The 57,161-nt window shown below is 72.5% G+C and carries 52 protein-coding genes and 1 tRNA gene (1 of these 53 running past the window's edge); 28 read left to right on the top strand and 25 right to left on the bottom strand.

The genetic code is table 11. From position 1 onward, the window contains the following. The 6 genes from mscL to IH25_RS0127080 form a co-directional block, all read right to left on the bottom strand. A protein-coding gene (gene mscL / locus IH25_RS0127050) for a large conductance mechanosensitive channel protein MscL (protein ID WP_030615919.1) crosses the window boundary here: on the bottom strand, window positions 1-360 show its 5' portion. The gene continues 120 nt to the left of window position 1, outside the view; the window shows 360 of its 480 coding nt (coding positions 1-360); it begins with the start codon at window positions 358-360; the stop codon falls past the left edge of the window. A 138-nt stretch (window positions 361-498) separates the two neighbouring features. Beyond that, a complete protein-coding gene (locus tag IH25_RS0127055) occupies window positions 499-1,125 on the bottom strand; it encodes a CpaB family protein (RefSeq protein WP_245172894.1) in 627 nt (208 codons plus the stop codon). A 317-nt stretch (window positions 1,126-1,442) separates the two neighbouring features. After that, window positions 1,443-2,276 (bottom strand): S-methyl-5'-thioadenosine phosphorylase, encoded by an 834-nt coding sequence (locus tag IH25_RS0127060; protein ID WP_030615924.1) that lies wholly within the window; start codon window positions 2,274-2,276, stop codon window positions 1,443-1,445. A 124-nt stretch (window positions 2,277-2,400) separates the two neighbouring features. Beyond that, on the bottom strand, window positions 2,401-2,718 hold the full coding sequence (locus IH25_RS39920) for an FmdB family zinc ribbon protein (RefSeq protein ID WP_030615926.1): 318 nt from the start codon (window positions 2,716-2,718) through the stop codon (window positions 2,401-2,403). A 67-nt stretch (window positions 2,719-2,785) separates the two neighbouring features. Then, complete coding sequence (locus tag IH25_RS0127075; RefSeq protein WP_030615929.1) at window positions 2,786-4,084, bottom strand: MFS transporter; 1,299 nt, start codon at window positions 4,082-4,084, stop codon at window positions 2,786-2,788. Window positions 4,085-4,385: 301 nt separating this feature from the next. Next, window positions 4,386-5,921, bottom strand: coding sequence for a potassium/proton antiporter (locus tag IH25_RS0127080; protein ID WP_107058473.1), 1,536 nt, complete (start codon window positions 5,919-5,921; stop codon window positions 4,386-4,388). 205 nt (window positions 5,922-6,126) lie between these two features. Between IH25_RS0127080 and IH25_RS0127085 the strand changes: the two genes are divergently transcribed. Next, window positions 6,127-9,033 (top strand): penicillin acylase family protein, encoded by a 2,907-nt coding sequence (locus tag IH25_RS0127085; protein ID WP_030615935.1) that lies wholly within the window; start codon window positions 6,127-6,129, stop codon window positions 9,031-9,033. 80 nt (window positions 9,034-9,113) lie between these two features. Here IH25_RS0127085 and IH25_RS0127090 read toward each other — a convergent pair whose 3' ends face one another. Next, on the bottom strand, window positions 9,114-9,707 hold the full coding sequence (locus IH25_RS0127090; RefSeq protein ID WP_394298453.1) for a 5-formyltetrahydrofolate cyclo-ligase: 594 nt from the start codon (window positions 9,705-9,707) through the stop codon (window positions 9,114-9,116). A 134-nt stretch (window positions 9,708-9,841) separates the two neighbouring features. On the opposite strand from IH25_RS0127090, the gene galU reads away from it, so the two are divergent. The 7 genes from galU (at window position 9,842) to IH25_RS0127125 (ending at window position 15,330) form a co-directional block, all read left to right on the top strand. Next, entirely contained in the window at window positions 9,842-10,753 is a 912-nt protein-coding gene (galU, locus tag IH25_RS0127095) for a UTP--glucose-1-phosphate uridylyltransferase GalU (RefSeq protein ID WP_030615940.1), read from the top strand. After that, window positions 10,750-12,072: a molybdotransferase-like divisome protein Glp gene (glp, locus tag IH25_RS0127100; RefSeq protein ID WP_030615943.1), complete on the top strand. Its 1,323-nt coding sequence runs from the start codon at window positions 10,750-10,752 to the stop codon at window positions 12,070-12,072. The genes galU and glp overlap by 4 nt, the downstream gene beginning before the upstream one ends. Window positions 12,073-12,198: 126 nt before the next feature. Continuing rightward, the gene (gene moaC, locus IH25_RS0127105) at window positions 12,199-12,678 is read left to right on the top strand and encodes a cyclic pyranopterin monophosphate synthase MoaC (protein WP_030615946.1); all 480 of its coding nucleotides are present in this window, start codon (window positions 12,199-12,201) and stop codon (window positions 12,676-12,678) included. Further along, window positions 12,675-13,175, top strand: a complete 501-nt coding sequence (locus IH25_RS0127110; protein ID WP_030615948.1) for a MogA/MoaB family molybdenum cofactor biosynthesis protein — start codon at window positions 12,675-12,677, stop codon at window positions 13,173-13,175. The genes moaC and IH25_RS0127110 overlap by 4 nt, the downstream gene beginning before the upstream one ends. 20 nt (window positions 13,176-13,195) lie before the next feature. Then, window positions 13,196-13,810, top strand: coding sequence for a GNAT family N-acetyltransferase (locus IH25_RS0127115; protein ID WP_030615950.1), 615 nt, complete (start codon window positions 13,196-13,198; stop codon window positions 13,808-13,810). 128 nt (window positions 13,811-13,938) lie between these two features. Continuing rightward, window positions 13,939-15,174 carry a divisome protein SepX/GlpR gene (gene sepX / locus IH25_RS0127120; protein WP_030615953.1) on the top strand — a complete coding sequence of 412 codons (1,236 nt, stop codon included), beginning with the start codon at window positions 13,939-13,941 and terminating at the stop codon, window positions 15,172-15,174. Between the two features lie 82 nt (window positions 15,175-15,256). Continuing rightward, window positions 15,257-15,330 (top strand) — tRNA-Ala (locus tag IH25_RS0127125). A 108-nt stretch (window positions 15,331-15,438) separates the two neighbouring features. Here the strand turns inward: IH25_RS0127125 and IH25_RS0127130 are convergent. Continuing rightward, complete coding sequence (locus IH25_RS0127130) at window positions 15,439-15,915, bottom strand: GNAT family N-acetyltransferase (protein WP_030615955.1); 477 nt, start codon at window positions 15,913-15,915, stop codon at window positions 15,439-15,441. A gap of 80 nt (window positions 15,916-15,995) precedes the next feature. Between IH25_RS0127130 and IH25_RS0127135 the strand changes: the two genes are divergently transcribed. Then, window positions 15,996-16,799, top strand: a complete 804-nt coding sequence (locus IH25_RS0127135) for an exodeoxyribonuclease III (RefSeq protein ID WP_030615957.1) — start codon at window positions 15,996-15,998, stop codon at window positions 16,797-16,799. Here the strand turns inward: IH25_RS0127135 and IH25_RS0127140 are convergent. Then, window positions 16,796-17,437 carry a MerR family transcriptional regulator gene (locus IH25_RS0127140; RefSeq protein ID WP_030615959.1) on the bottom strand — a complete coding sequence of 214 codons (642 nt, stop codon included), beginning with the start codon at window positions 17,435-17,437 and terminating at the stop codon, window positions 16,796-16,798. The genes IH25_RS0127135 and IH25_RS0127140 overlap by 4 nt on opposite strands. A 178-nt stretch (window positions 17,438-17,615) precedes the next feature. On the opposite strand from IH25_RS0127140, the gene IH25_RS0127145 reads away from it, so the two are divergent. The 4 genes from IH25_RS0127145 to IH25_RS0127160 all read left to right on the top strand — a co-directional run bounded on the left by IH25_RS0127145 (window position 17,616) and on the right by IH25_RS0127160 (window position 21,236). Continuing rightward, window positions 17,616-19,124 carry a flavin-containing monooxygenase gene (locus IH25_RS0127145; RefSeq protein WP_030615963.1) on the top strand — a complete coding sequence of 503 codons (1,509 nt, stop codon included), beginning with the start codon at window positions 17,616-17,618 and terminating at the stop codon, window positions 19,122-19,124. After that, complete coding sequence (locus tag IH25_RS0127150; protein WP_030615966.1) at window positions 19,121-20,056, top strand: alpha/beta fold hydrolase; 936 nt, start codon at window positions 19,121-19,123, stop codon at window positions 20,054-20,056. Before IH25_RS0127145 ends, IH25_RS0127150 begins: the two co-directional genes overlap by 4 nt. Beyond that, a complete protein-coding gene (locus tag IH25_RS0127155) occupies window positions 20,053-20,940 on the top strand; it encodes an SDR family oxidoreductase (protein WP_030615969.1) in 888 nt (295 codons plus the stop codon). The genes IH25_RS0127150 and IH25_RS0127155 overlap by 4 nt, the downstream gene beginning before the upstream one ends. An 89-nt stretch (window positions 20,941-21,029) precedes the next feature. Then, a complete protein-coding gene (locus tag IH25_RS0127160; protein WP_030615972.1) occupies window positions 21,030-21,236 on the top strand; it encodes a hypothetical protein in 207 nt (68 codons plus the stop codon). A 62-nt stretch (window positions 21,237-21,298) separates the two neighbouring features. Here the strand turns inward: IH25_RS0127160 and IH25_RS0127165 are convergent, their stop codons facing one another. Next, window positions 21,299-24,586 (bottom strand): S41 family peptidase, encoded by a 3,288-nt coding sequence (locus IH25_RS0127165; protein WP_030615975.1) that lies wholly within the window; start codon window positions 24,584-24,586, stop codon window positions 21,299-21,301. Window positions 24,587-24,772: 186 nt separating this feature from the next. On the opposite strand from IH25_RS0127165, the gene IH25_RS0127170 reads away from it, so the two are divergent. Both IH25_RS0127170 and IH25_RS0127175 read left to right on the top strand, forming a co-directional pair. Next, entirely contained in the window at window positions 24,773-25,366 is a 594-nt protein-coding gene (locus tag IH25_RS0127170) for a TetR/AcrR family transcriptional regulator (RefSeq protein ID WP_030615978.1), read from the top strand. A gap of 114 nt (window positions 25,367-25,480) precedes the next feature. Continuing rightward, a complete protein-coding gene (locus tag IH25_RS0127175) occupies window positions 25,481-27,685 on the top strand; it encodes an MMPL family transporter (protein WP_030615981.1) in 2,205 nt (734 codons plus the stop codon). Window positions 27,686-27,770: 85 nt separating this feature from the next. Here IH25_RS0127175 and IH25_RS0127180 read toward each other — a convergent pair whose 3' ends face one another. The 3 genes from IH25_RS0127180 to IH25_RS0127190 are packed head-to-tail and all read right to left on the bottom strand — an operon-like array spanning window position 27,771 to window position 29,960. Further along, complete coding sequence (locus IH25_RS0127180; RefSeq protein ID WP_157847023.1) at window positions 27,771-28,271, bottom strand: hypothetical protein; 501 nt, start codon at window positions 28,269-28,271, stop codon at window positions 27,771-27,773. 4 nt (window positions 28,272-28,275) lie between these two features. Further along, complete coding sequence (locus tag IH25_RS0127185) at window positions 28,276-29,415, bottom strand: hypothetical protein (protein WP_030615985.1); 1,140 nt, start codon at window positions 29,413-29,415, stop codon at window positions 28,276-28,278. Beyond that, window positions 29,415-29,960: a hypothetical protein gene (locus IH25_RS0127190; protein ID WP_030615987.1), complete on the bottom strand. Its 546-nt coding sequence runs from the start codon at window positions 29,958-29,960 to the stop codon at window positions 29,415-29,417. The genes IH25_RS0127185 and IH25_RS0127190 overlap by 1 nt, the downstream gene beginning before the upstream one ends. 182 nt (window positions 29,961-30,142) lie before the next feature. Here IH25_RS0127190 and IH25_RS0127195 point away from each other — a divergent pair, with 182 nt between their 5' ends. Continuing rightward, a complete protein-coding gene (locus IH25_RS0127195; RefSeq protein ID WP_030615989.1) occupies window positions 30,143-30,646 on the top strand; it encodes a YbaK/EbsC family protein in 504 nt (167 codons plus the stop codon). 69 nt (window positions 30,647-30,715) lie between these two features. Continuing rightward, window positions 30,716-30,994 (top strand): DUF1876 domain-containing protein, encoded by a 279-nt coding sequence (locus IH25_RS0127200; RefSeq protein WP_030615991.1) that lies wholly within the window; start codon window positions 30,716-30,718, stop codon window positions 30,992-30,994. 34 nt (window positions 30,995-31,028) lie between these two features. Here the strand turns inward: IH25_RS0127200 and IH25_RS0127205 are convergent, their stop codons facing one another. From IH25_RS0127205 to IH25_RS0127220, 4 genes are all read right to left on the bottom strand, one after another. After that, entirely contained in the window at window positions 31,029-32,189 is a 1,161-nt protein-coding gene (locus tag IH25_RS0127205) for a serine hydrolase domain-containing protein (protein ID WP_030615992.1), read from the bottom strand. 123 nt (window positions 32,190-32,312) lie between these two features. Further along, window positions 32,313-33,071 carry an energy-coupling factor ABC transporter ATP-binding protein gene (locus IH25_RS0127210; RefSeq protein WP_030615993.1) on the bottom strand — a complete coding sequence of 253 codons (759 nt, stop codon included), beginning with the start codon at window positions 33,069-33,071 and terminating at the stop codon, window positions 32,313-32,315. Beyond that, window positions 33,059-33,820 (bottom strand): cobalt ECF transporter T component CbiQ, encoded by a 762-nt coding sequence (gene cbiQ, locus IH25_RS0127215; protein ID WP_030615995.1) that lies wholly within the window; start codon window positions 33,818-33,820, stop codon window positions 33,059-33,061. The genes IH25_RS0127210 and cbiQ overlap by 13 nt, the downstream gene beginning before the upstream one ends. A 1-nt stretch (window position 33,821) precedes the next feature. Beyond that, window positions 33,822-34,877, bottom strand: a complete 1,056-nt coding sequence (locus tag IH25_RS0127220; RefSeq protein WP_030615997.1) for an energy-coupling factor ABC transporter permease — start codon at window positions 34,875-34,877, stop codon at window positions 33,822-33,824. 148 nt (window positions 34,878-35,025) lie between these two features. Here IH25_RS0127220 and IH25_RS0127225 point away from each other — a divergent pair, with 148 nt between their 5' ends. Further along, on the top strand, window positions 35,026-35,364 hold the full coding sequence (locus IH25_RS0127225; RefSeq protein WP_030615999.1) for an SsgA family sporulation/cell division regulator: 339 nt from the start codon (window positions 35,026-35,028) through the stop codon (window positions 35,362-35,364). Here IH25_RS0127225 and IH25_RS0127230 read toward each other — a convergent pair whose 3' ends face one another. From IH25_RS0127230 to IH25_RS0127250, 5 genes are all read right to left on the bottom strand, one after another. Next, window positions 35,365-37,032 carry a penicillin-binding transpeptidase domain-containing protein gene (locus IH25_RS0127230; RefSeq protein WP_030616000.1) on the bottom strand — a complete coding sequence of 556 codons (1,668 nt, stop codon included), beginning with the start codon at window positions 37,030-37,032 and terminating at the stop codon, window positions 35,365-35,367. It lies immediately after the preceding gene. 95 nt (window positions 37,033-37,127) lie between these two features. Beyond that, a complete protein-coding gene (locus IH25_RS0127235) occupies window positions 37,128-38,765 on the bottom strand; it encodes a penicillin-binding transpeptidase domain-containing protein (protein ID WP_030616002.1) in 1,638 nt (545 codons plus the stop codon). A 111-nt stretch (window positions 38,766-38,876) separates the two neighbouring features. After that, window positions 38,877-39,260 (bottom strand): hypothetical protein, encoded by a 384-nt coding sequence (locus IH25_RS0127240; protein WP_051754134.1) that lies wholly within the window; start codon window positions 39,258-39,260, stop codon window positions 38,877-38,879. A gap of 3 nt (window positions 39,261-39,263) precedes the next feature. After that, a complete protein-coding gene (locus IH25_RS0127245) occupies window positions 39,264-39,941 on the bottom strand; it encodes a DUF6313 family protein (protein ID WP_245172895.1) in 678 nt (225 codons plus the stop codon). Between the two features lie 105 nt (window positions 39,942-40,046). After that, window positions 40,047-41,804 carry a dolichyl-phosphate-mannose--protein mannosyltransferase gene (locus IH25_RS0127250; protein ID WP_030616008.1) on the bottom strand — a complete coding sequence of 586 codons (1,758 nt, stop codon included), beginning with the start codon at window positions 41,802-41,804 and terminating at the stop codon, window positions 40,047-40,049. Window positions 41,805-41,909: 105 nt separating this feature from the next. Here IH25_RS0127250 and rsmI point away from each other — a divergent pair, with 105 nt between their 5' ends. The 6 genes from rsmI (at window position 41,910) to IH25_RS0127280 (ending at window position 47,620) form a co-directional block, all read left to right on the top strand. Further along, on the top strand, window positions 41,910-42,758 hold the full coding sequence (gene rsmI / locus IH25_RS0127255) for a 16S rRNA (cytidine(1402)-2'-O)-methyltransferase (RefSeq protein ID WP_030616010.1): 849 nt from the start codon (window positions 41,910-41,912) through the stop codon (window positions 42,756-42,758). A gap of 267 nt (window positions 42,759-43,025) precedes the next feature. After that, window positions 43,026-43,448 carry a hypothetical protein gene (locus IH25_RS0127260; RefSeq protein WP_030616012.1) on the top strand — a complete coding sequence of 141 codons (423 nt, stop codon included), beginning with the start codon at window positions 43,026-43,028 and terminating at the stop codon, window positions 43,446-43,448. A gap of 47 nt (window positions 43,449-43,495) precedes the next feature. Beyond that, entirely contained in the window at window positions 43,496-44,404 is a 909-nt protein-coding gene (locus IH25_RS0127265; RefSeq protein WP_030616015.1) for a TatD family hydrolase, read from the top strand. A 338-nt stretch (window positions 44,405-44,742) separates the two neighbouring features. Then, the gene (locus IH25_RS0127270; RefSeq protein WP_394298454.1) at window positions 44,743-45,795 is read left to right on the top strand and encodes a ubiquitin-like domain-containing protein; all 1,053 of its coding nucleotides are present in this window, start codon (window positions 44,743-44,745) and stop codon (window positions 45,793-45,795) included. A 65-nt stretch (window positions 45,796-45,860) separates the two neighbouring features. Further along, window positions 45,861-46,730, top strand: coding sequence for a 16S rRNA (adenine(1518)-N(6)/adenine(1519)-N(6))-dimethyltransferase RsmA (rsmA, locus tag IH25_RS0127275; RefSeq protein ID WP_030616021.1), 870 nt, complete (start codon window positions 45,861-45,863; stop codon window positions 46,728-46,730). Beyond that, a complete protein-coding gene (locus IH25_RS0127280; RefSeq protein ID WP_030616024.1) occupies window positions 46,727-47,620 on the top strand; it encodes a 4-(cytidine 5'-diphospho)-2-C-methyl-D-erythritol kinase in 894 nt (297 codons plus the stop codon). Before rsmA ends, IH25_RS0127280 begins: the two co-directional genes overlap by 4 nt. Before the next feature lie 6 nt (window positions 47,621-47,626). Here the strand turns inward: IH25_RS0127280 and IH25_RS0127285 are convergent, their stop codons facing one another. Continuing rightward, the gene (locus IH25_RS0127285) at window positions 47,627-48,220 is read right to left on the bottom strand and encodes a Uma2 family endonuclease (RefSeq protein WP_030616027.1); all 594 of its coding nucleotides are present in this window, start codon (window positions 48,218-48,220) and stop codon (window positions 47,627-47,629) included. 182 nt (window positions 48,221-48,402) lie between these two features. Between IH25_RS0127285 and IH25_RS0127290 the strand changes: the two genes are divergently transcribed. The 4 genes from IH25_RS0127290 (at window position 48,403) to IH25_RS0127305 (ending at window position 55,023) form a co-directional block, all read left to right on the top strand. Then, window positions 48,403-50,211, top strand: coding sequence for an ABC-F family ATP-binding cassette domain-containing protein (locus IH25_RS0127290; RefSeq protein ID WP_030616030.1), 1,809 nt, complete (start codon window positions 48,403-48,405; stop codon window positions 50,209-50,211). 238 nt (window positions 50,212-50,449) lie between these two features. Continuing rightward, window positions 50,450-52,279, top strand: a complete 1,830-nt coding sequence (locus IH25_RS0127295) for an outer membrane protein assembly factor BamB family protein (protein WP_030616032.1) — start codon at window positions 50,450-50,452, stop codon at window positions 52,277-52,279. A gap of 76 nt (window positions 52,280-52,355) precedes the next feature. Further along, window positions 52,356-54,161: an outer membrane protein assembly factor BamB family protein gene (locus tag IH25_RS0127300; RefSeq protein WP_030616035.1), complete on the top strand. Its 1,806-nt coding sequence runs from the start codon at window positions 52,356-52,358 to the stop codon at window positions 54,159-54,161. Between the two features lie 175 nt (window positions 54,162-54,336). Further along, window positions 54,337-55,023 carry a helix-turn-helix transcriptional regulator gene (locus IH25_RS0127305; protein ID WP_030616038.1) on the top strand — a complete coding sequence of 229 codons (687 nt, stop codon included), beginning with the start codon at window positions 54,337-54,339 and terminating at the stop codon, window positions 55,021-55,023. 17 nt (window positions 55,024-55,040) lie between these two features. On the opposite strand, the gene IH25_RS0127310 is transcribed toward IH25_RS0127305, so the two are convergent. Then, window positions 55,041-55,361, bottom strand: coding sequence for a hypothetical protein (locus IH25_RS0127310; protein ID WP_030616041.1), 321 nt, complete (start codon window positions 55,359-55,361; stop codon window positions 55,041-55,043). Window positions 55,362-55,382: 21 nt separating this feature from the next. Next, window positions 55,383-57,074 (bottom strand): sodium:solute symporter family protein, encoded by a 1,692-nt coding sequence (locus tag IH25_RS0127315; protein WP_030616045.1) that lies wholly within the window; start codon window positions 57,072-57,074, stop codon window positions 55,383-55,385. Window positions 57,075-57,161: the final 87 nt, after the last annotated feature.

Genomic DNA, 57,161 nt, shown 5'->3' on the forward strand with positions numbered 1-57,161 from the left:
GTCCGCCTGCCGGGCCAGGTACTTGGACATCGGCAGGACCATCAGGAAGTAGACCACCGCCGCGGTGATCACGAAGGTGAGGGTGGCGCCCAGGACGGAGCCCCACAGGATCGGCACACCGCTTTGCACCGTGCCGTCGGCGGCCACCTTGCACGGGTCCTTCAGACAGGAGCTGTAGTGGTCGAGGTTCTGCGTGCCGATCGCTCCGACCAGCGGGTTGATGACCCCCTTCACCACCGAGTTGACGATGTTGGTGAAGGCCGCGCCGATGACCACCGCGACTGCCAGATCGACGACGTTGCCGCGCATCAGGAAGGCCTTGAAGCCCTGCCAGACGCTCGGTTCCTTCTTCGCGCTCACCTCGGGGACTCTCCTCGCATGCACAGGGTGTGGAACGAAACGCTCCGCAACCTACGGCAGGCAGTTGCCCTGGCGCCCCCTCGGGTAACTCGATCGAGCGACTTGACAGGAATCCGCCGACGGGGCGTACCAGCTGGTTCAGCACAGCGTCACCGCCAGGCGCGCGGTGGCACTCGCGCCGACCAGCCGGGCGGCCGTGGCGCGGGGCACCGAGAGCACGACCAGGGCTCCGCTCTCGGCGGCGCCGTCCAGCGGCTCCGGAACCTTCGTCACCCTGACCCCGCGCGCGAGGACCCGGGCGCCGCCGGTGGAATCCTGCGCCGCGATGACGTCGACGCGGTCGCCCGGCCTGAGCAGCCGCACCGTGGCGGCGTCGGCGATCCGCACCGGGGCCGTCACCGGCTCCGCCACCGGGCGGGGCCGTACCGGACCGGTGACGGGGTGCCCGCGGGGCCGCTGCGGTCCGTGCGGCTCCGGTCCCGTCCCCGGGCCCGCGGCCACCAGCGCCGCCGCGGTCACCGCGAGGCCGACGGCCAGGGCGCGCCTGCGGTGTCGTACCAGCCGTTGCAGCTGATACCGCCCGCCGCGCACCCGTACCGGATCGAAGGGAGGCACCTCGCAGGTCGCCGGGGCGTCCGTACCCAGCGGACGCGGCAGCCGGAAGGGAGGTGGGAAGGGAGAGCGGGCGGGGGAGTGCGGCCGGGGGAACGGCGGGCGCGGGAACGGGGCCGGGCCGGGGGGAGGTACGGGCGAGGGCGAGGGCATGGGATCACCGCCTGCGGGGAGGGGTTTCGGCTTGCGGTCCCACGATGGCGGCTCGCGCCGGATCCCGCCGGGAGCGGTGGACGACGCACGGCTTGTGGATAACTCGCCCACCCGAACGAGAGATTCCGCCCACCACCCGGCCCACCACCCGGCCGACCGCCCGGCAGCCGAGCCCGCGCCAGGAAGCCGTCGCGGCACGCTCGTCGGCGCGTCCCCGTTGGCGCGCCCCCGTTGGCACGCCCCGTTGGCACGCCCCGTCGGCACGCCCCGTGGGCGCGCCCTCGTCGGCCCGCCCCCCGCTCAACCGGCCGGCGGCCCTACGGCAGCGCGAACCCCGGGTTCATCCCGCCGAGGGCGTTCACGCACAGGCAGTCCCGGGCGTCGGGGGCCGGCAGGGCCGCCACCACGTCGAACAGGACGCCGCGCAGGCGGTCGACGTTGGCCGAGAAGACCCGCAGGACCTCCTCGTGCGAGACGCCCTCGCCGGTCTCGGCACCCGCGTCGTGGTCGGTGACCAGGGTCAGCGAGGTGTAGCACAGCTCCAGTTCCCGGGCGAGCGCCGCTTCCGGGTGGCCGGTCATGCCCACCACCGACCAGCCCTGGGCCTGGTGCCACAGCGACTCGGCACGCGTGGAGAAGCGCGGGCCCTCCACCACGACCAGCGTGCCGCCGTCCACCGGCTCCCAGTCCCGGCCGCGCGCCGCCTTAAGCGCGACGGCCCGGCCGGTGGGGCAGTAGGGGTCGGCCAGGGACACGTGGACCACGTTCGGCACGGTGCCGTCGGGCAGCGGCAGCCCGTCGAAGTAGGTCTGCGCCCTGGACTTCGTACGGTCCACCAGCTGGTCCGGGACCAGCAGGGTGCCCGGGCCGTACTCGGGGCGCAGCCCGCCCACCGCGCAGGGGCCGAGCACCTGCCGGACGCCGACGGAGCGCAGCGCCCAGAGGTTGGCGCGGTAGTTGATGCGGTGCGGCGGCAGATGGTGGCCGCGGCCGTGGCGGGGCAGGAACGCGACCCGCCGCCCGGCGACCTCGCCGAGGAACAGGGAGTCGCTGGGCGCTCCGTAGGGGGTGTCCACCTGGACCTCGGTCACGTCGTCCAGGAAGGAGTAGAACCCCGAGCCGCCGATTACGCCGATCTCTGCGTTCGCCATGACCAGCACACTAGCGGGCCCCGTCACCGCTCGGCAGCCGGTGCGCGGACGGCCGCGCCCGCGGCGGCGCCGGGACGCCGAAGACCCCGCCGTCGGGGGACGGCAGGGTCACGGTTGAGAGATCTCAGGCGGCGGAGCTGCTGGTGGAGCTCGACGAGGACGACGAAGACGAAGCCGACGACGTCGAAGAGGACGAGGTCGAGGACGTCTTCGCGTCGGACGACGAGCCGGCCGGCTTCGAGGCCGGGCTGCTGCTCGACGTGGAGCCGCGGGAGTCGTTGCGGTAGAACCCGGAGCCCTTGAAGACGATGCCGACCGCGGAGAACACCTTCTTCAGGCGCCCCTTGCAGCTGGGGCACTCGGTCAGGGCATCGTCGGTGAACTTCTGCACCGCCTCAAGGCCCTCGCCGCACTCGGTGCACTGGTACTGGTAGGTCGGCACTGTCTTCCTCCTGGCACTCTCACTCAATGAGTGCTAACGACGGTCCATAGTGACGCATTCCCGGGGATCAGTCCACCGCTACCGGGGTGCGGTGACCCACGCCACGTGCCACGGTGCGGTTCCGGTCCGGTGTGGCCAGCCGCGAGCGCAGGGCCGCGAGGGTGATCAGCGCGAGCACGGTACCGCCCATGGGCACCAGGAACCCGGCGCCGTCCCACAGCCGGTCCTCCAGCTGTCCCGCGACCGTCACGGCGGCGGCCTGGCCGAGTGCGACCGCGCCGGTCAGCCAGGTGAAGGCCTCGGTGCGGGCGCCGGCCGGGACGAGGCCGTCGACCAGCGTGTAGCCGGTGATCAGGGACGGGGCGATGCACATGCCGACCAGCAGGCCGAGCGCGGCGAGCAGCGCGACGGAGTGCGCCGTCCACAGCGCCGACGCCGCCACCGCGAGCGCCGTGTAACCGATCAGCAGCCGCTTCTGGGGCGCGGCCTTCCAGGCGATCGCGCCGCAGACGATGCCGGACAGCATGTTCCCGGCGGCGAAGACGCCGTACAGCACGCCGTTCAGACCGGGCTCGCCGATCGACTCGGTGAAGGCCGCGAGCGAGACCTGCATGCCGCCGAAGACCGACCCGATGCCCAGGAAGGTCACGACCAGCACGCGCACGCCCGGGACGCGCAGGGCCGAGGCGGGCGCCACGCGCGCGTGCCCGCTCTCCTGGGACACCGACGGCTGGGTGCTCTTCTGGGCGGCGAAGAGGAGACCGCCGACGAGGGTCAGCGCGCCCTCCGTCATCAGACCGGCGGCCGGCGCCACGGTGGTGCACAGCGCGGTCGCCAGCAGGGGGCCGAAGACGAACGTCAGCTCGTCCGTGACCGACTCGAAGGCCGCCGCGGTGGTCATCAGGGGGGAGCCCTGGAGCTTGACCCCCCAGCGCGCCCGCACCATGGGGCCGACCTGGGGCACCGAGGCGCCGGTCGGGACGGCCGCGACGAACAGCGCCCACAGGGGGGCGTGCGCCAGCGCGAGCGCCGTCAGGGACAGACCGGAGACCGTGTGCACCAGTACGCCGGGCACCAGGACCGCGCGCTGGCCGTAGCGGTCGGCCAGCCGGCCGCTGTAGGGCGCGAACAGCGCCATGGAGACGCCCGTGACCGCGGCGACGGCGCCCGCGGCGCCGTACGAGCCGGTGGTGTGCTGGACGAGCAGCACGATGGAGAGGGTGAGCATCGCGAACGGCTGGCGCGCCGCGAAGCCGGGCAGCAGGAACGTCCAGGCGCCGCGGGTGCGCAGCAGCTGTCCGTATCCGGGGCGGGAGGACGCCGGCGAGGTCTTCTCCGGTTCGGTGGTGGTGACCGTGGATCCCACGGCCCGTGCCTTTCTGCCGCCTGGTAGCGCGCGGACCCCGTGCGGGCCGGGCGCCGAGAGCTGTCCTCTTGCGCGGACTGCGGTAGATGCCGGTGCCCGCTCGAGTGGGGGCGCCCCGGCCGCCATACGGTCGCGCCAGCTCTGCGTCAGGCAGAGTTGGTTCGATCAGGGTGCGCCCCAATCGTACAGGGATCACCGCTCGCACGACTGTGAAAACGAGCACCATCCGGGCGGCCACCTCGGATTCCACGGGGTGCGACCGCCGTGAAGCGTGCCTCCGAAGGCGCCGGAAAGCACCCCCTCAACGCGAGCCGTTCGTCCCCAGCCACCCCGCCAGCTTGCCCCCGTGGGCGACCGCGCGCAGGCGCCGTTCCGCCGCGTCGCGGACCGGATCGGTGGCGACGACCAGCAGTTCGTCGCCGCGCCGCAGCACCGTCGTGGGCAGTGGGACAAACGATTCTTCCTCGCGGACGACCAGCGTGACGGCCGCGCCCGGCGGCAGCCGCAGCTCGCTGATCTCCACGCCGTGCATCCGCGACCCCTCCGGGATGGTGACGGACAGCAGATGCCCGCGCAGCCGCTCCAGGGGCGCCGACTCGATGCCGAGGTCGGACGCCTCGCCCTGCTCGCCCAGCCGCAGCAGACGCGCCATCCAGGGCAGGGTCGGCCCCTGGACCAGGGTGTAGACGACGACCAGCACGAAGACGATGTTGAAGATGCGGCGGCTGGCGTCGACGCCGTTCACCATGGGGATGGTGGCCAGGATGACGGGCACGGCGCCGCGCAGCCCCGCCCACGACATCAGCGCCTGCTCCCGCCACGGCACCCGGAACGGCGCCAGGCTGCCCACCACGCTCAGCGGGCGGGCCACCATGGTCAGCACCAGCCCGATGACCACGGCGGGCAGGACGTCGTCGCCCAGCTCGTGCGGGGTGACCAGCAGGCCGAGGACGACGAACATGCCGATCTGGGCGATCCAGCCGAGCCCCTCGGCGAAGCCGCGCGTGGCCGGCCAGTGCGGCAGGCGCGCGTTGCCGAGCATCATCGAGGCCAGGTAGACGGCGAGGAAGCCGCTGCCGTGCGCCAGGGCGCCGGCGGCGTAGGCGGAGACGGCGATCGCGAGCACGGCGATCGGGTAGAGACCGGACGCCGGCAGCGCCACGTGCCTGAGCCCCCAGGACCCGAACCAGCCGACGGCTATGCCGATGGCCGCGCCGATGGCCAGCTCCAGGACGATCTCGCCGAGCAGCAGGTACCAGTGCTCGACCGGGCCGGCCGTGGAGAAGGCGACGACGAGGATGACCACCGGGGCGTCGTTGAAGCCGGACTCCGCCTCCAGCGTGCCCGTCACGCGCGCGGGGAGCGGAATCCTGCGCAGGACCGAGAAGACCGCCGCCGCGTCCGTCGACGACACCACCGCGCCGATGATGAGCGCCTGCCGCCACTCCAGCCCCACCAGGTAGTGCGCGCCCGCCGCGGTGACCCCGACGCTGATCGCGACCCCCGCCGTGGCCAGCACGGAGGCGGAGGCCAGGACCGGCCGGACCTCCTTCCACTTCGTGCCGAGGCCGCCCTCGGCCAGGATCACGACGAGGGCCGCGTACCCCATGACCTGGGTCACCTCGGCGCTGTCGAAGTGGATGCCGCCGATGCCGTCCTGGCCCATGAGGACGCCGATGCCGAGGTAGACGAGCAGGCTGGGGAGCCCGCTGCGGGAGGAGATCCGGACGGCCGCGACGGCGACGAGCAGGACGGCGGAGCAGACGAGCAGGAGCTGGTTGAGGTGGTGAACAGTCAGCGGGCGTTCCTCCCTCGTATGGGGCCGAAGCCTCCGTATCCGGGACCGGTGCCTCCGGTTACTTCGTTACCTTACCTAACTCTTGACGCTTTCTTGACGTTCGGCAGGGCAAGATCGAACGCTCGTGCGCGCTGGTTCCCCACTCCGCGTCAAGCGGGACGGGGCCCTGCGCCTATGGTTGCTCCAGCGCTCATTCAAAGTCACAGCCCGACCTGCCGCTCGCGTTAGGACAGCAAGGACAGCGATGCCCCCCAACACCACCGCCACAACGGGTGACACCGCCACCACGGGTGCCACGTCCGTCAAGTCCGGCAGGAAGAAGGGGCGCAAAGCCCGACTGATCGTGCTGGTGCTGGTCCTGGCCGTCATCGCGGGCATCGCCTACGGGGCGTACTGGACGATCAGCACCGTCCGCGCCTCCTTCCCGCAGACCACCGGCACGCTCCGGCTCGACGGCCTGTCCGGCCCGGTCGACGTGAAGCGGGACGGCTACGGCATCCCGCAGATCTACGCCTCCTCGGACGAGGACCTGTTCATGGCGCAGGGCTACGTCCAGGCGCAGGACCGGTTCTACGAGATGGACGTGCGCCGGCACATGACCTCCGGGCGCCTGTCGGAGATGTTCGGCAAGAGCCAGGTCGACAACGACGAGTTCCTGCGCACCCTCGGCTGGGACCGGATCGCCGAGCAGGAGTACGAGACCAAGCTGTCGGCCGCCACGAAGAAGTACCTCCAGGCCTACGCCAAGGGCGTCAACGCCTACCTGGAGGGCAAGAACGGCAAGGACCTCTCCCTGGAGTACGCGGCCCTGGGTCTGACCAACGACTACAAGCCGCAGAAGTGGACCCCGGTCGACTCCGTGTCGTGGCTGAAGGCGATGGCCTGGGACCTGCGCGGCAACATGCGCGACGAGATCGACCGCGCCCTGATGACCAGCCGCCTCGGTCCGCAGCAGATCCAGGACCTGTACCCGGCCTACCCGGCCGCCCGCAACAAGCCGATCGTGCAGGAGGGCCAGTACGACGAACTGACCCAGGCCTTCGAGCAGAGCGGCGCCACGGGCACGTCCGGCAGCACGGGCACGACGGGCACGACCGGTACGACGGGGACGACCGGAACCACGGGAACGACCGGTACGACCGGCACCACGGGGACCACCGGCACGACCGGCACCACGGGCGGCCTCACCGGCTCCTCCCAGGGCGCGGCGGGCACCACCGGCTCCTCCACCGCCACCGGCGGCGGATCGACGCTCAGCGGCCAGCTGGAGGGCCTCACCGAGGTCCTGGACGACCTGCCCACGGCCGTCGGCGTGAACGGCCAGGGCATCGGCTCCAACTCCTGGGTGGTCGCCGGGAAGCACACCATCACCGGCAAGCCGCTGCTCGCCAACGACCCGCACCTGTCGGCGTCCCTGCCGTCCGTCTGGTACCAGATGGGCCTGCACTGCCGGAGCGTCTCCGACAAGTGCCAGTACGACGTCTCGGGCTACACCTTCGCCGGCATGCCCGGTGTGGTCATCGGCCACAACGCGAAGATCGCCTGGGGCCTGACCAACTCCGGTGTCGACGTCACCGACCTCTACCTGGAGAAGGTCAGCGCGAACGGCTACCTCTACGACGGCAAGGTCCGCCCGTTCAAGACCCGCGAGGAGACGATCAAGGTCGCCGGCGGCAAGTCCAAGACGATCGTCGTCCGCCAGACCCAGGACGGGATGCCGCTGCTGTCCGACCGCGACGACGAACTCGTCCAGGTCGGCAAGAAGGCCACCGTGAACACCGCCGCGCCCGACCGCGGCGACGGCTACGGCATCGCGCTGCGGTGGACCGCGCTCGACCCGGGCACCACCATGGACGCCGTGTTCGCGCTGGACAAGGCGGCCGACTGGAGCGAGTTCCGCGCGGCGGCGGCCCAGTTCGACGTCCCCTCGCAGAACCTGGTCTACGCCAGCACGGACAACCACATCGGCTACACGCTGCCCGGCCGGATCCCCACCCGCTCGGAGAAGGACACCGGCGCCCTCCCGGCACCGGGCTGGGACTCGAAGTACCGCTGGACCGGCTTCGTCAAGCAGGACGAACTGCCCTACGAGTACGACCCCGAGCGCGGCTACATCGTCACCGCCAACCAGGCCGTGGTCGACCCGGAGAAGTACCCGTACACGCTGACCACCGACTGGGGCTACGGCACCCGCAGCCAGCGCATCACCGACCTGATCGAGTCCAAGATCAAGGGCGGCGGCAAGGTCTCCACCGACGACATGCGGCAGATGCAGCTGGACAACAGCAGCGAGATCGCCAAGCTCCTGGTGCCCCAGCTGCTGAAGATCAACCTGTCCGACCCGGAGGTCCGCCAGGCGCAGAAGCTGCTGGAGGGCTGGGACTACACCCAGGACGCCGACTCGGCGGCGGCGGCGTACTTCAATGCCGTCTGGCGCAACGTCCTCAAGCTGGCCTTCGGTAACAAGATGCCCAAGGAGCTGCGGGTCAAGGGGCAGTGCCTGTGGGTCGACAAGATCGACAGCACCGGCCCGGTGGACGACGACACCAAGGTGCGCGAGTGCGGTCAGCGCGACGCCGACCAGGCGCAGCCGGACGGCGGCGACCGCTGGTTCGAGGTCGTGCGCACCCTGATGGACAAGCCGGACAGCGACTGGTGGAAGGCGCCCAAGTCGGGCACCCGCCCCGGCGCCGCCAACCGCGACCAGCTCTTCGCCCGGGCCATGATCGACGCCCGCTGGGAGCTGACCGCCAAGCTCGGCAAGGACATCGACACCTGGAGCTGGGGCCGGCTGCACCGGCTGTTCCTGAAGAACCAGACACTGGGCACCGAGGGCCCCAAGGCCCTGCAGCTCCTGCTGAACCGCGGCCCCTGGAAGCTCAGCGGCGGCGAGGCCGCGGTGAACGCGACCGGCTGGAACGCGGCCGGCGGCTACGACGTGATCTGGGTGCCGTCCATGCGGATGGTCGTCAACCTCGCCGACCTGGACAAGTCGAAGTGGATCAACCTGGCCGGCGCCTCCGGGCACGCGTTCAACGCGCACTACACCGACCAGACCGGCAAGTGGGCCGCGGGCGAACTGCTGCCCTGGTCGTTCTCGGGCAAGGCGGTGGACGCCGGCACGAGCGACACCCTCGTCCTGAAGCCGTGACCTCGGCGGCACTCCGCTGAAACGGCCCTCCACGCGCGCGTGGAGGGCCGTTTTCCGTTCAGGAGACGTTCCGGAGGCCTTCAGGAGACGGGCCGGGCGCCCGGGAAGCAGTGCACGCCCGACGGCGTCACCGCGACGTGCACCGGCCTGTCGTGCGCCTCGGCCGGGACGCGCGCGACGACCTCCGTGTCGTAGAGCAGCACCACGAGCCGGGGGTGTGCCCCCGCGCGCTCCAGCCGGGCCAGCACCCGGTCGTAGGAGCCTCCGCCGCGCCCCAGGCGCGTCCCGTGCGCGTCCACCGCGAGACCGGGCAGCAGGACGACGTCCGCGCCCGTCACGGCGTCCGGGCCGAGGCGCGCACCGGAAGGTTCGAAAAGCGCCATCTTCCCGCTGTGCCGGATTTGTTCAAGAGAGTCCGGGCCGGTGTATTCGCCCCAGTCCAGGTCGTTGTCGGGCAGCAGTGCCGGGAGCAGCACCCGCACCCCTCGCGCGCGCAGCGCCTCCAGCAGCGGGAGGGTGGCCGGTTCGCCGCCCACCGAGACGTACGCCGCCACCGTCCGCCCCGCGGCCAGCTCGGGCAGCTCCAGGGCGCGCTCGGCCAACTCGCGGCCCGCCTCCCGGATCTCGGCCGCCGTCAACCTGTTCCTTACGTCCAGGAACTCCCGCCGCAACACACGCTTGTCAGGATCGCCCGCAGGTCCGTGGTGTTCCACTGGTCGTTCTCGCCCCCTTCGTCATGCCGCTCATTTGAGCGGCAAGCTGCCGGAGCCACAGTTTGCGCACAAAGGCACCGGATATTGTGGCGGGCATGACTCAGTCCCACTCCAGGATCAGCAAGGCTGTCATTCCCGCGGCCGGCCTCGGTACCCGGTTCCTGCCGGCGACCAAGGCCACTCCCAAGGAGATGCTGCCCGTCGTAGACAAGCCGGCGATCCAGTATGTGGTCGAGGAGGCCGTGTCGGCGGGGCTCGACGACGTCCTCATGATCACCGGGCGCAACAAGCGGCCGCTGGAGGACCACTTCGACCGCAATTACGAGCTGGAAAGCGCGCTGCAGAAGAAGGGCGACGCCCAGCGGCTCGCGAAGGTGCAGGAGTCCAGCGACCTGGCCACCATGCACTACGTCCGCCAGGGCGACCCCAGGGGACTCGGTCACGCCGTGCTGTGCGCCGCCCCGCACGTCGGCCACGAACCCTTCGCCGTCCTCCTCGGCGACGACCTGATCGACCCCCGTGACCCGCTGCTGCGGCGCATGATCGAGGTCCAGGAGCGGCACGGCGGCAGCGTCGTCGCCCTCATGGAGGTCGCTCCCGAGCAGATCCACCTCTATGGCTGCGCGGCCGTGGAGGCCACCGCCGACGGCGACGTGGTGAAGGTCACGGGACTGGTGGAGAAGCCGGACCCGGCGGACGCCCCGTCCAGCTACGCGATCATCGGCCGCTACGTCCTCGACCCGGGCATCTTCGGCATCCTGCGCGAGACCGAGCCGGGCCGCGGCGGCGAGATCCAGCTCACCGACGCCCTCCAGCAGCTCGCCCAGGACGAGAAGGTCGGCGGCCCCGTGCACGGCGTCGTCTTCCAGGGCCGCCGCTACGACACCGGCGACCGCGGCGACTATCTGCGGGCCATTGTCAGACTCGCGTGCGAACGTGAAGACCTGGGCCCGGACTTCCGGACCTGGCTCCGCAGTTACGTAGCCGAGGAGATGCAGCAGCCTTGAGCAGCGCCGCGACCCGTCCCGCCGGCCCGGACGACCTGTGGTCGGTGGACGAGCACCTGGACGACATCCTCGCCACCGTCCGCCCCCTGGAGCCCATCGAGCTGCAACTGCTCGACGCCCAGGGCTGCGTCCTGGTGGAGAACGTCACGGTGCCCGTCTCCCTGCCCCCGTTCGACAACAGCTCCATGGACGGGTACGCGGTACGGGTCGCGGACGTCGCCGGCGCGAGCGAGGAGTTCCCGGCCGCCCTGGAGGTCGTCGGGGACGTCGCGGCCGGCGCCGCCGATCCGGTGCGGGTCGGCCCCGGGCAGGCCGCGCGGATCATGACCGGCGCCCCGCTGCCGCCCGGCGCCGAGGCCGTCGTCCCCGTCGAGTGGACCGACGGCGGGCTCGGCGAGGGCCCGGCGAGCGGCATGCGGGCGCGCAGCCTGGCCCCCGAGGGCGCCGAGGGGCAGGTGCACGTGTACCGGCCCGCCGAGGCCCGCGCGCACGTACGGGCCGAGGGCAGCGACGTACGGGCCGGCGAGCTCGCCCTAAAGGCCGGTACGGTCCTCGGCGCGCCGCAGATCGCGCTGCTCGCCGCGATCGGCCGCGGCACGGTCCGGGTCCATCCGCGCCCGCGCGTGGTCGTGCTGTCCACCGGCAGCGAACTCGTCCAGCCCGGCGAGGAACTGGCCCCCGGGCAGATCCACGACTCCAACAGCTTCGCCCTCACCGCCGCCGCGCGGGACGCGGGCGCCATCGCCTACCGGGTGGGCGCGGTCGCCGACGACGCCGAGACGCTCCGCACCACCATCGAGGACCAGCTCATCCGCGCCGACCTGCTGGTGACCACCGGCGGGGTCAGCGTGGGCGCCTACGACGTCGTCAAGGAGGCGCTGTCGTCCGTCGGCGACGAGGACGAGCCGGGCGGCGGGGTGGAGTTCCGCAGGCTCGCCATGCAGCCCGGCAAGCCGCAGGGCTTCGGCACCATCGGCCCCGACCACACCCCGCTGCTGGCCCTGCCCGGCAACCCGGTGTCGTCGTACGTCTCCTTCGAGCTGTTCGTCCGCCCCGCCATCCGTGCCCTGATGGGCCTGACCGAGCTCCACCGGCCCCGCGCCCGGGCCGTGCTGAAGGCGGACGCCGCGCTGCGCTCGCCCCGGGGCCGCCGCCAGTTCCTGCGCGGCCGGTACGCCGACGGCGAGGTGACCCCCGTGGGGGGAGCCGGTTCCCACCTGATCGCGGCGCTCGCCAAGGCCGACGCGCTGATCGTCGTCCCCGAGGACACGGAGTCCGTGGAGCCCGGCGGCGAGGTGGAGGTCGTCCTGCTCGGCTGAGGCACGCGCGCGTGCCTGTCCACAGGACGATCCTGGTCCGCTGCCCGGCCCGGCTTGGCGGTACCGTTGCGCGCACAGCTGGCCCGCGCTCCGCACCGCGCGGGCCCGGACCGGGAGCGCCACAGCATGAGTACGCAGGAACGGCTGACGCACATCGACGAGGCGGGTGCGGCCCGCATGGTCGACGTATCCGGGAAGGACGTGACCGCGCGCACCGCCCGTGCCAGTGGCCGGGTCCTCGTCGCACCGCGCGTGGTCGAGCTGCTGCGCGGCGAGGGGATGCCCAAGGGTGACGCCCTGGCCACCGCGCGCATCGCCGGGATCATGGGGGCCAAGCGGACCCCGGACCTGATCCCGCTGTGCCACCCGTTGTCGGTGTCCGGTGTGACACTGGACCTGTCGGTCGCGGACGACGCCGTGGAGATCCGGGCCACCGTGAAGACCACGGACCGCACGGGCGTCGAGATGGAGGCCCTCACCGCGGTGACGGTCGCCGCGCTCACCGTGGTCGACATGGTCAAGGCGGTCGACAAGGGAGCGGTCATCACGGACGTGCGGGTGGAGGAGAAGACGGGCGGCAAGTCGGGCGACTGGAGCCGGGCATGAGCTACCGCGCCCTGGTGATCACCGCGTCCAGCCGGGCCGCCGCGGGCGTCTACCCGGACAAGGGCGGCCCGCTGGTCGCCGACGGTCTGCGGAGCCTCGGCCTCGACGTGGCCGGGCCGCGGGTCGTCGCCGACGGCGCCCCCGTGGAGGAGGCCCTGCGGGCGGCCGTGGCGGCCGGGTACGACGTCGTGGTCACCACCGGCGGCACCGGCATCTCGCCCACCGACCGCACCCCGGAGGCCACCCGCGCGGTGATCGACCGGGAGGTGCCGGGCATCGCCGAGGCCATCCGGGCCCACGGGCGCGAGAAGGTGCCCACCGCCGCGCTGTCCCGCGGCCTGGCGGGCGTGGCCGGCCGGACACTGATCGTGAACCTGCCCGGGTCGACCGGCGGGGTGCGCGACGGGCTGGCCGTGCTGGAGCCGCTGCTGGTGCACGCCGTCGACCAGATCCGCGGCGGCGACCACCCGAGATCCGGCAGTGGGGGTGCGAGCTGAACAGCCCTTCCTGGCCCGTCGTGCTGGCGGACGGCGAGGTCGTCCTCCGGCCGATAAAGCTGCGCGACCAGCGGGCCTGGCGCGAGGTGAACCGGCGCAACCGCGACTGGCTGCGCCCCTGGGAGGCGACCATCCCGCCGCCCGCGCCCAGCGGGCCGGTCGCGCACCGGCCGACCTACCGTCAGATGGTCCGGCACCTGCGCTCCGAGGCCGGCGCGGGCCGGATGCTGCCGTTCGTCATCGAGTACCAGGGGCGGCTGGCCGGGCAGTTGACGGTGGCCGGGATCACCTGGGGCTCGATGTGCTCGGGACACATCGGGTACTGGGTGGACGAGGCGGTGGCCGGACGCGGGGTGGTGCCGACGGCGGTCGCGCTCGCGGTGGACCACTGCTTCCGCACCGTCGGCCTGCACCGCATCGAGGTCTGCATCCGGCCCGAGAACCGGCCGAGCCGGCGCGTGGTGGAGAAACTGGGATTCCGTGAGGAGGGGCTGCGGCCGCGCTATCTGCACATCGACGGCGCCTGGCGCGACCATCTCGTCTTCGCGCTCACCGCGGAAGAGGTGCCCGACGGGCTGCTCACGCGGTGGCACCGGGCACGTTCTCAGCGGGCTCAGCGCACTGAAAGCCCATGAATTGAAAATACGTTCGATTATTGAAAATCGCATCGGTCGCAAAAAATGCTGGAAATATCAGCCAGATCGTGCGACACACCGGCCCAATTGGCGGATGGCCTCCCGCAAACCCCTCTACCGTGTGAGGCGTGAGCAGCAGCGGCCTCATCTACGCAGTCATTGTCGGGGCCTGGGCCGCCTACTTGGTGCCGATGTGGCTCCGTAGGCAGGACGAGCTGAACGAGGCCCGTCCGACGGAACGCTTCAGCACCGCCATCCGGCTGCTTTCCGGACGGGCGGGCATGGAGCGCCGGTACGCCCGGGACCTGCGGGCGCGCTCCGCCCAGGAGGGGGAGCCGGACGCCGTCGACCCGGACGCCGTCACCGACTCGGTGGACGTCCGGGCCTTCGCCGTGCCCCCGACCCGCCGTCAGGAGGGCCTGGGCGCCGAGCCTTTGGACGACGGACCGGAGGCGGCCGCGAGTGCCGGACCGGACCGCGACCAGCCTTCCGCACCGGCGCCCGACCCCGCCTCCGTGCCCGCCCCGCAGCGTGAACCGGTGGCACGGCGCGCGTCCTCGGCGCAGACGGCCGCCGCGCGCGCCCAGCGCTCGAAGGTGCTCGCGCGCCGCCGGCGCACCACGGTGATGCTCTTCCTCGCCTTCACCCTCGGCACGGTCATCGCCGCCGTCGGCGGGCTCGCCTTCCTGTGGGCCCCCGGCGTCCCGGCCGTACTGCTCAGCGCCTACATCGCCTATCTGCGGGCGCAGGAACGGCGCCGCTTCGCCTACCAGATGGACCGCCGCCGCGCCGAGGCCGCCGCCCAGCGCCTGCGCGAGCGCCGGCCGCGCACCCGCGCCTTTCTGGAGGAGGGGACGGACGCGGACGAGGCGGACGCGGGCCGGGACGCGGGCACGGACGACACGGAGCTGTCCGCGCTCGCCGCCGACCGGCGGGCGCTCGTGGAGCAGACCGACCACGCCGAGTGGGTCGACCAGCAGCGCGAGCGGCAGCGGCGGCCCGGGCACGGGGAGAGCTGGGACCCGGTGCCGGTGCCCCTGCCCACGTACGTCACCGCGCCCGTCGCCCCGCGCGCCACCTCCGATGTGGACCTCGGGGCGCCCGACACCTGGAGCTCGGCCCGGTCCAGCGCGGTCGCGCCCGAGCAGGAGGCGGGCCGCGCGCCGCGGGACGGCGGGGACGAGCGTGCGGAGCCGGCCGCGGCGGAGGGGCCGGCGGACGGCCGCGGGCAGGCCCGCCCGCAAGCGCGGACCCGCTCACGCGGCGCCGGCCCCGCCTCGGCCCGCCGGGCCCGGGAGCGCGGCCGTACGCCGCTGTTCGACCAGTTCGAGGACGGCGACCGGCCGCGCGCCGCCAACGAGTGACCTCGGTCACCCCCGCCCTGACCAGTCAGGGAGCGGATTTCCAAGCACCCGGATCGGGATGCTAGAGTTTCACTCGTTGCAAGGGCCTGTGGCGCAGTCCGGTAGCGCACCTCGTTCGCATCGAGGGGGCCAGGGGTTCAAATCCCCTCAGGTCCACTGCACGATGAGATCCCGTCGGTCATCACGACCGGCGGGATCTTCGTCGTTTCCGGGGCGCACAAGGTGCTCCCCCTCCCGTGAGGAGCACCCGGGCGGCCTCGTGGCTCACAGCGGCTTGGCGTAGCAGAGGCTCTCCTCGTAGTGGCGGTAGTAGCCGAACTTGGCGCAGGGCTCATAGCCGCTGGAGGCGTACAGGGCGATGGCCTCCGGCTGCTTGGTTCCCGTCTCCAGGACCATGCGGACCCGGCCGGCCGCGCGGGCGTCCTCCTCCAGGGCCGCGAGGATGCGGCGGGCCAGGCCCCGGCCGCGCATCTCCTCGATGACGAACATGCGCTTCAGTTCGGCGTCGCCGTCCTCGTTGCCCTCGTCGTTGTGGTCCTGGCTGCGCCAGCCGCCGGTCGCCACCGGGCGGTCCCGCTCGTCGTACGCGATCAGGAACACGCCCCGGGGCGGGTCGAAGTCCTCGGGCGCCAAGACCGTGGCGTCGCCCCCGTCGCCGTAGCGCAGGTGGTACTCGGCCTGGACCTCGTCGTTGAGCTTGACGGCGTCGGGGTGATCGAAACGAACGCGGCGTATATTCATGCTGGGCATCGTACTTCTATGCGGTCGGCGGGGGTCCCCGGGTTTTCGGACCCCGACCAGTGTGCCGGTATCGTGCCGGGGTGCTGACTGTGACCACCGTGAACGTGAACGGGCTGCGGGCCGCCGCCAAGAAGGGCTTCGTTCAGTGGCTCGCCGGGACGGACGCGGACGTCGTCTGCCTCCAGGAGGTGCGCGCCGAGCCGCACCAGCTGCCCGAGGAGGTCCGGCAGCCCGAGGGCTGGCACGTCGTGCACGCCCCGGCCGCCGCCAAGGGCCGTGCGGGCGTCTCCCTCTACACCCGGCGCGAGCCCGACCGGGTCCGGGTCGGCTTCGGCTCCGCCGAGTTCGACGGCAGCGGCCGGTACGTGGAGGCCGAGCTGCCCGGCGTCACCGTCGCCTCCCTCTACCTGCCCTCCGGCGAGGTCGGCACCGAACGGCAGGACGAGAAGGTCCGCTTCATGGCCGAGTTCCTCGCGCACCTCAAGGAGCTGCGCGAGCGCGCCGCCGCCGACGGGCGCGAGGTGCTGGTCTGCGGCGACTGGAACATCGCCCACCGTGAGGCCGACCTGAAGAACTGGCGCGGCAACACCAAGAACTCCGGCTACCTGCCCGAGGAACGCGACTGGCTCGGCCGGGTGTTCGCCGCCGGGGAGGGCGGGTACGTCGACGTGGTGCGCGCGCTGCACCCGGACGCCGAAGGGCCGTACAGCTGGTGGTCGTACCGCGGCCGGGCCTTCGACAACGACTCCGGCTGGCGCATCGACTACCACGTGGCCACCCCCGGGCTCGCCGGGCGGGCGGTCAAGGGGTTCGTGGAGCGGGCCGCCACCCACGCCGAACGCTGGTCGGACCACGCGCCGGTGACCGTCGTCTACGACCACTAGGGGACTTGCGGGGCGCCTCGGTCCCGCTTGTTCAGCCGGCGGTCCAGGGCCAGGGAGAGTTCCGCCTCCACCACGCTGCGGGCCAGCGGGCGCAGCCGCCGCAGGTCGTCCTCGGGGGCGTGGCGCGTGATCACGTCGGCGAACAGGTCGGCCAGCGCCTCGGCGTGCTCGCGGACCCGGGCGGCGGCGGCCAGCACCTCGGCGAGCGGGATGCCCTCGCGCACCAGCGCCGAGGAGACGTCCAGCAGCCGCCGGCTGATGTGCACGATCTCGTCGCCGTCGGTGCCGAGGTAGCCCAATTCCATCGCGGCGGCCAGGTTCTCGGGCGTGACCTCGCCCTCGAAGCGGGCGGCGAGTTCCTCGGGGGTGAGGCGGACCGGCTCCTCCTCGGTGGGCGGTCCCACACCCAGCAGGTCGGCGACATCGCGGCCCTGGTCCAGGGCCTCGGCGAGTTCCGCTATGCCGCTGAGGGTGTGGCCGCGCTCCAGTAGGGCCGCGATGGTGCGCAGCCGGGCCAGGTGATGGTCGTCGTACCAGGCGATACGGCCCTCGCGGCGGGGTGGCGCGAGCAGCCCCCGCTCGCGGTAGAAGCGCAGGGTGCGCACGGTGATGCCGGCCAGCCGGGCCAGTTCCTCCATGCGGTACTCGCGCGGGCCTTCCCTGTGCTCTGCGTCCTCTGCCACGCCCGCAGCCTAAGGTGTACCCCCGGTAACTTTCCCTTCCGCGCCCCCTACCGCTCGGTACGGAGCTGCTTTACAGTCCCATTGCGCCAGTGTTCACTGGCACAGTTCCTAGGTGATGCGTGGAGGCTTCGGGATGGCCGAGCACGAGCATGTACGGGTGGCGGTGATCGGGTCCGGGTTCGGCGGGCTGGGGGCCGCCGTGCGGCTGCGCCGGGAGGGGATCACCGACTTCGTGGTCCTGGAACGGGCCGGCAGCGTCGGCGGCACCTGGCGGGACAACAGCTACCCCGGGTGCGCCTGTGACGTGCCGTCGCACCTGTACTCCTTCTCCTTCGCGCCCAACCCCGACTGGCCGCGCACCTTCTCCGGGCAGCGGCACATCCGCGCCTACCTGGAGCACGTCACGGACCTGTTCGGGCTGCGCCCGCACATCCGGTTCGACTCCGAGGTCAAGCTGATGACCTGGGACGAGGACAACCTGTGGTGGACCATCGAGACCACCCGCGGCACCCTGCGCGCCGACGTCGTCGTCTCCGCCACCGGACCGCTGTCCGACCCGAAGGTCCCCGAGATCCCGGGTCTGGACTCCTTCCCGGGCAAGGTGTTCCACTCCGCCCGCTGGGACCACGACTACGACCTGCGCGGCAAGCGGGTCGCCATGGTCGGCACCGGCGCCTCGGCGATCCAGATCGTGCCCGCCATCCAGCCGCAGGCGGGCCGGCTCACCCTCTTCCAGCGCACCCCGCCGTGGGTGATGCCCCGCATGGACCGCGCCATCAGCGGGGCCGAACGCTGGCTGCACCGGCGGCTGCCCGTCACCGCGCAGGCCCGGCGCGGGCTGCTGTGGGGCATCCGGGAGCTCCAGGTGCAGGCGTTCACCAAGCGCCCGGACGAACTCGGGCTCGTCGAACAGCTCGCCAAGCGGAACATGGCCCGCGCCATCAAGGACCCCGCCCTGCGGGCCAAGCTCACCCCGGACTACCGCATCGGCTGCAAGCGGATCCTGCTGTCCAGCGAGTACTACCCGGCGCTCGCCCGGCCCAACGTGGACGTCGTCGCCAGTGGGCTCGCCGAGATCCGCGGCTCCACGCTCGTGGCGGCCGACGGCACCGAGGCCGAGGTCGACGCGATCGTCTTCGGCACCGGTTTCCACGTCACCGACATGCCCATCGCCGAGCGGGTGGCCCGCGCGGACGGGACCACGCTCGCCGAGACCTGGAAGAACGGCATGCGGGCGCTGCGCGGCGCCTCGGCGGCCGGCTTCCCGAACTTCATGACGGTCATCGGGCCCAACACCGGCCTGGGCAACTCCTCCATGATCCTGATGATCGAGTCCCAGCTGAACTACCTGGCCGATTACCTGCGCCAGCTCGACGTCCTCGGGGGCCGGACCGCCCTGGACGCCCGGCCCGCCGCCGTGGACGCCTGGAACGAGCGGGTGCAGGAGCGGATGAAGCGGACCGTGTGGAACACCGGCGGCTGCACCAGCTGGTACCTGGACCCGAGCGGCCGCAACACCACCATCTGGCCGGGCACGACCACCGAGTTCCGGCGCGCGACCCGGCGGGTGGACCTCGCGGAGTACGAGGTGATCCGCAAACCCGCGCCGGTGGCCTCACGCAAGAGCGAGGCCCTCGCGTGAGCCGCCGCACCCCGGCCGCCCCCGGCCCGTACACCCCGCCCGTCCCCGCCCGCACCCTGACCGCCGTCTCCGCCGACGGCGCCCGGCTGCACGTCGAGGTGCACGGCCCCGAGGACGCGCCCGCCGTCGTGCTCGCCCACGGCTGGACCTGCTCGACGGCGTTCTGGGCGGCGCAGATACGGGACCTGGCCGCCGCTCACCGGGTGATCGTCTACGACCAGCGGGGGCACGGGCGCAGCCCCGCGAACCCCGTGTGCACCACCGAAGCGCTGGCGGACGACCTGGAAGCGGTGCTCGCGGCGACCCTCGCGCCCGGGGAGCAGGCGGTGATCGCCGGCCACTCCATGGGCGGCATGACGGTCATGGCCGCCGCCGGGCGCCCCGGCTTCGAGGAGCACGCCGCCGCCGTCCTGCTGTGCAGCACGGGCAGTTCGCGGCTGGTCGCCGAGTCGCGCGTGGTGCCGCTGCGCGCCGGGCGCGTGCGCACCTGGCTCACCGGACGCGTCCTCGGCTCGCGCGCCCCGCTCGGACCGGTCACGTCGGTGGCGATGAGCGTCCTCAAGTACGCCACCATGGGCGCCGGTTGTGCCCCGGACCGGGTCGAGGCGTGCGCGCGGATCGTGCACGCCTGTCCGCGCGCGGTGCGCCACGCGTGGTCGAAGGTGCTGGCCACGCTCGATCTCGACCAGGGCGTACGGCGGTTGACCGTGCCCACCGCGGTGCTGTGCGGCACCTCGGACCGGCTCACGCCCCCGGTGCACGCCCGCGCGCTGGCCGCCGCGCTGCCGCACTGCCTCGGCGTCACCGAGCTGACCGGCGTCGGCCACATGACCCCCGTCGAGGCGCCGGAGACGGTGACCGGCCGCATCCGCGCACTCGTCGGCACGTATGTCACGGGGGCCGCCCCCGTACGGATCAAGGAGGGCGCATGAGCAGGGTGAGCCTCGAAGGACAGGTCGCGGTCGTCACGGGGGCCGCGCGCGGCGTCGGTGAGCTGCTGGCGCGCAAACTGTCCGCGCGCGGGGCGAGGGTGGCGCTGGTCGGGCTGGAGGAGGAGGCGCTCAAGGAGGTCTCCGGGCGGCTGCACCACGACGACAGCGCCTACTGGTACGCCGACGTCACCGACCACGAGACCATGAGCCGGGTCGCGCGGGAGGTGAAGGAGCGCTTCGGCAAGGTCGACATCGTGGTCGCCAACGCCGGTGTGGCGACCGGCGGTCCGTTCGCGGACTCCGATCCGGTGGCCTGGCGGCGGGTGATCGAGGTGAACCTGATCGGTTCGGCGGTGACCGCGCGCGCCTTCCTGCCGGTGCTGACCGAGAGCCGGGGCTATCTGCTGCAGATCGCCTCGCTGGCCGCGCTCACCCCCGCGCCGATGATGACGGCGTACTGCGCGTCCAAGGCGGGCGTGGAGGCGTACGCGCACAGCCTGCGCGCCGAGGTCGGCTACCAGGGCGTGCGGGTCGGTGTGGCCTACCTGTCGTGGACCGACACCGACATGGTGCGCGGCGCCGACCAGGACGACGTGATGCGCGAGCTGCGGCAGCGGCTGCCCTGGCCGTCGAACAAGACCTACCCGCTGGGTCCGGCGGTGGACCGGATCGTCGCCGGGATCGAGCGGCGCTCGGCGCACGTCTACGGGCAGTGGTGGCTGCGCGGCATGCAGGGGGTGCGCGGATATCTGCCGGCGCTCATCGGAACGGTCGGGCAGCGGGAGATGAAGCGGTTCGCGCCCCGGCTGCGGGGAATGTCCTCCGGGCTCGTCGGCGCAGGTGGGGCGGCCGACGAGGCGGCGCGCGCCACGCACCGTAACTGATCGACATGCACAGGGTGTTGGCCCGTGTGAATCTGGTCGAGGCCCCACTGAGGGGCCGAACCCCCCACCCACCACGGGAGTGAACCCACATGGGTATGAAGGACCAGATGCAGGACAAGTCCCGCCAGGCCAAGGAGAAGGCCCAGGAGAAGGCGGGACAGGCCCGTCAGAAGGCCGGTCAGCAGGGCCGTCAGGGCCGGCCGGGCCAGCCGCAGCGCGGCACCCAGAACCACCGTGACATCGAGGACACGCCGCAGCAGGTGCAGGACCGGTTCGACCAGGACTACGACGCCTAGGTCCGGCCCGAAGACGCGGGGTGCCCTCCGTGGCGGAGGGCGCCCCGCGCCTGTGCCGACCGCTACCCGGCCGGCCGCGGGGGCAGCTTCGGGCGGGTCCGGTCGGGTACGCCGCTGTAGTCCGGGGGCTTTGCCGCCGGATGGCTCTCCAGCAGCTGAAGGGCCAGCCGGACGGCCTCGCCCAGCACCGGGTAGCGGCCCTCGGCCCAGTCCACGGGGGTGCGCAGCACCTCGACGTCGGGGTCGACGCCGCGGTTCTCCACGGACCAGCCGTAGGCGTCGAACCAGGCCGCGTTCATCGGGACGGTGATGACGGTGCCGTCGCCCAGGCGGTGCCGCCCGGTCATGCCGACGACTCCGCCCCAGGTCCGCTGGCCGACCACCGGTCCGAGGTCCAGCAGCTTGAAGGCGGCCGTGATCATGTCGCCGTCCGAGGAGGTGGCCTCGTCGGCCAGGGCCACCACCGGCCCGCGCGGGGCGTTGGAGGCGTACGACACCGGTTGCGCGTCCCGGGTCAGGTCCCAGCCCAGGATCGTCCGGGTCAGCTTCTCCACCACGAGTTCGCTGATGTGGCCGCCCGCGTTGCCGCGCACGTCCACGATCAGCGCCGGCCGGGACATCTCCATGCGCAGGTCGCGGTTGAACTGGGCCCAGCCGGAGCCGCCCATGTCGGGGATGTGCAGATAGCCGCACCGGCCGTCGCTCAACCGCCGTACCACCTCGCGGCGTTTGGCCACCCAGTCCTGGTAGCGCAGCGGCCGTTCGTCGACGAGCGGGACGACGGCGACCCGCCGGGGCCCGCCGGGCTCGCCGTCCGGCGGGGTGAACGTCAGCTCCACGGTCGTGCCGCCGGAACCGGCGAGCAGCGGGTAGGGGCCGCGCACCGGGTCGACCGGGCGGCCGTCGACGTGGGTGAGGACGGCGCCCTCGCGGATGCCCGTGCCGGCCAGCGGGGAGCGGGCCCGGGAGTCGGAGGAGTCGCCGGCCAGGATGCGCCGCACCAGCCAGCGGTCGCCGTGCCGGACGAAGTTGGCGCCGAGCAGGCCCTGCCAGCGCTGGTAGTGGGCCGGGCCCTCGTTGCGGCGGGCGGCGGTGACATAGGCGTGGGAGGTGCCGAGTTCGCCCAGGACCTCGCGCAGCAGATCCGCGAACTCGTCGGGGGAGGCGACGCGTTCGACCAGGGGGCGGTACTGGTCGAGGACCGCGTCCCAGTCGATGCCGCACATGCCCGGGTCCCAGAAGTAGGCGCGGATCAGCCGGCCCGCCTCCTCGTACGCCTGGCGCCACTCGGCGGGCGGGTCCACCTCGTGCAGGATGCGGCGCGCGTCGATCCACACGGTCGTGTCGCCGTCGCCCACCTCGGTCGCCGGCACCGCCCGCAGGTCGCCCTCGTCGACCACGACCAGCCGGGTGCCGTCGCCGCTGACCGTGAACCAGTCGAGGTGGTCGACCAGTTCGGACTTCTTGGCCTTGGTGAGGTTGAAGTGCTCCAGGGTCGGGCGTCCGCTGACGTCGGCCGGGTTGACGAAGGTCTCGCCGAGCGCGCCGGAGATCGGCCAGCGCAGCCAGACCAGGCCGCCGCCCGCGACCGGGGCCAGCCCGGAGTACTTGGAGGCGATCACCGGGAACGGGGTGACCCGCATCGCCAGCCCCTCCACCTCGACCGTGACCGTGCCGGCCTCGCCGGTCTCCTCGTCCTCCAGCGGGTCCAGCCCGCCGGCGGCCGGCCGGCCCTCCGGGTTGAGCGCGAAGGGGGAGGGGGTCGCCGAGGACAGCGGGACGAGGTAGGGGCGGCAGCCGAGCGGGAAGGACAGGTCGCCGGTGTGCACGTCGTAGACCGGGTCGAAGCCGCGCCAGGACAGGAAGGCGAGATAGCGGCCGTCGCGGGTGAAGACCGGGTTCTCGTCCTCGAAGCGGCCGTTGGTCACGTCCACGGTCAGCCGGTCCTTGATGCGGGCCAGCTTGATCTGCCTCAGCGTGCGGCCGATGCCGGGGTGCGACCAGGTGAGCCAGGCGCCGTCCGGGGAGAAGGCGAGGTCGCGGACGGGCCCGTTGTCGGAGCGGATCAGCTCGGTGACCGCGCCCGTGTCCTGCGGGGCCGCGTCTTCGGTGCCGTCCGGGCCGGTGTCTTCGGTGTCCCGCGGTACGTCGATGAGCAGCAGCCGTCCGTCGTGGGAGGCGACCGCCAGCCGTTCGCCCAGCGGGTCGGAGGCCAGTTCCAGGACGCGGCCGAGGGCGCCGGAGGCCAGCCGGCGGGGGGCGCGGTCGCCGCTGGCGCGGGGCAGCCGGGCGATCTCGACGGCGTCCGCGCCCTCGGCGTCGGTGACGTAGGCGACCTGCCCGGTGGAGCCGAGCATCTCCGGCAGCCGTACCCGCACGCCGGGCGTCTCGGCGAGGGTGCGGGCCGGGCCGTCGCGGTGGGTGAGCCAGTACAGGCTGCCGCGGACCACGACCGCGCTGGCCCGGCCGGTCTCGTCCACGGAGAGGCCGTCGACGTGCTGCGCGGCCGGCACCTGGTAGGGGCGGCGGCCGGTGCGCGGGCCGGCCGGCCGGACGTCGAGCCGGCGCGGTACGGCGCCGGGGGAGAGGTCGTCCACCAGCCACAGGTCGCCCGCGCACTGGTACACCACCCGGCTGCCGTCGCTCGCGGCGTGCCGGGCGTAGAAGGCGTCGTGGTCGGTGTGGCGGCGCAGGCCGGTGCCGTCGGGGGCGCAGGAGTAGAGGTTGCCGACGCCCTCGTGGTCGGAGAGGAAGGCGATCCGGCCGGCGACGAACATGGGGCAGGCCAGATGCCCGTCGAGATCCGCCAGCAGCCGCTGTCCGTGCAGCCACAGGCGGCCCGTGGCGCCGCCGCGGTAGCGCTTCCAGGAGGCCGGTTCGTGCGGCGGGGTGCCGGTGAGCAGCAGGGTCCGGCGCTCGCCGCCGAGGCCGGTGACCTGGATGTCGGAGACCGGTCCCCAGGGCAGCCGGCCGCCCGGGTCGCCGTCGGGCGGCACCTTGTAGGCCCAGGTGAAGTGGGAGAAGGGCTGGCCGTGGGAGGCGACGGCCAGGATCTCGCCGTCCGGGGTCCAGCCGCACACCTGCGTGTCGACGCTGCCCCAGTACGTCAGCCGGCGCGCGGGCCCGCCGCCGTCCACGTCGACGAGGTGGATCTCGGGGACGAGGCTGCGCCAGGAGGTGTAGGCGATGTGGCGGCCGTCGGGGGAGAAGCGCGGATGGCCGGCCTTGGTGCGGTCCGCGGTGAGCCGCCAGGCGCGCTCCGGGGCGCCGAGGCGGGTCAGCCAGAGGTCGTCCTCGGCCACGAAGCACAGCAGGTCGCCGCTGAGGTGGGGAAGGCGCAGATAGCTCACCCTCCCCATGCTTTTCCGGGCACCGGGCACCGGCAACTCGGGCCCCGGACGCCCGCGCCGCGAGGTCTCCTTATGGGCCCTTCACCTTCGTGACCCAGCACACGTACGAAACGGTTTCGTTTCGTAGAGGCGCCGGGGTATCTTCGGTGATACGAAGGCGGAAGATCCGGAGCGGAGGTGAGTGGCATGACCGAAGGCGTCGCGACGACGCGCCGCAGCCGGATCACGCCCGAGCGCGAGGCCGAGCTGTACGGCGCCGTGCTCGACCTGCTCCGGGAGGTCGGCTACGACGCCCTCACCATGGACGCCGTCGCCGCCCGCACCCGCTCCAGCAAGGCCACGCTCTACCGCCAGTGGGGCGGCAAGGCCGAACTGGTGGCGAAAGCCGTCCGGCACGGCAAGCCGGGCCGCGTCACCGGGGTCGACACCGGGTCGCTCAAGGGCGACCTGCACGCCCTCGTCCTGCACGCCGACGACTGCGAGATGGAGCAGAACTCCGCGCTGATGCGGGGCCTGGCCATGGCGGTGCACGGCAACCCGGACCTGCTCCAGGCCTTCCGGGAACACCTGATCGAGCCGGAGCTGGCCGAACTGCGCCGGATGCTCCAGCGCGCGGTCGAGCGGGGCGAGGTCCGTGCGGACAACCCCGCGATCGGGTTCGTGCTCCACATGATGATCGGCGCGTTCGCCGCCCGCACCCTGATCGACGAACAGCCGCCGACGCAGGACTTCCTCCTCTCGTACATCGACGCCGTGGTCCTCCCCGCCCTCGGCGTCTGAAACCGACGAACACCCCACTTCCCCAGCAAGCCCACCACTGACGTCACCGCTCACGTCGTTGGGCTGATCACCCCTGCCCAGCTGAACCACGACCTGACCGGGAGTACGCCCTAAGTGGCCACGTTCCTCTACAAACTCGGCCGGCTCGCCTTCCGGCGACGGCACTTCGTCGCCCTGATATGGGTGGCGCTGCTCACCCTCGCCGGGGTGGGCGCCGCCTCCGCGCCGGCCCCCGGCAACACCTCCTTCTCCATCCCCGGTACCGAGGCCCAGAAGGCCTTCGACCTGCTGGAACAGCGCTTCCCCGGGATGAGCGCCGACGGCGCCACCGCCCGGGTCGTCTTCAAGGCCCCGAGCGGCGAGAAGATGACGGACGCCGGCAACAAGGCGGCCGTCGAGAAGACCGTCAAGGAACTGGGCGGCGGCCCCGAGGTCGCCTCCGTCGCCGACCCCTACACCGGGCACGCCGTCAGCAAGAACGGCGCCGTCGCGTACGCGTCGGTGAAGTACAAGGTCTCCGGCATGGAGCTGGAGGACAGCACCCGCGACGACCTCAAGGAGGCCGCGCAGCACGCGCGGGACGCCGGCCTGACCGTCGAGATCGGCGGTGACGCGCTGAACGCGACGCCGGAGACCGGCTCCAGCGAGATCATCGGCATCGCGATCGCCGCCGTCGTCCTCGTCATCACCTTCGGCTCGCTGCTCGCCGCCGGGCTGCCGCTGCTGACCGCGATCATCGGCGTCGGCATCGGCGTCGCCTCGATCACCGCGCTGGCCTCCGCCCTGGACCTGGGCTCCACCACCTCCACCCTGGCCACGATGATCGGCCTCGCCGTCGGCATCGACTACGCCCTGTTCATCGTCTCCCGCTACCGCGCCGAACTCGCCGAGGGCCGCGCGCGCGAGGAGGCCGCCGGCCGCGCCGTCGGCACGGCGGGCTCCGCGGTGGTCTTCGCCGGCCTGACCGTCGTCATCGCCTTGGTCGGCCTGTCCGTCGTCAACATCCCGATGCTGACGAAGATGGGCATCGCGGCGGCCGGCACGGTCGCCATCGCCGTCCTCATCGCCCTGACGATGATCCCGGCGCTGCTCGGCTACGCCGGCCGCCGGATCAAGCCGGCCGGCGAGAAGAGCAAGCTGCTCGGCGGCGGCCGTACGCCCAAGCGGCCCGGCCGCCCCAACATGGGCACCCGCTGGGCCCGGTTCGTCGTGCGCCGCCCGGTCGCCGTGCTGCTGCTCGGCATCCTCGGCCTCGGCGCGGCGGCGCTCCCGGCCGCCTCCCTGGAACTGGGCCTGCCCGACGACGGCTCCCAGCCCGTCTCCACCACCCAGCGCCGCGCCTACGACCTGCTCTCCGAGGGCTTCGGCCCCGGGTTCAACGGCCCGCTGATGGTCGTGGTCGACGCCAAGGACAGCGCGCGGCCCAAGGACGCGTTCGCCAAGGTCGGCGCGGACATCAAGGGCCTGAAGGACGTCGTCACGGTCACCCCGGCCGCGCCCAACAAGGCCGGCGACACCGCGACGATCACCGTCGTGCCCGATTCCAAGCCGTCCTCGGTCACCACCGAGGACCTGGTGCACGCCATCCGCGACAAGGGCGCGGAGATCACCCGGGACACCGGCGCCAAGGTGCTCGTCACCGGCTCCACCGCGATGAACATCGACGTCTCGCAGAAGCTGAACGACGCGCTGCTGCCGTACCTGGCGCTGGTGGTGGGCCTGGCGTTCCTGCTGCTGATCGTGGTGTTCCGCTCGGTGCTGGTCCCGCTGAAGGCGGCCCTCGGCTTCCTGCTGTCGGTGCTCGCCGCGCTCGGCGCCGTTGTCGCGGTCTTCCAGTGGGGCTGGCTGTCCGGCCTGATGAACGTCGAGCAGACCGGCCCGGTCATGTCGATGATGCCGATCTTCATGGTGGGCGTGGTCTTCGGCCTCGCGATGGACTACGAGGTGTTCCTCGTGACCCGGATGCGGGAGGCGTACGTCCACGGCGAGACGCCCGGCCAGGCCGTGGTGACCGGCTTCCGGCACGGCGCCCGGGTCGTGACCGCCGCCGCCGTCATCATGATCGCCGTCTTCTCCGGCTTCATCGGCTCCAGCGAGTCGATGGTCAAGATGATCGGCTTCGGCCTCGCCATCGCCGTCTTCTTCGACGCGTTCGTCGTCCGCATGGCCATCGTCCCGGCGGTCCTCGCGCTGCTCGGCAAGCGGGCCTGGTGGCTGCCGAAGTGGCTGGACCGCGCGCTGCCCAACGTGGACGTGGAGGGCGAGGGGCTGCGCGCCCACGCCGACCCGGAGGAGGAGAAGGAACTGGTACGCGCCTGACGTACCGCTTCCGACGCCGACCAGCCGGTGAGGGTGCCCGTGGGGACGGGGACGCACCCTCACCGGCTTTCCGCCGTCCGGGGCCTCAGGCGCGGCGCAGGCGGAACGTGGGGCACACGTCGGGGTCGTCGTCCTCGTAGAGGTAGATCCGCTGGGAGTCCTTGGCGATGGACAGCATGTCGATGGTGTAGTCGCGCAGGAAGAGCTCCGGCTCCGTGAAGGAGAGGTGGACCAGCGCGTGGTCGCCGGGCTGGTGCCCCCCTTCCACGCCCCAGGTGCCGGAGCCGTCGAACGTCTCGCCGAGTTCGCTCTTGTACCAGGCACCGGTCGGCCAGTTGCGCACCGTGACGGTCCCGCCGGTGCCGGTGTCCGACGCCTTGAGAGTGATCTTCACGCCCTTGGCGTGGGCCTCGCCGGTGTAGGTGCCTTCCAGTTCCCCCGTGGTCGCCGAGACGGCCTGCTTCCCCATGCACGCCTCCACGGCCGTCGACGCGGAGGAACAGGAAGCCAGGGGGGACAGCAGGGTCAGTGCGGTGGCGGCCGTCAGCAGGCGCGCACGCCTGCCCGCCATGCGGACTCGGGACACCGGTCTACTTTCCCTTCGCCGGAATGCGTTCGGTCCAGACGATCTCCTGTCCCACGGACGAGAAGACGCCTTCCTCACGGTTGAGCTTGTCGAGCCAGTCGTAGTAGCCGATGTAGTGCAGGAACGACGCGTTGCTCGTGTCGTTGTGCAGCTTGTACTCGACCACCAGCGAGCCGTCGGGGTCCTCGCCCTTGACCGTGTAGTGCAGGTTGTACGAGCCCGTGAACGCCTCACCGAGGTGCTCCTCGTCCCCCGTGACGATGGCGGGCAGATCCGTGGTGACGAGCTTCTTGAGCGCGCCCAGCTTGCCGCTCTCCGAGATCGAGTAGGACACGTTGCCCTCGGTCAGGCCGTCGCTGTGGAACTTCTGGACCGTGTCCAGCCGGAGCTGCCGCATGCTCTCACTGGAGCGGATCAGCTCGGTCATCTCGTCACCGCTGTGGTACGTCCGCTGCCGGGCGCCGTCACCGGTCACCCAGTCCCAGCCGAGCGAGTACGGGTCGTCCGAACTGTACGCCGGGTAGGGGTTCTCACCCTTCATGGCGAGGTTCAGCGCGTTGTACTCGTCCTCCCCGATCTTCTTCGTGGAGTCGATGTCCGTGAACCTCGGGTCGTCGTTGAACCACTGGCCGAGGCCCAGGTCCGACGTCAGGCTGTAGGCGAGGTTGCGGTCGGCCGTGGCGGCGCGCCGGAGCAGGCCCGCCATCTCGTGCTGCGCCGCCTCGATGCTCTTGTGCTCCTCGTCGGTGAGCGTGGCCTTGCAGACGCCGTCCACGATGTCGCCGGCCACGGTCCCGTCCGTATTGACGTACAGACCCTTCTCCGTGATCCTGCGGACGGCGTCCTTGAGGTCCTTCTGGGCGGACTTCAGATCGCCCACCGCGTCCTCGACCACGCGCCGCGCCGAGTCCGCCACCTTCGCGGCGTTCTCCAGCTGACGCTGGATGTCGTCGATCATCCGCCAGGCGTACGGAGCAGCGACCCCCTCCCAGTAGCCCTTGTTGCGCAGCGGGCCGAGAACCTCGTCGTTCATGCGCTTGCCGAGGCCCTTGATGTCGCGGTGGACGCTCTCCCAGCGGTCCGCCAGGTCGTCCAGGGTCGACAGATCCGCGGCCAGCAGATCCTGGAAGAAAGTGCCGGACATCAGTAGTCCTCCAGCGCCGAACGGATCCGTACCTGGTTCGACGTCTGCCCGACGGCGACATCGGTCTTGGTGTAGGTGCCGTCGCTCGACCGCAGGCTCTCGGAGATGTGGGCCAGCCACGCCGTCACCGTGCCGGCCTGCCGTTCCCACTGCCGGTGGGCGAGCTGGATCGCCAGTGCGGACTCGAGCACGCCCAGGGCGCGCGCGGCCTTCGACGACGGCTCCTCCAGCGAGGCCGCCGGCTTGTAGAAGGCGTCGTGGATGTCGTCCACCTGACCGGCGGCCTTCTTGAGCACGCCCGGCGCGATCTTCAGGTCCGGCGGGCCGCCCGGGGCCGTCGGCGGCTTGATGATCCCGGGCGGGTCCGGACGCAGCTGCGGCCGGTCCAGCGGGTCGGCGGTGCTGCCGGCGGGCGGTGCCGTGTAGTACCCCTCGAAGCCCGGCAGGACGCCGTGCCGCTTGATCTCGTCCGGGGACAGCGGCAGCTTCGACTGCCCCGGTTCGGGAAGCTTGTCGTCCCCGTGTACGGCTTCGCGTTCGCTCATGTGGATCCCCCGTCACCCGGTCGCCGACGCGGCCACCAGGCCTCTTGCGGTGTTCGTTCCTTTGCGCGGACGGTGTTGTGTCGCGCAGTCAGACAATCATGACGACGGACCGGGGGGCACACCCGGTTCCGGGGGCCGGAATTCCGGTGAGCGGCGGCGGGGTGTGTCGTAGCGTGCCCCGCATGACGACAGACACCCCGGATCACGGAGCCCACCCCCGGTTCGCCGAAGCGCTGCGGGCGCTCGGGCTGGAGGACGTCCTCGCGCGCGCCCGGCGCTTCCCGGAGGCCACCCGGACCGCGGCCGAGGCCGCCGCCGCGATCGGGTGCGAACCGAGCCGGATCTGCAAGTCCCTGGTCTTCGCCGCCGACGGGGTGCCGGTGCTGGTGCTGATGGACGGCGCCTCGCGGGTGGACGTGGAGCGGGTGCGGGCGGAACTGGGCGCCGGGAAGGTCGGCCGGGCCGACGCCCGGGTGGTGCGGGAGACCACCGGGTACGCCATCGGCGGTGTGCCGCCCTTCGGGCACCGCACCCGCACCCGGGTCCTCGCCGACCGCGCTCTGCTGGAGCACGACCTGGTGTGGGCGGCGGCCGGGACGCCGTACACCGTCTTCCCCGTCGCGCCGGAGGACCTCGTCGTCCACGCCGGTGCCACCGTCGCGGACGTGCGCGAACGTCCCGCCTGAGCCGCCGACATGACGGGCCGGGGGGACAGGGCGCACCCTGGAAGCAGCGATTTCTCGGAGGTGGTCGTGATGACGCACACCCCTGTCGGTTGGCACGTCGAGCTGGAGTTCAAGGAGGAGGACGACCAGCACACGCGCGCGGCGGCCCTGGTGCGCCTGCCCGACGGCAGCGAGGTACGGGCGCACGGCCGGGCCAGCAGGCACCAGGTCGACGCCAACCAGCCCCGGGTCGGCGAGGAGATCGCCGGCGCCCGTGCCCTGAACGAACTGGCCATGCGACTGCTGAGCAAGGCGCACGAGGAGATCGACACCGCGTCCGGGCGGACCTCCCACCCGATCCACGTGTGATCCGCGCCCGGCGTGCGCCGGGCACGGTCGTGGATCAGGCGAGCGCTGTGCGGACGGCCCGCACCAGGGCCTGCGCCCTCGGGTCCGCCGTCACGCTCGCGCGGAAGCCGTTGGTGACATAGCCGAAGGCGATGCCGGACTCCGGGTCGGCGAAGGCGAGGGCCCCGCCGCGGCCGGGGTGGCCGAAGGAGCCGGGCGAGAGCAGCGGGGACGCGGCGCCGTGCAGCATGTACCCGAGGCCGAAGCAGGTGCCGGCCACCAGCACCCGGTCCGGCCCGGCGGACCGCTCGGTGCGGGCCAGCTCCATGGTGTCCGGGGTGAACAGGCGGGTGCCGCCGTCCACCTCGCCGATCAGCGCCGCGTAGAAGCGGGCCAGTCCGTCGGCCGTCGCGATGCCGTTGGAGGCGGGCAGGGCGGCGGCGCGGTAGCCGGGGTCGTTCTCGTCCGGCAGCGGGGTGATCGCGGCGAACGCGCGCCGGGTGAGGGAGTCCGGGTCGGCGTAGGCCTCGGCCACCGCGCGCTTGGGGCGTATCCTCAGGCCGCCTTCCGTCTCGGGGGTCTCCGCCCGGCCGACCCGGCCGGCGCGGGCCCGCTCCGACTCCGGCAGCCCGAGCCACAGGTCCGCGCCGACCGGCCCGGCCAGCTGCTCGGCCACCCACTCGCCCACCGGCCGGCCGGTGATCCGGCGCAGCAGTTCGCCGGTGAGCCAGCTGTAGGTCTGGGCGTGGTAGCCGTGGTCCGAGCCCGGCTCCCACACCGGTTCCTGGGCGGCGACGGCCGCGGCGCCGAGGTCGGGGTCGACGGCCTCGGCGGGGGTCAGCGGGCGGTCCAGCACCGGTACGCCCGCCCGGTGCGCGAGCAGGTGCCACACCCGCGTCCGGTCCTTGCCGGCCGCCTTGAACTCCGGCCAGTACGAGCCGACGGGGGCGTCCAGGTCCAGTTCGCCGCGCTGGTGCAGGAGCAGCAGGGCGGCGGCGGCCACGCCCTTGGTGGCCGAGCGCACGATCTGCGCGGTGCCGGGTTCCCAGGGCGCCGTGCCGTCGATGTCCCGGGTGCCGGCCCACAGGTGCGCCACCCGGTGGCCGTCGCGGTAGACCGAGACGGCCGCGCCGCGCTCGCCGAGCCGCGTGAAGTTCGCGGCGAACGCCTCCCTGACCGGCTCGAAGCCCTCGGCCACTGTGCCGTTCACGTCCACGTCCGCCATCCCTTCCCGATCACCTGCGACAGTGTGTGCAACAGGGCACGCACGCCTGCGATTCCTCGGCGGGACCGGCCCGGCGGAATCGTTATGCCGACGTAGCCGGGGGTGGGGCGGAGGTCACGCGCCCGTGGTCACGGACTTCGGGTCGAAGCCGAACGGCAGCTCCAGCCGGTGCGCCCGCATCAGCTCCTCGTCGGAGAGCAGCTCGCCGGTCGGGCCGTCCGCCGCGATCACGCCGTCGCTGAGGATCAGGGAGCGGGGGCACAGCTCCAGGGCGTACGGCAGGTCGTGCGTGACCATGAGGACCGTCACGTCCAGCGAGCGCAGGATGTCGGCGAGCTCGCGGCGGGAGGCCGGGTCCAGGTTGGACGACGGCTCGTCCAGGACCAGGATCTCCGGCTCCATGGCGAGCACGGTGGCCACCGCGACCCGGCGGCGCTGCCCGAAGGACAGGTGGTGCGGCGGCCGGTCGGCGAAGTCCCGCATGCCGACCCGCTCCAGCGCGGTGTCCACCCGCTCCTGGAGCGCCGCCCCCTTGATCCCGGCGGCGGCCGGGCCGAACGCCACGTCCTCCCGCACGGTCGGCATGAACAGCTGGTCGTCCGGGTCCTGGAAGACGATGCCGACCTTCTGCCGGATCGCGGCCATGTGCTGCTTGCCGACCGGCAGCCCGGCCACGGTCACCGTGCCGGTGCCGCCGCTCAGGATGCCGTTGAGGTGCAGTACCAGGGTGGTCTTGCCGGCGCCGTTGGGGCCGAGCAGGGCGACCCGTTCGCCGCGCGCGATCGAGAAGTCCACGCCGAACAGGGCCTGGTGTCCGTCCGGGTAGGCGAAGGCGAGGCCGGAGACCTCCAGAGAAGCAGTCACAGGAACCATCCCAGCAGACAGACGACGAGGGCGGCGCAGGGGAGGGTGAGGGCGTGCCGCCACTGGGCGCCGGAGGCGGTCACCTCGTCGATGACCGGCATCGACCCGGCGTAGCCCCGGCTCACCATGGCCAGGTGGACCCGCTCCCCGCGTTCGTAGGAGCGGATGAACAGCGCGCCGGCGGACTTGGCGAGCACGCCCCAGTGCCGTACGCCCTTCGCCTCGAAGCCGCGCGACTCCCGGGCGATCCGCATCCGGCGCATCTCGTCGGTGATGACGTCGCCGTAGCGGATCATGAAGGAGGCGATCTGCACGAGCAGCGGCGGCAGCTTCAGCCGTTGCAGGCCGAGCAGGAGTTCACGCAGCTCGGTGGTGGAGGCCAGCAGTACGGAGGCGGCGACGCCGAGGGTGCCCTTGGCGAGCACGTTCCAGGCGCCCCACAGCCCGTTCACACTGAGCGACAGCCCGAGGACGTGCGTCCGCTCGCCCTCCGCGACGAACGGCATGAGCACCGCGAACGCCACGAACGGCACCTCGATGAGCAGCCGCCGCAGCAGGAAACCGGCGGGCACGCGCGCGTGGTACGCGACGGACGCGAGCAGCACGGCGTAGACCGCGAACGCCCACATCGCCTCGCGCGGGGTCGACACCACGACCACCACGAACAGGAACGCGGCGGCGAGCTTGGTGTGCGGCGGCAGCCCGTGCACGGGCGAGTGCCCGTGCCGGTACAGCCGGTGCGCGTGTCCCGCTCCCATGTCAGACGCCCGTGTTCACGGGGGAGGCGTCGTCGGTGCGCCGCCGGCGCAGCGCCCAGAACACCGCGCTGCCGGCGACGACGGTGACGCCGACGCCGATGACCCCCGCGAGACCGCCGGACAGCCGGGCGTCGGAGATGTCCTTCACGCCGTAGTCGGCCAGCGGCGAGTCGGCGGTGGCGTGCTCCTTCGCCTTCTTGTCGATCCCCTTGTCGTGCGCGACCTTCTCCAGGCCGTCGGGGTTGGCGGAGGCGTAGAAGCTGACGAAGCCGGCCAGGACCAGGGAGGTGACCAGGCCGGTCACCCACAGCGTGCGGCGGGAGGTGCGGGCGGCGGCGGGCGCCGGGGCGGCGGGCTCGGCCGCGGGGGCGTCCACCAGGGCGCCGTTCACCCGCAGCTGGAGCCGCTGGCGCAGACCGCGCGCGCCGTGCACCAGGTCGGGGCGGACGGCGATGACGGCGCCGACCGTGAGCGCGGTGATGACCGCCTCGCCGATGCCGATGAGCACGTGGACGCCGATCATGGCGGTGGCGACCTTGCCGATGGAGACGTCCGTGGTGCCGCCGATCGCGTAGATCAGGGTGAAGGCGACCGCGGCGGCGGGCACGGAGACCAGCGCGGCGACGAAGGACGCCACGGTCACCGAGCGCCGCTTGCGGGGCAGCACCGCGAGCAGGCCGCGGAAGACGGCGTACGACACGACGGTGGTGACCAGCGCCATGTCGGTGATGTTCACGCCGAGCGCGGTCAGCCCGCCGTCGGCGAACAGCACGCCCTGCATCAGGAGCACCACCGACACGCACAGCACGGCCGTGTACGGTCCGACGAGGATCGCCGCCAGGGCGCCGCCCAGCAGATGTCCGCTCGTTCCGGCGGCGACGGGGAAGTTGAGCATCTGTACGGCGAAGATGAACGCCGCGACCAGACCGGCCAGCGGTGCGGTGCGTTCGTCCAGCTCACGGCGGGCACCGCGCAGGCTCACCGCGAGGGCGCCGGCGGCGACCACTCCGGTGACCGCGGAGGTCGGGGCGTCTATGAATCCGTCAGGTACATGCACCCGACGATTTTAGGCCCTTGTTGCGAACCTCTTGCAAGAAAGACGAAGTCTCGTCTCCACTCGGGGCGCGCACCGGAAAATGTGCCACTCTGGATGGAAGCGGAAGAACAGCTTTCACAAAGGTCACGGTGCGTGAAAGGGCGGTCCGATGTCTGTGGTCGAACAGTACGCACGCGCTCATATCGTCACGGACGAGGAGGACCCGGGGGCCGTACCCGTCGTGCTGCGCTACGACCCCGACCGCGATCCCCGCTCCGTCCGCATCGGCCTGCCCGGGCCGCACGAGTGGACCTTCTCCCGGGCGCTGCTCGAACGGGGCCTGCGCGCGCCGGCCGGAACCGGTGACGTCCGGGTGTGGCCCTGCGGGCGCGTCCAGGCCGTCGTCGAGTTCCACACCGGCCACGGCGTGGAGGTCGTGCAGTTCGACTCCAAGACCCTGCTGCGGTTCCTGCGCCGCACCTACACCGCCGAGCCGGTGCGCGGCTGATCAGCCGCCGAGCTTCAGCAGCGACGCCACGATGGGGCCGGCCGTGTCGCCGCCGTGACCGCCCGCCTGGACCACACCCGCGGCGGCGAGGTCGCCCCGGTAGGCGGTGAACCAGCCGTTCGGCTTCTTCTGGCCGTCGACCTCCGCCGAGCCGGTCTTCGCGCCGTAGTCCGGGCCGAGCCCCGCCATCGCCTCCGCCGCCGTGCCGGAGGCGGCCGTGTACCGCATCAGCTCCCGCAGCTGGGAGAGCGTCTTCGCGGACAGGGTGCGCGAGGCGGTGGCCAGCTTCCGGTGGTCGACGGACGGCGGGACCAGGTACGGCTGGTGGAAGGAGCCCGCCTTCACGGTGGCCGCGACCGACGCCATGTTCAGCGGGTTCATCCGCACCCCGCCCTGCCCGATCAGCTCGGCCGCCATCTGCGCCGCCGACTGCACCGGCACCGAGCCGTCGACGCTGGGCACGCCGATCGCCCAGTTGTCCATCGACAGCCCGAAGACCTGCTGGGCCTGCCGGGTCAGGTCGTCGTTGTCCAGCTTCTTCGCCTGGCTGATGAAGGCGGTGTTGCAGGAGCGGGCGAAGCTCGCCTTGAACGTGCCGCCCTTGATCTCGAAGTCGTCGTCGTTGTGGAACTTCCAGCCGCCGTAGGTGAACGTCTTCGGGCAGGGGTGCGGCTTGTCCGCCGAGGCCAGGCCCTTGTCGATGAGCAGCGACGACGTGATGACCTTCATGGTGGAGCCGGGGGCGAGGGAGCCCTGGAAGGCGGTGTTGAAGCCGTGCCCGCTGTTGGCGACCGCGAGGATCTCGCCGGTGGAGGGCCGCAGCACGACCACCGAGGCCTTCGCCCGCTTGTCCACCTGCCGCTCGGCCGCCGCCTGGAGCGCCGGGCTGAGTGTCGTGCGCACCGTGCCCGGGGTGCCCTCGCTCAGCTCCGCCAGGGTCTTGTCGGACAGCTTGGCGGCCTTGGACTCCTTGCCGCGCACCACGCGCAGCTCGATGCCCGCCTTGCCGCCGGCGGTCTTGCCGTACTTCTCCCGCAGCCCGTCCAGCACCGTGCCCAGCGACGGGTACCGGGCGGCGGTGATCTCGCCGCCGTCGCGGTCCAGCGCCTTGACCGGCGGGGTGCCGGACGCGCCGGTCACCAGCCGGTCGCCGTCCCTCAGGTCCGGGTGGACGACGGCCGCGTGCCAGTCGACGCGCGGCTCGCCGTCACCCGGGCGGCGTACGACGGTGAGCGAGCTGCCGTAGGCGAGCGGCTTGCTCACGCCCTGGTAGGCCAGGGTGGCGCGCACGTCGAACGGCACGGTGGCGCCCTTGGCGGCCTTGGGGGTGAGGGTGACGTCCGTCAGGTGGGCGTCCTTGGCGTAGCCGGTGAGCAGCGGGGCCGCCGCCGCGGGGTCGTCGGTGGCGGCGGCGGCCTCGGCGGGCTTGCCGTGCTGCCAGGCGGTGAGGAAGCGGGTGGTGGCCGTACGGACCTCGGCGGCGGTGAGCGGGCCGGTCTTCACGTTCTTGCGGGCGGTCGTGGCGGCGGTGCCCTCGTCGGCCGCGGCCCCGCCGTCGTAGAGCGCGTAGAGGCCGACCCCGGCGCCGCCGACGACCACGGCGAGCATCCCGCCGAGCACGGCGGGACGGGTCTTCCGTCGCTCGGCGACGCGCCTTCTCTTGCCCACAGCCTCAGTTCCTCCGCGCGCTTCTCAGGCTCTCCTAAGCCCTCACACTCCCAACGACGGCTTTCACCTTAAGGTCCCCGTCTTCACGGGTGATCTCAACCGGCGTTCCGTAGCACGGTTGCGACAATCGGCCCGGCGGCGTCGATGCCGTGCCCGCCGTCCTGGACCATGGCCGCCGCGGCGACATCGCCCCGGTAGCCGGTGAACCAGCTGTCCGAGCGGGCCGCGCCGTCGGTCTCGGCGGAGCCGGTCTTCGCGCCGACGTCCCCGCTCAGCCCGGCCATCACCCCGGCCGCGGTGCCCGAGCGCGCGGTGCGGTGCATCATCGCGCGCAGCTGCCGGACGGTGTCCGGCGCGAGGCCGCGCGCGCGTGCCGGTGCGCGGCCGTCCAGGCGCAGCGGCACGATCACCGGCTGGCGGAAGGCGCCGGTCGTCGCGGTCGCCGTCACGGAGGCCATGTTCAGCGGGCTCATCTGCACCTGGCCCTGGCCGATCAGGCTCGCGGCGGTGTCCGGGCCGCCGGAGGCGGGGACCCGGCCGTCGAAGGTGGGCACGCCCACCTGCCAGTCGTTCCGGCCCAGCCCGAACCGCTCCTCGGCCTCCCGGGTGAGGGAGTCGGGCTGCACCTCGTCGGCGAACTTCACGAACGCCGTGTTGCAGGAGCGGGCGAAGCTGTCGGCGAGGGTGGCGTGCTCGTCGGGCGCCAGGCCCTTGAGGTTTCCGAAGGTCTGGCTCTGCCAGACGGCCGAGGGCGGGCAGGGCGCCGGACCGTCGGCCGTGGTCAGGCCGTTGTCGATGAGGGTCGCCGCGCTGACGATCTTCATGGTGGAGCCGGGGGCGCGTTCACCGAGGAGGGCGGCGTCGAAGCCGTCCGTGCGGTTGTTGGCGACGGCGAGGATCTCGCCGGTGCTCGGCTTGACGGCCGCCACGGAGGACTCGGGGTACCTCATCACGGCCGCCTCGGCCGCCGCCTGGACGCTCGCGCTGAGCGTGGTGGGGAGCCTGCCCGGTCTGCCCTCGGCCAGGGTGACCAGCGGGGTGTCCGCGGCCTGGCCGCCGTCCGGCGTGGCCTGGTGCCGGATCACCAGCTCCACACCGGGCCGGCCGCCGGACTTCTCGCCGTACCGGCCGCGCAGCTCGTCCAGCAGGTGACCGAGCGAGGGGTACTTCTCCCGGGTCAGCACCTTCCCGGTGCGGTCCACGGCCTCGATCTGCGGGGCGGACGACTCCCCGGTGGTCAGCGTGTCGCCCTGGCGCAGCCGCGGGTGGACCACGGAGGGCCGCCAGTCGACCAGCGCCCGGTGCGAGGTGACGCCCCGTACGACGGTGAGAGTGCCCCGGTAGGACAGCGGCTTGGAGGTGCCGTCGTAGGACACCGTCGCCCTCACCGTGAAGGGCACCGTGGCGCCGTCGGGCGTGCCCGGTGCGATGCGCACCTTGCCTATGTGCGCGTCCTGCCCGTAGGCCGTCAGCAGTGCCTCGGCGGCCTCCGGGTAGTTGGTGTAGGAGGCCGCGGCGGACGCGTCCCCCTTCTCCCAGGCGGCGAAGAACGCCTTGGTCGTCTCCCTCACCTCCGGGCCGCTGGGCGGCCCGGTGCGCGGGGGCGCCACGCCGGCCGCCGTGCCGCTGTCACCGCTCATCGCGGACGCGAAGTTGTAGACCCCGTAGCCGGCGCCGCTGAGCAGTGTGACGCACACCCCGCCCACCACGGCCGCCTTGACCCCGTTGCGCATGACGCGGTTCCCCCTCCCGTTCAGCCTGTTGAACATGTTCAATTCAGCGTGCGGGAGCACTGTAAGCGGTTGCGGTGCGCTGGGGGCGGGAGTTGTCGAACCGTGACTCGGTCAGCGTCGGCCCGGGCGCGGCGGCCGGAACGGGTCGTCCGGGTCATGGGGGCCGCGGGGCTCGTCCGGAGGGCGGGGCAGGAACGGCAGGGGGGTCATGTCGTCGGAGTGCGACCAGGTGCGGTACCGCGCCGCCGTCCCCAGCAGGTCCTCCGCGGTCCAGTCCCCCTCCGCGGGCCGGAAGTCCCGGAGCCGCACCCCGGCGACACCGAGCAGGTCGAGCAGCATCCGGGCGATCAGTTCCTGGTCGAGGTGGGCCTCGACGTCCTCCGCCCCCCAGCGGATCAGCGTCTCGGCCGCCCTCGTCAGGCCCTCGGCGCTGGCCGTCGGGAAGGCCAGCGCCAGCGACGCCCGCATGATCTCCACCGCGTCGTCGGAACGCACCGCTCACCGCCTCCTTTCACAGACGAGGCAGAGCCCGCAGCTCCGGGCCGTGACGCGCAGCACCATCCTGGCCGCGCTCTGCACCTGGCGCAGGCACTCGTGGCGGTCCAGATGAGCGTACTGCCGGGTCGACATGGCATCCCGCACGAAGACCTCCCAGTGGTCCTGGGCCCTGACCCAGTCGTTGCGGTGCGCCACCCGCACCCAGGCGTCGACGAAGTCCTGCTGCGCGACCGTCCCGTGGAAGTAGCCGGACAGGTCGTCGATGAGGCCGGGCGGACGCAGCCGCTGACGCAGCTTGCGCTGCCGGAAGAGGGTGTGCGTGGAGATCGACTTGGCCCGGCTGATCCGCTCGGCGATCACATGACCCGCGAACCCGCCGATGATGGCGGGCACGAGGAGCCAGCCCACCAGCGACGCCGGCCACAGCAGCACATGCCGGGGCGCGTCGATCAGGGTGAACGCCCGGTACACCGCGCTGGGACTCTCCGCGCGCACGGCGAACACGTACAGCGCGCCGAGGCAGACGGCCATCGGCAGTCCCCAGTCCAGGATCCACTGGGTGACGCCCTTCAGCGCCTTGCGCGACCGCCAGGTGCGGCGCAGCCGCTTCAGGATCCGCTGGCGCCCCGAGGGCAGTTTCAGATGGCCCGGAATCGGGATGGGCCCGCCGTGCAGCAACTGCTCCCCCAGGCTGTCGTCACCACAGCGCGCCGGACCCCCGGCCCCCCGCGCCGCACACGCCCCGCATTCTGCCGCAGACCGGGCCCGTGCGGCACCGCCCGGCTAAACCCACGTATCCAGCCACATCCGCGACCGCCACGAGTCGATCGGGATGGCGGTGCCGGTGTACAGGGGCCAGAAGTAGATGAAGTTCCAGGCGATCAGCAGGACCAGGACGCCCGCCGCCGTCGCGCCGATCACCCGGCGGGTGTCGGTGGAGCGCGCCGGGCCGATGACCGCGCCCGTCATCATCGCCACCGCCAGGCACAAAAACGGCAGGAAGACGACCGCGTAGAAGAGGAAGATCGTCCGCTCCTGGTACAGGAACCACGGCAGATAGCCGGCCGCGATCCCGCAGGCGATGGCACCGGCCCGCCAGTCGCGGCGCAGCGCCCAGCGCCACAGCACGTAGGCGATCGCGAAGCAGGCCGCCCACCACAGCAGCGGCGTGCCGATCGCCAGCACCTCCCGGGCGCACTTCTCCCCGGCGTCCGCCGGGCAGCCGTCGGTGCCGGGGCCGGGGGACTCGTAGAAGTACGACACCGGGCGGCCCAGCACGATCCAGCTCCACGGGTTGGACTGGTACGTGTGCGGCTGGTCGAGGCCGACGTGGAACTTGTACACCTCGTGCTCGTAGTGCCACAGGCTGCGCAGCCAGTCGGGCAGGAACGACCAGGTGCCGCCCCTGCCGTCGGTGGCCGCCCAGTTGCGGTAGTAGCCGCCCGTGCCGTCGGCGGGGGAGAGGATCCAGCCGGTCCAGGAGGCCACGTAGACCACCAGTGCCACCGGGATCGTCGCCACGAACGCGGCACCGGTGTCGTACTTGAGGACCGCGAGGTACGGGTGCCGGGCGCCGGCCACCTTGCGGGTGCCGACGTCCCACAGGACCGTCAGCACACAGAACGCCGCCAGGACGTACAGGCCGTTCCACTTCGTGCCCACGGCCAGGCCCAGCAGCACCCCCGCCGTCCAGCGCCAGGGGCGCAGGCCGAACCGGAAGGCGTCGGCGACGGACGCGTCCGGCCGGACCCGGCCGTCCGGCCCGGCCGGCAGCGCGGCGGCCAGTTTCTCCCTGGCCCGGTCCCGGTCGACCACCAGGGCGCCGAACGCGGCCACCACGAAGAACATCAGCACGCCGTCCAGCAGCGACGTCCGGCTCATCACGAAGTGCAGCCCGTCCACCGCCATCAGCGCGCCCGCCAGGCAGCCCAGGAACGTGGAGCGGAACAGCCGGCGCCCGATCCGGCACAGCAGCAGCACGCTCAGCGTCCCGAGCAGCGCCGTCATGAACCGCCAGCCGAACGGGTCGAACCCGAACAGCAGCTCCCCGAGGCCGATCACGTACTTGCCGACCGGCGGGTGCACCACGTACGCCGGGTCGGTCGGCACCGCCAGGCCGCCGTGCTGCTGGAGCACCATGTCGTTGGCGTTCTTGCCGTACTGGTCCCAGCTGACCTCGAAACCGCGGTGGACGAGCGCCCAGGCGTCCTTGGCGTAGTACGTCTCGTCGAATATCACCGCCCGCGGACTGCCCAGGTTCCAGAACCGCATCAGGCCCGCCAGCAGCGTCACCAGCAGCGGACCGCCCCAGCCCGACCAGCGGGTGAGCCGCTCGGCCAGGACCGGCGAGACGCCCAGCACCCGCCACAGCCGGGGGCTGGGCTGCGCGTACGGCGGCACCAGCCGGTCGCGTACGTCGCCGGCCGGCGCGTCCTCGCCCGGCGCGTAACCGAATCGGCGCAGCCGCCGCTGCCACGACGGCCGCCCCTCGTGCGGTGCCTGGCCCTGCCGGAGGTCCATGGAGGACGCGGTACTGGTCACCGCGCCATCGTAGGGAACCGTCCTGTGCGAGTCCCGCGCATGTGCGGTACCGGTCGCCGGGCGCGCGTTTTCCTTCCCCGGCGCGGGCCCTGAAAGGATGGGGGCGTGACTGGAACCCTTGTCCTGGCAGGTACCCCCATCGGCGACATCGCGGACGCGCCGCCCCGGCTGGCCGAGGAGCTGGCCGCGGCCGACGTGGTCGCCGCGGAGGACACCCGGCGGCTGCGCCGGCTCACCCAGGCGCTGGGCGTCACCCCCAAGGGCCGCGTGGTCTCCTACTTCGAGGGCAACGAGTCCGCCCGCACCCCCGAGCTGGTCGACGAGCTGGTCGGCGGCGCGCGCGTGCTGCTGGTGACCGACGCGGGCATGCCGTCCGTCTCCGACCCCGGCTACCGGCTGGTCGCCGCCGCCGTGGAGCGGGACGTCCGGGTCACCGCCGTGCCCGGCCCGTCCGCCGTGCTCACCGCGCTCGCCCTGTCCGGGCTGCCCGTGGACCGGTTCTGCTTCGAGGGCTTCCTGCCCCGCAAGGCCGGCGAGCGGCTGTCCCGGCTGCGCGAGGTGGCGGCCGAGCGGCGCACCCTCGTCTACTTCGAGGCCCCGCACCGGCTCGACGACACCCTCGCCGCGATGGCCGAGGTCTTCGGCGCCGACCGGCGGGCCGCCGTCTGCCGCGAGCTGACCAAGACCTACGAGGAGGTGCGGCGCGGCCCGCTGGCCGAGCTGGCGCGGTGGGCCGCGGAGGGCGTGCGCGGGGAGATCACCGTGGTGGTCGAGGGCGCGCCGGAGACCGGGCCGGAGGAACTGGACGCGGAGGAACTGGTGCGCCGGGTCCGGGTGCGGGAGGAGGCCGGGGAGCGGCGCAAGGAGGCGATCGCGGCGGTGGCGGTGGAGGCGGGGCTGCCCAAGCGGGTGGTCTTCGACGCCGTGGTCGCCGCCAAGCGGGCCGGCGGGTGACGTCCGCTCCGCCGGGCAGCGCCGCGTCCCCTCCCTAGGGCATACGCCGGCTCCCTGGGCCCTACGCAGGCTTCCTACGCCATACGCCGGCAAAAGGCCGGCCTCGATGGCAAAGCCCAGTCGTCCCAAGCGGCACGCTCGGGCAAGCGGTGGCCAAATCCGGGCCAACACTCGGCAGGTCGGATGCTTTCGCGCCACGACAGGCGTCCACTGGGCGGTGGGACGCACCCGTCCAACAGGGACGCACCCGGGCAAGAGGGAGCTGGCATGAGTGACATAGCAGGGCAGACCGGTCTCCGCGGTTCGGCCACCGACGGCGGTCCGGTGACCGACGTCGTGCACGAGTCGTACGCCTTCGCCTGCATGCGCTGCGGGCACGGCTGGGAGCAGTCGTACGCGATCGAGCACCGTACGAACGCCGAGGGGGAGCAGTTCGTGCGGTACGTGGCCGACGGCCGGGTGGTGCCGTCGCCGCTGAGCCGGCCGGTCTGCCAGAACTGCGACGGTCACGTCGTGCGGATCATGCGCGCGGGCCAGGTGGCCTCCGTGCGCGCGGCGGCCGACGGACGGCTCCACCCGGTGCCGGCGGCGGGCCCCGTCGAGGTGCCGCGGGTGCCGGGGCAGGCCGGGCGGCCACACCACTGGCACCTGTCCGACCTGCTGCACCCGTTCCACCGCAAGGCCGGCTGAGCGGAGCACCGGCCGGCCGGGGCACGCCCCTTTCGTAGGATCGGGGCATGCCTTCGAACGCCGGCCACCGCTCCAAGGGCGACGACAAGAACGACAAGAACGCCGCTCCGCCGCTCCCGGCACCCCTCGCGGTGCCCGTCGCCGACTCCCACACCCACCTCGACATGCAGTCCGGCACGGTCGAGGAGGGCCTGGCGAAGGCCGCCTCCGTGGGCGTCACGACGGTCGTCCAGGTCGGCTGCGACCTCAAGGGCTCGCGGTGGGCGGCCGAGACCGCCGCCGCGCACGACAGCGTCCACGCGGCCGTCGCCCTGCACCCCAACGAGGCGCCGCGCATCGTCCACGGCGATCCCGACGGGTGGTCCCGGCAGGGGGCCCGGGAGGCGGGCGGGGACGCGGCGCTGGACGAGGCCCTCGCCGAGATCGACCGGCTGGCCGCGCTGCCGCACGTCAAGGGCGTCGGCGAGACGGGCCTGGACTACTTCCGCACCGGCCCCGAGGGCAAGGCCGCCCAGGAACGGTCCTTCCGGGCCCACATCGAGATCGCCAAGCGGCACGGCAAGGCGCTCGTCATCCACGACCGCGACGCCCACGCCGACGTGCTGCGGATCCTGAAGGAGGAGGGCGCCCCCGAGCGCACGGTCTTCCACTGCTACTCCGGCGACGCCGAGATGGCCGGGATCTGCGCCCGCGAGGGCTACTTCATGTCCTTCGCCGGCAACGTCACCTTCAAGAACGCCCAGAACCTGCGGGACGCCCTCGCCGTCGCCCCGCTGGAGCTGGTCCTGGTGGAGACCGACGCGCCGTTCCTCACCCCGGCGCCGTACCGCGGACGGCCGAACGCGCCGTATCTCGTCCCGGTCACGGTCCGCGCGATGGCCGCCGTACGCGGCATCGGCGAGGACGCGCTGGCGACGGCCCTGGCCGCGAACACCGCCCGCGCCTTCGACTACTGACGGTCACCGCGCACGGCCGGTCGCCCACCGAGCGGCAACCGTACGTAGTCGTGCCGCTTTGGAGAGTGACTGGCGCTCCGCTAGGTTCTGGGGGCCCGATCCGGACCCCTCTGGCCCTCTGGAGCGTGTCGGCGTGAGCAAGTCGCAGTACGAGACGTATGAGGCGTACGGCCCCCGCGCCGCACGCCCCGGCGCACCCGTCGGCGCGCTGCCGGCCCGGTACGACGCGGAGCCGGCGCACGCGCGGGCGGGCGAGCCGGTGCTGCCCCGGCAGGGCGCGGGCGGGCCGCCGGGGGAGGGGGCGCGCGAGCACGGCTCCCCGGTCCTCCGGGCTCGTCGTGGCCTTCCTCGCCGGCGGCACCAGTGCCTTCGTCGCCGAGGACAAGGCGATCGAGCTGAGCGTCGACGGCCACCGGCGCACCCTGCACACCTTCGCCGACGACGTGGGCGAACTGCTCGCCGAGGAGGGCGTACGGGTGGGGGCGCACGACATGGTCGCGCCCGCCCCCGGCAAGGAACTCGGCAGCGGCGACGAGGTCGCGGTGCGGTACGGCCGCCCCGTACTGCTCACCCTGGACGGCCACCGGCGGCAGGTGTGGACCACCGCGCACACGGTGGCGGGCGCGCTGGACCAACTGGGGGTGCGGGCCGAGGGCGCCTATCTGTCGGCCTCCCGCTCCCGGCGCATCTCCCGCGCCGGGCTCGCGCTCGACGTGCGCACCGAGCGGGCCGTCACCGTCATGGCGGACGGCCGGACCCGGACCGTCCGCACCAACGCGGCCACCGTCCGGGAGGTGGTCGAGGAGGCCGGGATCACCCTGCGCGGCCAGGACACCCTCTCCGTCCCGGGGGACAGCTTCCCGCGCGACGGACAGACCGTGACCGTGCTGCGGGTGACCGGTCGGCGGGAGGTCCACGAGGAGCCGATCCCGTTCCCGGCCGTGCGGATCGCCGACCCGACGCTCTTCCAGGGCACCGAGGTCGTCACCCAGCCCGGCCGGCCCGGACTGCGCCGCACCGTCTACTACGTGCGCACCGTCAACGGCGTCCGGCAGCGCCCGCGCCCGGAGAGCACCGAGCTGGTGCGCCCGCCCCGCACCCAGGTGGTGAAGGCCGGCACCCGGCCACGGCCCGCCTCCGTGCGCGATGCCGACCACCTGGACTGGCACGCCCTTGCCGTCTGCGAGTCCGGCGCCCGCCCGGACGCCGTCGACCCCTCGGGCACCTACGGCGGCCTCTACCAGTTCGACACCCGCACCTGGCACGGCCTCGGCGGCACGGGCCGCCCCCAGGACGCCTCCGCGGAGGAACAGACGTACCGCGCGAAGAAGCTGTACGTGCGGCGGGGGGCGAGCCCGTGGCCGCACTGCGGCGCGAGGCTGCGGGGGTAGCCCCCCGCCCGCCGGCCGCGCCTCCCCTGGCACCCCGGCCCCCCGCACCCCCGTACCCTTGTCCCGTGACCAGCCCCACCCCCGACGCCCTCCTCGGCCCCGCCGACATCCGTGAGCTCGCGGCAGCGCTCGGTGTCCGCCCCACCAAGCAGCGCGGCCAGAACTTCGTGATCGACGCCAACACCGTCCGCCGGATCGTCCGCACCGCCGAGGTCCGCCCCGACGACGTGGTGGTGGAGGTCGGCCCCGGGCTCGGCTCGCTCACCCTCGCGCTGCTGGAGGTCGCCGACCGGGTCACCGCCGTCGAGATCGACGACGTCCTGGCCGCGGCCCTGCCCACGACCATCGCCGCCCGCATGCCCGGCCGCGCCGACCGGTTCGCGCTGGTCCACTCCGACGCCATGCACGTCACCGAGCTGCCCGGCCCCGCGCCGACGGCCCTGGTGGCGAACCTGCCGTACAACGTGGCCGTGCCGGTGCTGCTGCACATGCTCGACACCTTCCCGAGCATCGAGCGGACGCTGGTGATGGTGCAGTCCGAGGTCGCCGACCGGCTCGCCGCCGCCCCCGGGAACAAGGTGTACGGCGTGCCGTCCGTGAAGGCCAACTGGTACGCCGAGGTCAAGCGGGCCGGGGCCATCGGCCGGAACGTGTTCTGGCCGGCGCCGAACGTCGACAGCGGACTGGTGTCCCTGGTCCGGCGGACCGAGCCGATCAAGACGACCGCCTCCAAGCGGGAGGTCTTCGCGGTGGTCGACGCGGCGTTCGCGCAGCGCCGCAAGACCCTGCGGGCCGCGCTCGCCGGCTGGGCCGGCTCCGCGGCGGCGGCCGAGGCGGCCCTGGTCGCGGCCGGGGTCTCGCCGCAGGCGCGCGGGGAGTCACTGACGGTCGAGGAGTTCGCGCGGATCGCCGAACACAAGGAGAGCGGCAAGTGAGCGTCACGGTACGCGTCCCGGCCAAGGTCAACGTCCAGCTCGCGGTGGGCGCCGCCCGCCCGGACGGCTTCCACGACCTGGCCAACGTCTTCCTCGCCGTCGGCCTCTACGACGAGGTGACGGTGACCCCGGCGCCGGAGCTCCGGGTCACCTGCGAGGGTCCGGACGCCGGCCAGGTCCCCCTGGACCGCACCAACCTCGCCGCGCGCGCGGCGATCGCGCTCGCCGGGCGCCGGGGCATCGAGCCGAACGTGCACGTCCACATCGCCAAGGACATCCCGGTCGCCGGCGGCATGGCGGGCGGCAGCGCGGACGGCGCGGCAGCGCTGCTCGCGTGCGACACGCTGTGGGGCACGGGCGCCTCGCGCGAGGAACTGCTGGAGATCTGCGCCGAGCTGGGCAGCGATGTGCCGTTCAGCCTGGTCGGCGGGGCGGCGCTCGGGGTCGGACGCGGTGAGCGGCTGACGGCCCTGGAGGTCGGCGGCACCTTCCACTGGGTGTTCGCGATGGCCGGGCGCGGGCTGTCCACCCCGGCGGTGTTCCGCGAGTTCGACCGGCTGGCCGAGGGCCGTCGGATCCCGGAGCCGGTGGCGTCGGCGGACCTGCTGGCGGCGCTGGCGAAGGGCGACCCGGACGCGCTGGCCGCGACCGTCTCCAACGACCTCCAGCCGGCGGCGCTGTCCCTGTTCCCGGAGCTGGCGGACACGCTGGCGGCGGGGCGCGACGCGGGGGCGCTGGCCGCGCTGGTCTCCGGGTCCGGCCCTACGACGGCGTTCCTCGCACGGGACGCCGAGGCGGCGGAGAAGGTGGCCGAGGCCCTGCGGGTGTCGGGGACGTGCGGGGCGGTACGGGTGGCGGCGGGGCCGGTGGCGGGGGCGACGGTTCTCTGAGGAGGCTCAGTACTGCTCGAAGGCGGTCAAGTCGATGTGGATGTCGTAGGGAACACTCACTTTGACTTGGTCGTGAAAGATGCCGGTCAGCGCATAGGTGCCGGTGGCCTCGCCGCGTTCGTACACCTGGACCACCGGGTGGTCGTCCTGGCCCGCCATCTCGACCAGCCAGTAGTGCGGGATGCCTGCCGCGGCGTACTTGTGCGGCTTGTAATCGCGGTCACGGGCCTCGGAGTCCGGTGAGACGACCTCGACGGCGAGAAGAACGTCGGCCGCCTTGAAGCAGGTCTGACGCGGGCCCGTGACAGCTTCTTTGCGCACCACGGAGATGTCCGGTTCCGGACCATTACGCCGGTCCAAAACCACTGTCATCTCACACGCCACCTTCAGGTCGGGCGGCACGGTGCTGCGCAGTCCGTTCGCCAGCAGATGGATCACCGCGAAGTGGAAGTAGCGCTGCGGACTCACGAAGACCAGGCTCCCGTCGATCAGCTCGGTGTGCGGCGGGAGATCCGGCAGCGTGAACAGGTCGTCCACGGTGTAGCCGTCCTGCGGCGGCACCGGCCACTGGACGCGATGCTCTACGGACTCGGCGGTCATGGTTCCTCCCATGGACGGGATCCTGCTGCCTGCCCTCCACCGTAGCGGCCGATTCCCGATCACGTCATCACAAAGAGTGACAACCCCCTCGCGCCCCGCCCCTCACCTCCGAAGCCCTACGCTAGAAGGCTGACCCACACGGTGGAGCCGCATGTCGATACCGCCCCGCGCACAGGAGTGAAATGGCCGTCAACCTGGTCAATGTCGAGAACGTCAGCAAGGTCTACGGCACCCGTGCCCTGCTGGACGGCGTCTCGCTCGGCGTGTCGGAAGGGGACCGGATCGGGGTCGTCGGACGCAACGGCGACGGGAAGACCACCCTCATCCGGATGCTCGCCAAGCTGGAGGAGGCGGACACCGGAAGGGTCACGCACTCCGGCGGGCTGCGGCTCGGCGTGCTCACCCAGCACGACTCCCTCGACCCCGCCGCCACCGTCCGCCACGAGGTGATCGGCGACATGGCCGACCACGAGTGGGCCGGCAACGCCAAGGTCAGGGACGTGCTGACCGGGCTGTTCGGCGGGCTGGACCTGCCGGGCTTCCCCAAGGGGCTGGACACCGTCATCGGACCGCTCTCCGGTGGTGAGCGGCGCCGGATCGCGCTGGCCAAGCTGCTCATCGAGGAACAGGACCTGATCGTCTTGGACGAGCCCACCAACCACCTCGACGTCGAGGGCATCGCCTGGCTCGCCGAGCACCTGCGCAACCGCCGCTCGGCGCTGGTGTGCGTCACCCACGACCGCTGGTTCCTGGACCAGGTCTGCACCCGCATGTGGGACGTGCAGCGCGGTGACGTGTACGAGTACGAGGGCGGCTACTCGGACTACGTCTTCGCGCGCGCCGAGCGCGAGCGGATCGCCGCCACCGAGGAGGCCAAGCGGCAGAACCTGGTCCGCAAGGAGCTGGCCTGGCTGCGGCGCGGCGCGCCCGCGCGGACCTCCAAGCCGCGCTTCCGGGTGGAGGCCGCCAACGAGCTGATCGCGGACGTGCCGCCGCCCCGGGACAGCAGCGAGCTGATGAAGTTCGCCTCCTCGCGGCTCGGGAAGACGGTCTTCGACCTGGAGGACATCACCCTCCAGGCCGGGCCGAAGGTACTGCTCAAGCACGTCACCTGGCAGCTCGGCCCGGGCGACCGGATCGGCCTCGTCGGCGTCAACGGCGCCGGGAAGACCTCGCTGCTGCGCGCCATGGCCGCCGCCGCCCGCACGGAGGGCGAGGAGCAGCCCGCCGGGGGCCGGATCACCGTGGGCAGGACCGTCAAGCTGGCCTACCTCTCCCAGGAGGTCGCCGAACTCGACCCCACCTGGCGGGTGCTGGAGGCCGTGCAGGCGGTCCGCGAGCGCGTCGACCTCGGCAAGGGGCGTGAGATGACGGCCGGGCAGCTGTGCGAGACGTTCGGCTTCGGCAAGGAGAAGCAGTGGACGCCGGTCGGGGACCTCTCCGGCGGCGAGCGGCGGCGGCTCCAGCTGCTGCGGCTGCTCATGGACGAGCCCAACGTCCTCTTCCTGGACGAGCCCACCAACGACCTCGACATCGAGACCCTGACCCAGCTGGAGGACGTCCTCGACGGCTGGCCCGGCTCGATGATCGTCATCTCCCACGACCGGTTCTTCGTGGAGCGGACGACGGACCGGGTGTTCGCGCTGCTCGGCGACGGCACCCTGCGGATGCTGCCGCGCGGCATCGACGAGTACCTGGAGCGGCGCCGGCGCATGGAGGAGGCGGTCGCCGAGCGGTCCGCCGCGGCGGCGCCCAAGCCGGTCACGGCGGAGAAGAGCGCCGCCGACCAGCGCGTCGCGAAGAAGGAACTCCAGAAGATCGAGCGCCAGTTGGACAAGATCTCCGAGAAGGAGGCGAAGCTGCACGCGCAGATCGCCGACAACGCCACCGACTTCACGAAGGTGGCCGAACTGGACGCCCGGCTGCGGGAGCTCGCCGGGGAGCGGGAGGAACTGGAGCTGCGCTGGCTGGAACTGGCGGAGGACGCCTGAGACCCGACCCGGCGCGCGGAGGGGGCGCGTGCTCCGGGTGAAGGGCGCGTGAAGACGCGTAACGACGACGTCACGGGCCGGTCCTCCCTTGGGAACCGGGGAGGGCACGGCCCCCTGCGCTGTCACCGCCGGGTGATAGAAAGAGCCGTCTGAAAATCGTCTGAACAGCGGCCCAGGGCCGTCCGTCGCGTGCTTCGGGGCGTGGCCGAAAGTCAGTGAACGAGGGGGAAGAGCGCTGATGACCCAGCCGCCCGACCAGCCGCCGCAGGGCGGGTTCGGAGCACCACAGGACCAGCCGCCGCAGCCGGGCGGCTTCGGCGCACCCCAGCCCCCGCCCGCCCAGGGCGGTTTCGGCGCGCCCCAGCCCCCGCAGGCTCCTCCGGCGCAGGGCGGTTTCGGCGCGCCCCAGCCGCCCGCCGCGCCCCCGCAGCCCCAGCCGGGCTACGGCTACCCGCAGCCGGGCCCCTACGGCGCCGCCCCGGGCCCCTACGGTCAGCCGCAGCCGGGCCCCTACGGGTACCCGCAGCAGGCGCCGCAGCAGCCGGGCCCGTACGGCGCCCCGCAGCCGGGCTACGGGCAGCCGCCGCAGCCGCCGTACCCGGGCATGCCCGGGGCCGCGCCCGGCATACCCGGGGCCCCGTCCGGCGGGCCCGCCACGAAGAAGAAGACGGCGCTGATCATCGGGTCCGCGGTCGCCGCGCTGCTCGTCATCGGCGGCACGGTGTTCGCGGTCACCGCGGGCGGCGACGACGAGGGCGGCGGCAAGAAGCCCGTCGCCCACGGCAGCGACGGCCCCGGGCACTCCGCCACCGCCTCGCCGACGGCCTCCGGCGGCGCGGACCCGGACCACCTCAACGACGGGCGCGGCCCCGGCGAGGCCAAGGTCCTCTGGTACGCGCCGCCCCCCGACGCCCCCAAGTCGGGGGCCGACGCGCCCGGCATGTGGGTCGCCGGCGACACGGTGGTCAAGGCCGCGTACAAGCAGGTCTTCGCCTTCGGCGCCGGGGACGGCCGCACCGCCTGGGGGCCGCTCGCCCTCCCCCAGAAGATCTGCGCGGTCACCCCGCACAAGTCGGCCGACGACAAGGTCGTCGTGGCGTACATGAGCGGCGCCGGCGAGCACGCCAAGTGCAACCAGCTCCAGCAGCTCGACCTGCGCACCGGCGAGAAGGGCTGGAGCGGCGAGGTCGCCGACGGCGGCCTGTTCGACAGCGCCCTCACCATCGAGCTGACGGTCAGCGGAAAGACGCTGATGGTGGGCCGTTCGCAGTCGGGCACGGCGTACGACATCGACAGCGGCAAGAAGCTGTACGACAAGAAGCGGTACGGCACGGCCTGCTTCCCGGCCGCCTACGCGGGCGGCACCGACCGGCTGATCCAGGTGTCCTCCTGCGGTGTCGGCGGCTCCGACGAGCACGAGGAGCTCCAGGAGCTGGACCCGGCCAGCGGCACCGTGCGCTGGACGCAGAAGCTCAAGAAGGGCTGGGAGGTCAGCCGTACCTACTCGGTCGACCCCCTCGTGGTCTATCTGACCAACCGCGAGAAGAAGACCTGGAACATCTCCACCATCACCGCGGACGGCAAGATCCGTTCGCAGGTCGCGGTGGACGAGAAGTTCGCCCCCCGCTGCGGCTGGGCGATCCTGGAGCGCGAGCTGCAGGGCTGCCAGGGCGTCGCGGTCGACGGCGACACGCTCTACCTGCCCACCGACGCCACCGTCAGCGCCAACGAGATCGTGGCCGTCTCCCTCGCCGACGGCAAGGAGAAGTGGCGGGTGAAGTCCCCGGGCGACCGGCCGATGTACCCGGTGAAGACCGAGGGCGGCAAGCTCATCGCGTACGTGCAGCCGTCGTACGACAGCGGCGGCCAGGTGGTGTCGGTGCCGACGGCCGGGTCCTCCCACACGACGACCGCGCTGCTGCGCAATCCGCGGGGCGCCGCCGGCGTGGAGGGCACCTTCTACGACGGTGTCCTGGACTGGACCGGCGGGCGGCTGTTCATCTCCGCGGGCCGGCTGTCCGGCGACGACGACTCCAAGGAGAAGCTGATCATGGCCTTCGGCGACTGAGCCGGGCGTCAGGTCCCGTCTTCCCGCGTCCCCTTTCGCCGTCCGCCCGCAGAGCGCCACCGAGGTACCCGTCGCCATGACCCAGCCGCCCCCACCGCCGCCCCACCAGCCCCCGCAGCCGCCGCAGCCGGGCTACGGCTACCCGCCACAGCCCCCGCAGCCGGGCTACGGCTACCCGCCGCCCCCGCCGGGGCCCGGTTACGGCCCGCCCGGCGCGCAGCCGGGCCCGTACGCCCAGCAGCCCCCGGCCCAGCCGGTCCAGCCCCCGGCCTACGGGGCCCAGCAGCCGCCCGCCGGTTACGCCCCCCAGCCGCACAACCCCTACGCCCAGCCCACCCAGCCCATGCAGGGGATGCCGCCGGGCTACGGCTATCCGGGCCCGGGGCAGCCGCCGACCGCGCCGATGACGCCCCGGCCGGTGCCGGGCGGCGGCCGGCGGAACACCACCCTGTTCATCGTGGTGGCGGCGGTCGTCGCCATCGCGCTGATCGTCGGCGGCGGCATCTGGTACGCCGGTTCCGCCGGGGACGACGGACACTCCCACGACCCCCTCTCCTCCGCCGGCCGGACCGGCGGGACGAGCGGCGGCTCCGGCGGCTCCGTGAGCGGGGGCGGCGGGGGCGGCAAGGAGAAGGCGCCGGACGACCCGGCCGCCAAGGTGCTGTTCAAGGTGCCGCTGCCCAAGACGGACGACACGGTCGTCACCTCCGGCTCCTGGCTGACCGACACGGTCTACGCCAAGAGCGGCATCGCGCAGATCACCGGCTACGACCCGGTCAAGGGCACCGAGCTGTGGACCATCAAGCTGCCCGGCCCGATCTGCGCGGCCAGCGACCATGTGAACGAGGACGGCCGGACGGCGGTCACCTTCCAGCCGAAGATGCCCCCGAAGGGCTCCTCCGCGGGGTGCAGCCAGGTCGCCGCGATCGACCTCGCCGCGGGCAAGCGGCTGTGGACGAAGACGGCCAACTCCGGTGACTACCCGGTCACCTTCCAGAATGTGACGGTCGCCCAGCACACGGTCGCGGTCGGCAGCACCGACGGCGGTGCCGCGTTCGACATCGACTCCGGCAAGGCGCTGTGGCAGCCCAAGGCGGGCGACTCCTGCTCCGACGCGGGGTACGGCGGCGGCGCCCGGCTGGTCGCGGTGCGCAAGTGCGGTGTGTCCGACAGCCGGAAGCTGCACATCCAGAACATCGACCCGAAGACCGGCAAGGTGATCTCCGAGTTCCGGATGCCCGACGGCGTCGAGTACGCGTCCGTCGTCTCCACCGACCCCCTCGTGGTCGCCGCCGACGTCGGCGACGCCGCGGGCGACGGCAGCGGTGTCTCGGACTACTTCTCCATCGACGACAGGACCGGCGCGCTGCTCGCCCGGATCGCCGCGCCCAGCGACACCTACGGGGGCCGCTGCGACGGCATCACCCGCGTCGAGGGCTGCGACCAGGTCGTCGCCGGCAACGGCAGGCTGTACCTGATGACCGAGTCGCACGACGGCAAGGCCGAGTACAGCCGGACGAACGAGATCGTCGCCTTCGACCTGCGCACCGGGAAGCCGACCGGGCAGCGCGCCGAGGCCGGCGACGGCTACACGCTCTCCCCGCTGCGCATGGACGGCGGCAACCTGCTGGCCTACAACGCGCCGCCGTACAACAAGGGCGGCCAGGTCGTCAGCATCGACGGCGGCACCTTCAAGGTGACCAAGCTGCTGGAGAACCCCGCCGAGCGCAGCGTGCACACGGCCGAGACCAGCCTGCTGCCCGAGTACGCCGAGGTGCTCTTCGGCAAGGGCCGTCTTTACATGTCGGCCCAGTTCGCCCACAAGCGCGACCGGACGTACGACCAGGAGTACCTGGTGATGGCGTTCGGCACGGACGGCTGACCGGCCGCCGGCGCCCTCGCCGGACTCGCCCGAACGAGTGAACTGCCCAGCGGTGCCCCGGATTTCATCGATCCGGGGCACTTCTCTTCTGGAGGGGCAGCGCGACGTCGAACAAGCGTGTAGCTTCCGGGGGCATGAAGCGCGGGGGTGCCGGGGGGACTGGGGGGTTTGCTCAATGGGAGTGCGGCTCGTGGTCGTCGACGACCATCGCCTGCTCGCGGAGGCGCTGGCGTCGGCGCTCAAGCTGCGTGGGCACCGGGTGGTCGCCGCGGCGGCACCGGCCGCGGGCGCGGCGGACCTGGTGATCGCGCGGGCACCCGAGGTGTGCCTGCTGGGCACGGCGGCACCGGCCGAGCCGGGCGCCTTCGACCCGGTGGTCAAGATCAAGCGGGAGCGTCCGCAGGTGGCGGTGGTGGTGCTCGGCCCGGTGCCGTCGCCGCGCGGCATCGCGGCGGCCTTCGCGGCGGGCGCGTCGGGGTACGTACGGCACGACGAGCGGATCGAGGGCGTCGAGCGGGCCATGATGAAGGCCCGCGCCGGGGAGGCGGCCATCGCCCCGCAGCTGCTCCAGGGCGCGTTCGGCGAGCTGCTGAACCCGGCCGCGCAGCCCGACGACGAGGCCCAGCGGCTGCTGGAGATGCTGACGCCGCGCGAGGTGGAGGTGCTGGTCCGGGTGGCCGACGGCGAGGACACCCGTCTGATCGCGGCGGGCATGGGCATCGCCCCCAGCACGGCCCGCACCCACGTCCAGCGGGTCCTGATGAAGCTGGGCGTCGGCTCCCGCCTGGAGGCGGCGGCCCTGGCCGCCCGCACGGGACTGCTGGAACGGGCCGGGCCACGTCGGAGCACGGGCCCGGCCTAGGCGCCTGAAGGGGCGCGCTACTTGGTGGGCTCCTCCTGCGCAGGCAGCACCGTGGGCCGCAGCTTCAGCCACGCCAGGAAGAAGATCCCCAGCAGCAGCATGCCGATCCCGGTCCACAGGTTGATGTTGACGCCCTCGGCCTTGTCGATCGCGGCCTGGGAGTCGGTGATCCCGGTGAGGGTGACGATGACGCCGTAGACCACGAACAGCCCGCCGATGATGCGGCGCAGATCGAAGATGCGGGCCGCCGTCGCGGACTTGGTCTGAAGCTCGGAGACCTCCCGCTGGACGTCGTGCTCGGTGTAGTGCTCCGGACGGTGCTCAGGGTGCTCGGTCATGGTTTCCTCGATCCTCCCGCGTCAGAACGAGAACGGGATGTAGCAGGCGGCGGCCAGGACGACCGCGCCCCAGCCCAGCAGGGCCGGCTTGCGGTACCACGCGTCGTCGCCCTCGGCGGGCGGCTCGGACATGCCCGGGGACCGGGTGCCGTAGACCAGGCCCTGGAGCTCCTGCGCCGGCTTCGGCTTGGTGAACAGGGACACCGCGATCATCACGACCGCGCCGGCGACGAATCCCGCGATCGCGGAGACGAAGTTGGCGCCCTGGTCGGAGGGGATGGAGATGACGCCCTTCTTGTAGAAGACGAAGTAGTTGATCATCGCCGCGGTGGTGCCGGCGAGCAGGCCCCAGAAGCCGGACTTGGCGGACGCGCGCTTCCAGAACATGCCGACGATGAAGACGACGAACATCGGCACGTTGAAGAAGGAGAACAGCGTCTGCAGGTAGCTCATGATGTTCGAGAACGAGGACGCGAGGAACGCGGTGCCGACGGAGGCGCAGACGCCGATCACGGTGATCAGCCGGCCGAACCGCACGTAGTACTCGTCCTCGCGGTCCCGCACCACGTACTTGGCCCAGATGTCGTTGGTGAACACCGTGTTGAACGACGACACGTTCGCCGCCATGCCCGCCATGAAGGCCGCCAGCAGACCGGTGACGGCGATGCCGAGCACGCCGTTGGGCAGCAGCTCCTGCATCAGGTAGGGAATGGCGTCGTTGTAGTCGAGCCCGGACTGCTTGCTGCCGATGTTCGGCACGAGCGCGGCGGCGACCAGGCCGGGGATCATCACCAGGAAGACGATGAAGATCTTCGGGAAGGCGGCGATGAGCGGGGTGCGCTGTCCGGCGGAGAGGTTCTTCGCGGACAGGGCGCGCTGCACCTCCGCGAAGTTGGTCGTCCAGTAGCCGAAGGAGAGCACGAAGCCGAGGCCGAGGACGATGGTGAGCCAGTTGGCGCCGAGCGGGTTGGCGTGTCCGATGCCGGTGCCGCCCCAGGCCGTGGTGAAGTCGGCGCCGTGCTGCGCGGTGAGCTTGTCGGTCAGGCCGTTCCAGCCGCCGACCTTCTTCAGGCCGAGCACGGTGATGGGGATGAGCGCGGCGAGGATCACGAAGAACTGGAGCACCTCGTTGTAGATCGCCGAGGACAGGCCGCCCAGGGTGATGTAGCCGAGCACCAGGGCGCCGGCGACGACGATGGCGACCCACTGCGGCCAGCCGAGCAGGGCCTCGACGACGAGCGCGAGGGCGTAGAGGTTGACGCCGGCGATCAGCACCGCGGCGAACGCGAAGAGGGCGGAGCTGAGCAGGTGGGCGGCCTTGTCGAAGCGCAGCAGCAGGAACTCGGGGACCGAGCGGACCTTGCTGCCGTAGTAGAAGGGCATCATCACCAGGCCGAGGAAGACCATGGCGGGGATGGCGCCGATCCAGTACCAGTGGACGGTGTAGGCGCCGTACTGGGCGCTGTTGGCCGCCATGCCCAGGATCTCGGTGGCCGCCAGGTTCGCCGAGATGAAGGCGAGGCCGGTGATCCAGGCGGGCAGCGAGCGTCCGGAGAGGAAGAAGTCGAGGCTGGTCTTGACGGAGCGGCGGGCGGCGAGACCGATGCCGAGGACGACGACGAAGTAGATCGCCAGGATCGTGTAGTCCAGCCAGTTGGTGGGGAGCCGTAGCTCCGCCGCCAGGGGGGTGGGGGCGTATGGGGGGGTTTGCATGAGCACTCGCTTCGTTGCGCGAACTGATCCAAGCGGAACCTACGCCGCCGTGTTCGTTATTTGAACACTTTGCCTGGTGTTCTTTGT

This window comes from Streptomyces achromogenes subsp. achromogenes (assembly GCF_000720835.1).
In the GTDB taxonomy this organism is placed as follows: Bacteria; Actinomycetota; Actinomycetes; order Streptomycetales; family Streptomycetaceae; genus Streptomyces; species Streptomyces achromogenes.

Coding starts and splice junctions, on each gene's coding strand:
- IH25_RS0127055 (WP_245172894.1), bottom strand. CDS start 1,125: ATGCCCTCGCCCTCGCCCGTACCTCCCCCCGGCCCGGCCCCGTTCCCG.
- IH25_RS0127060 (WP_030615924.1), bottom strand. CDS start 2,276: ATGGCGAACGCAGAGATCGGCGTAATCGGCGGCTCGGGGTTCTACTCC.
- IH25_RS0127085 (WP_030615935.1), top strand. CDS start 6,127: ATGCCCCCCAACACCACCGCCACAACGGGTGACACCGCCACCACGGGT.
- galU (WP_030615940.1), top strand. CDS start 9,842: ATGACTCAGTCCCACTCCAGGATCAGCAAGGCTGTCATTCCCGCGGCC.
- moaC (WP_030615946.1), top strand. CDS start 12,199: ATGAGTACGCAGGAACGGCTGACGCACATCGACGAGGCGGGTGCGGCC.
- IH25_RS0127110 (WP_030615948.1), top strand. CDS start 12,675: ATGAGCTACCGCGCCCTGGTGATCACCGCGTCCAGCCGGGCCGCCGCG.
- IH25_RS0127130 (WP_030615955.1), bottom strand. CDS start 15,915: ATGAATATACGCCGCGTTCGTTTCGATCACCCCGACGCCGTCAAGCTC.
- IH25_RS0127140 (WP_030615959.1), bottom strand. CDS start 17,437: ATGGAGGAACTGGCCCGGCTGGCCGGCATCACCGTGCGCACCCTGCGC.
- IH25_RS0127145 (WP_030615963.1), top strand. CDS start 17,616: ATGGCCGAGCACGAGCATGTACGGGTGGCGGTGATCGGGTCCGGGTTC.
- IH25_RS0127155 (WP_030615969.1), top strand. CDS start 20,053: ATGAGCAGGGTGAGCCTCGAAGGACAGGTCGCGGTCGTCACGGGGGCC.
- IH25_RS0127160 (WP_030615972.1), top strand. CDS start 21,030: ATGGGTATGAAGGACCAGATGCAGGACAAGTCCCGCCAGGCCAAGGAG.
- IH25_RS0127170 (WP_030615978.1), top strand. CDS start 24,773: ATGACCGAAGGCGTCGCGACGACGCGCCGCAGCCGGATCACGCCCGAG.
- IH25_RS0127185 (WP_030615985.1), bottom strand. CDS start 29,415: ATGTCCGGCACTTTCTTCCAGGATCTGCTGGCCGCGGATCTGTCGACC.
- IH25_RS0127190 (WP_030615987.1), bottom strand. CDS start 29,960: ATGAGCGAACGCGAAGCCGTACACGGGGACGACAAGCTTCCCGAACCG.
- IH25_RS0127195 (WP_030615989.1), top strand. CDS start 30,143: ATGACGACAGACACCCCGGATCACGGAGCCCACCCCCGGTTCGCCGAA.
- IH25_RS0127200 (WP_030615991.1), top strand. CDS start 30,716: ATGACGCACACCCCTGTCGGTTGGCACGTCGAGCTGGAGTTCAAGGAG.
- IH25_RS0127210 (WP_030615993.1), bottom strand. CDS start 33,071: ATGGTTCCTGTGACTGCTTCTCTGGAGGTCTCCGGCCTCGCCTTCGCC.
- cbiQ (WP_030615995.1), bottom strand. CDS start 33,820: ATGGGAGCGGGACACGCGCACCGGCTGTACCGGCACGGGCACTCGCCC.
- IH25_RS0127225 (WP_030615999.1), top strand. CDS start 35,026: ATGTCTGTGGTCGAACAGTACGCACGCGCTCATATCGTCACGGACGAG.
- IH25_RS0127235 (WP_030616002.1), bottom strand. CDS start 38,765: ATGCGCAACGGGGTCAAGGCGGCCGTGGTGGGCGGGGTGTGCGTCACA.
- IH25_RS0127260 (WP_030616012.1), top strand. CDS start 43,026: ATGAGTGACATAGCAGGGCAGACCGGTCTCCGCGGTTCGGCCACCGAC.
- IH25_RS0127265 (WP_030616015.1), top strand. CDS start 43,496: ATGCCTTCGAACGCCGGCCACCGCTCCAAGGGCGACGACAAGAACGAC.
- IH25_RS0127285 (WP_030616027.1), bottom strand. CDS start 48,220: ATGACCGCCGAGTCCGTAGAGCATCGCGTCCAGTGGCCGGTGCCGCCG.
- IH25_RS0127290 (WP_030616030.1), top strand. CDS start 48,403: ATGGCCGTCAACCTGGTCAATGTCGAGAACGTCAGCAAGGTCTACGGC.
- IH25_RS0127295 (WP_030616032.1), top strand. CDS start 50,450: ATGACCCAGCCGCCCGACCAGCCGCCGCAGGGCGGGTTCGGAGCACCA.
- IH25_RS0127300 (WP_030616035.1), top strand. CDS start 52,356: ATGACCCAGCCGCCCCCACCGCCGCCCCACCAGCCCCCGCAGCCGCCG.
- IH25_RS0127305 (WP_030616038.1), top strand. CDS start 54,337: ATGGGAGTGCGGCTCGTGGTCGTCGACGACCATCGCCTGCTCGCGGAG.
- IH25_RS0127310 (WP_030616041.1), bottom strand. CDS start 55,361: ATGACCGAGCACCCTGAGCACCGTCCGGAGCACTACACCGAGCACGAC.
- IH25_RS0127315 (WP_030616045.1), bottom strand. CDS start 57,074: ATGCAAACCCCCCCATACGCCCCCACCCCCCTGGCGGCGGAGCTACGG.